The organism is Stenotrophomonas sp. B2, assembly GCF_014947095.1.
GTDB lineage: Bacteria > Pseudomonadota > Gammaproteobacteria > Xanthomonadales > Xanthomonadaceae > Stenotrophomonas > Stenotrophomonas maltophilia_P.
Window position 1 is genome coordinate 169,317 of record NZ_JADCQA010000007.1, and the last position, 57,671, is coordinate 226,987.

Genomic DNA, 57,671 nt, shown 5'->3' on the forward strand with positions numbered 1-57,671 from the left:
CCGCACGCTGTCTATCAGCAGGCGCAGCTGTTGGGAAGTGTCCGTCAGAGCGGACCTCGTAGAAGCGGGTGCGTCCACGTGGAAATGAGCATTACCCCTGTGAGGGCCGGAAAGCTAGGCACTGCAGTGTGAAGGATGTGTGCAGGGATTGCCCGTGCCATTGGTCGTATGCGGCTGAATACGACACGGGGTACCATCACGCACTTCTTTGCCTTCTGGAATCGCCCCGTATGCGTCCCGGTGCAACCTCGCGCGACCGCTGGATATGGATGACTGCCGCGGCATTGCTGGCCGCAACCATCGCGTTGGAACTTGTCGTGCCTCTGGGTTATGCGGTGTGGCTGGCCTACTTCCTGGCCGTTGGCGTGACGGTGTTCCAGCGGAGTGCACGCGCACCGTTCGTGGTCGCGGTGCTGGCCTGCGCGCTGCTGATGGTGGGCTATCACATTGCCCCGGCAAGCACGAATTCGGCGTTCTCGCTGGTGAATCGCACCATCGGCGGTGCGGCCTTCCTGATGATCGCGCTGATCGTGTCCCGCGCCATCCAGGCGCGCCGGCAGGCCATGCGCGCCCTGTGGCTGCAGGAGGCGGAGAACGCCGTGGCCATGAGCCTGCGGGGAGACCTGGGGCCGGAGCAGATCGCCGAGGCGGCGGCGACCAGCCTGGCCTCGCAGCTGCAGGCCGATGTCGGCGCCGTGTACCGGCTTGAGGGCGGCCGCCTGCAATTGACGGGCGGACTGGCGTTGCCGGCCGGCATGCCGGCGTCGCTGGCACTGCAGGAGGGGCTGGCCGGACAGGTCGCGCGCGACCTGCGCACCCGCCACCTGCAGGGCGATGAGGCCTCGGTACTTGAACTCCAGAGCAGCCTGGGGCGGGTTCCGGTGCGTGAGCGGATCCTTGCACCGATCACCAGTGACGGTGCCGTGGTCGGCATCGTCGAGCTGGGTCGATCCAGCGTCGGCGAACAGCGTGATCTGGACCGCGAACTGCTGGAGCGCTGTGGCGACACCATCGGCATGGCCCTGCGGGCGTCGCTGCTGCGCGCGCAGCTGGTCGTGCTGCTGGAGGAGTCGCAGCGCCAGGGAGAGGAGCTGCAGGCCCAGCAGGAAGAACTGCGCGTGGCCAACGAGGAGCTGGAGGAGCAGAGCCGCAGCCTGCTGCAGTCGCAGACCCATCTGGAACAGCAGCAGGCCGAGCTGGAGCAGAGCAACGTACAGCTCGAGGAGCGTACGCACGAGCTGGAGGCGCAGAAGCAGGCGCTGCTGGTTGCGCAGAGCCAGCTGGTGCGCAACAGCAACGAGCTGGCGGCGACGTCGCGCTACAAGTCCGAGTTCCTGGCCAACATGTCGCACGAGCTGCGTACGCCGCTGAACAGCTCGTTGATCCTGGCCAAGCTGCTGGCCGACAACAAGGACGGTACGCTCACCGAAGAGCAGGTGAAGTACGCACGGGCAATCCTGTCGTCGAACAACGATCTGCTGGCGCTGATCAATGACATTCTCGACCTGTCGCGCATCGAAGCCGGGCATGTCGAACTGAGCGATGAAGTGGTCGCCGTCGACAGCGCGCTGCAGCGGCTGCGCGAGACCTTCGATCCGATCGCGCGGCAGAAGGGGCTTGCCCTGGAGATCAGCGCCGATGCGCTGGCGCCGGGTCAGCTGGTGGTGGACAGCCAGCGCCTGCAGCAGATTCTGAAGAACCTTCTGGCCAATGCACTGAAGTTCACCGAGCACGGCAAGGTCAGCCTGCACGTGCGTCCCGGCGGCAGTGGCCGCATCCGCTTCGAGGTCTGTGATACGGGCATCGGCATCGCGCGCGAGCAGTTGCAGGTGATCTTCGAGGCTTTCCGCCAGGCTGATGGCAGCACCCGCCGGCGCTATGGCGGCACCGGGTTGGGCCTGTCGATCTCGCGCGACCTGGCTGCCCGCATGGGCGGCGAAATCCAGGTGGACAGCGAACCGGGGCGTGGCAGCTGTTTCGTGCTGGAGCTTCCACTGCAGGGCGCCCCCGTGTCCGCGCCGGAGCCGGGAGCGGAGCCCGCGCGCGTGGCGACTCCGGCAGCGCGTCCAGTGGTTGCACAGATGGCGCCGACTGCACCTGCGCCCCCGCCCGCAGCTGCCACACACGTTCCAGATGATCGTGGCCGGCGGCAGCGCATGGGACGCCTGATCCTGGCGGTGGAGGACGACGTGGCATTCGCCGAAGCGCTGGTGGTGCTGGCGCATGAACTGGACTTCGACTGCGTGGTTGCCGGCACGGCAGAGGAAGCGCTGGCGCTGGCTGCCGAACTAAGGCCGAACGGCATCCTGCTCGACATCGGCCTGCCCGACGTGTCAGGTCTGAGCGTGCTGGAGCGTCTGAAGCGCAACCCGGACACGCGGCACATCCCCGTGCACGTGGTCTCGGCGATGGACCGCAGCCAGGTGGCCCGTGAGCTGGGCGCGATCGGCTATGCGATCAAGCCGACCACGCGCGAGCGGCTGGCGGCGGCCATCGAGCAGCTCGAGCAGACCAGCCAACGCGATGTCAGGCGCCTGCTGATCGTCGAGGATGACAGCGAACTGAGGCGCAACCTGGAGCTGCTGCTGGGGCGTGATCAACTGCAGATCGTCGCCGTCGGCACACTGGCCGCAGCGCTGGAGCAGCTCAGCAGTGTCACGTTCGACTGCATGGTGATGGATCTTTCCCTGCCGGACGGCAGCGGTTACGACCTGCTTGAACACATGGCCGGCAATGATGACGTCGGCTTCCCGCCGGTGATCGTCTACACCGGACGTGCGCTCAGCCGCGAGGAAGAACAACGGCTGCGTCGTTATTCCAAGAGCATCATCATCAAGGGTGCGCGCTCTCCCGAGCGCCTGCTGGACGAGGTCACCCTGTTCCTGCACAGCGTGGAGGCGAGCCTGCCCACCGATCAGCAGCGCCTGCTGCGCGAGGCGCGCCGGCGCGACACCATCCTTGATGGGCGCACCGTACTGCTGGCCGAGGATGATGTGCGCAACATCTTCGCGCTGTCGAGCGTGCTCGAGCCGCTGGGCGTCAACCTCGAGATCGCGCGCAACGGCCAGGAGGCGGTCGATCGGCTGGCGCAGCGCGAGGTGGACCTGGTGCTGATGGACATCATGATGCCGGAGAAGGATGGTCTGACAGCGATGCGCGAGATCCGGGCGCAGCGCCACCTGCAGGATCTCCCGATCATCGCGTTGACCGCAAAGGCCATGCCCGATGACCGCGAGCGTTGCCTGCAGGCCGGCGCCAACGACTACATCGCCAAGCCGATCGATGTCGACAAGCTGGTTTCGTTGTGCCGGGTGTGGTGCTCGCGTCAATGAACGAGCAGGCCTTGTTCGACCTGGAGCTGAAGGTGCTGCTGGAGGCGATCTATCAGCGCTACCACTACGACTTCCGCAGCTACGCGGTGTCGTCGCTGCGACGGCGCATGCGCCAGGCCATGCAGCGCTACGAGTGCGAGAAGCTGTCGGACCTGCAGCATCGCCTGCTCCACGAGCCGGAGCTTTTCACGCAGGCGATGCAGTTCTTCACCGTGCAGGTCTCGGAAATGTTCCGGGACCCGGCATATTTCCGCACCCTGCGCGAGCAGGTGGTGCCGGTGCTGCGCACCTATCCTTCGGTGAAGCTGTGGGTGGCGGGCTGCAGCACGGGCGAGGAGGTGTGGTCGTTGGCAGTGCTGCTGCACGAAGAAGGGTTGCTGGAGCGCAGCATCGTCTATGCCACCGATATCAATCCCGGGGCCCTGGTGACCGCCGAGGCCGGCGCATACCCGATCGACCGCCTGGCGCAGTTCAGCCGCAATTATCTGGCGGCGGGGGGCAGGGCGTCGTTGTCGGACTACTATTCGACGGCATATGACGGGGCCGTGTTCGACCGTCACCTGCGACGCAACATCATGTTCGCCGACCACAGCCTGGCGACGGATACGGTGTTCTCCGAAGTGCACCTGGTGTCGTGCCGGAATGTACTGATCTATTTCAACCGGGACCTGCAGGACCGGGCCGTGGGCCTGTTCCGGGAGGCGCTCGTGCACCGTGGCTTCCTCGGCCTGGGCAGCAAGGAGTCGCTGCAGTTCGGTTGCCATCACGACGCGTTCGAGGTGTGTTCGCGCGAACATCGGCTGTACCGGAAGGTCGCCTGATGAATGACGCCGGTCTGCCGGAGGTGATGGTGGTCGGTGCATCCGCTGGCGGGGTCGCTGCCCTGCAGGCCATCGTGCAGGCGCTGCCGGCGGGCCTGTCGGTGCCGGTGCTGGTGGTTCTGCATGTGCCCCGTGACCGCAACAGCCGCATCGTCGAGGTGCTGGCGCCGCATTGCGCGGTGCCGGTGCGCGAGGCGGAGGACAAGCAGCCGATAGAGCGCGGTACGGTGACGTTTGCGCCGCCGGACTATCACCTGCTGGTGGAAGACCGGTCCTCGGTTGCCCTGTCGATCGATCCCCCTGTGCTGTATTCGCGTCCGGCCATCGACCCCCTGTTTGAATCGGCCGCGGCGGTGTTTGGTCCGCGCGTGCTGGCACTGCTGCTGACCGGCGCCAGCAGTGATGGCTCCGAGGGCGTGGCGGCAGTGCGCGAGGCGGGAGGTCGCGCGTGGCTGCAATGCCCCGAAGAGGCCGAAGCTTCGATGATGCCGGCCTCGGCCCTGCAGCATGCCGGCGCCGATGCGGTGCTGCCCCTTGAACTGATGTGTCGCCGCTTGAAGGAGTTGTTTTCATGAACCTGTTGCCACCGGACCCTGCGCAGTCCCAGGCCCCGGTCAACCTGTTGATCGTCGATGACGTTGCACAGAACCTGGTGGCCATGCAGGCACTGCTGCAGCGCGAGGGGGTCAACCTGCTGCTGGCCAGCTCCGGCGCCCAGGCGCTTGAACTGCTGCTTGAGCACGAGGTGGCGCTGGCGCTGCTGGATGTGCACATGCCCGAGATCGACGGCTTCACGCTGGCGGAACTGATGCGGGGCTCGCTGCGCAGCCGCGACGTGCCGATCATCTTCCTCACCGCGTCGCCGGATGATCCGGTGCGCGCGTTCAAGGGATACGAGACCGGCGCGGTGGACTTCCTGCACAAGCCGGTGGCGCCGCAGGTGATCCTCGGAAAGGTCAATGTGTTCATCGAGCTGTACCAGCAGCGGCAGCTGCTGAAGGTGCGCAACGAAGCCCTGGAGCGCGCGCTGAAGTTGAACGAGACCATGGCCGCGGTGCTTACCCACGACCTGCGGACGCCGCTGTCCGCCATCCTGCTCTGCGCGGACAAGCTCAGCCTGGAACTGCCTGCGGGCAATTCCGCTGCACAGCAGACATTGCAGCACCTGGAAGCAAGCACGCTGCGCATGGCACGGATGGTCGAGCAGCTGCTGGACTTCTCGCGCATCCGCAGCGGCGGCCTGCGATTGCAGACCACGACCTGCGACCTCGACGCCCTGGCCCGCGCGGTCATTGCGGAGGCGGGCAGTGCCCACGGACTCGAGCGGATCCGCTTCCAGGCGCAGGGCGATACCGTCCTGCAGGGCGACATGGACCGGTTGGGGCAGGTCGCATCGAATCTGATCGGCAACGCACTGACGCATGCTGGCGAAGCACATGTCCAACTGGACGGGCGTGATCCGCAGCGGGTGGTGTTGCGGGTCAGCAATGCCGGCCACATCGACGCGGCGCTGCTGCCGCGGCTGTTCGAGCCCTTCAAGGCCAGCTTCCACCAGAGCAAGGGCCTCGGCCTGGGGCTGTACATCGTCGATCAGTTCGTGCGCGCTCACGGCGGTCGATTGACCGCGCGCAACGACGCAGGGCAGGTCGTGCTGGAGGCAGCACTGCCGCGGCGGTGCGGTGGACCGGACATGGCCTGAACCTGAATTCTTCAGCAAGCGGGGCGCAGCCTTATGACGGGCTCATCCGCAACTGCTACCGTGGCTGCACATCTTGCCAGGGAAGCGCTATGCCATTGCGAGCCATCGCCTACGTCAGCCAGGCGCTGCCGGATCTTTCCGCAGATCGCCTGCAGGCGCTGGTGGACGACGCCGCCCGTTTCAACAAGCTGGCTGGCGTGACCGGGGTGCTGCTGCATGATGGCGGGCGCTTCCTGCAGTACATCGAAGGGCCGCCGGATGGCATTGATTCGGTGTATGAGCGCATCCTGCAGGCCGGCAGCCATGCCGACATCGTCGAGCTGGCGCGCAGCAGGCTTGGCCAGCGCCAGTTTCCCTATTGGGCGATGCGTGTCCTGCAGGTGGAGGCGTCCATGCTGCATGGACTCACGGTGGGCGACTGGGCCGGATTCAGCCGTGCGCTGCAGGGCGACCGCGCGGCGCCGACGGCGGTGGACCTGCTCGCCGATATCGTGCAGCCGGCGCTCCACGCCGGCTGAGTCGCGGCAGGGGCGCCGGGCTTCACCGCTGTCTCACCCTGCATGCGCTGAGATTGGACCTCCAGGGCATGGAAGGGGGCAACATGGTACGGATGAAACTCACAGGGGCCGCGCTGCTGGTGGCGGCCCTGGCAGGCGCTGTAATGCCTGCCTTGGCCTGCACACGTGCGGTCTATCTGGGTGAGAACGGCGATGTGATCACGGCGCGGTCGATGGACTGGAAGGTCGATGTGGCGACCAACCTGTACGTGTTGCCGCGCGGAATTGCACGGACCGGCGAGGCCGGGCCGAAGTCGTTGGCATGGACTGCACGGTACGGCAGCGTGGTGGCCACCGGCTACGACGTGTCGACCACCGATGGCATGAACGAGAAGGGGCTGGTCGCCAATCTGCTATGGCTGGTGGAATCGGAGTATCCGCAGCAGCGCGGCAGCAAGCCCGGCCTGGCCATTTCATTGTGGGCGCAGTACGTGCTGGATAATTTCGCGACGGTTGCAGAGGCCGTGGCGGCGCTGCAGCGTGAGCCGTACTCCATCGTTACCGACAAGGTGCCCGGCGAGGACCGGCAGGCGACCCTGCATCTCTCTCTGTCCGATGCCAGCGGCGACAGCGCGATCGTGGAATACATCGGTGGCCGTCAGGTCATCCATCATGATCGCCGCTACCAGGTGATGACGAATTCGCCCATCTTCGAGCATCAGCTTGCGCTCAACAGCTACTGGCAGCAGATCGGCGGCACGGTGATGCTGCCGGGCACCAACCGATCGGCCGACCGTTTTGCACGCGCGTCGTTCTACATCAATGCGATTCCCAAGGCGGAAGACCCCGTGGTGGCACTGGCCAGTGTGTTCAGTGTGATCCGCAATGTCTCGGTGCCGTACGGAATCACCACGCCGGGCGAGCCCAATATCTCGTCCACGCGTTGGCGCACCGTGGCCGACCACAAGCGACGCCTGTACTTCTTCGAGTCCGCGATGACGCCGAATACGTTCTGGGTGGACCTCAACAGGATCGACTTCGGTGGCAAGGTGCTCAAGCTGGACCTGGGCAAGGACCAGCGCAACACCTTCTCCGGCGATGCGCTGGAGCATTTCGTTCCCAGCGCACCGTTCACCTTCCTCGGTGTCGGGAGCTAGTTCGACGCCTGGGTCGCGGCCGGGTAGACCGCCTGGATCTGGCAGCTGCCGCGGGTGTACAGCGGCAGCGGCCCCAGGCCGCGCTCGTCGCCGGGCTCGAACTCGGCACTGAGGATGCGATCGCCGGGATTGCCGCAGATCAGGCCGTTCTGCAGCCCGGACTGGAAGCTGACCTGAGGCGCGCGGTCCAGCTGGCGGCAACTGCCGCCCAGTTCGACGCGGTAGTAGCGGTGGCCGCCATTGCGGCGTGGATTGGTCTCCACCAGCAGTCCCTGCTGATCGGAGGACCAGGCACGGACGTTGCGGGTTGCGAAACAGTAGGAGGGCGATCCGCCGAAGCTGCGGCGCTGCTCGCGCCGCTCGCTGATGGTCACCGCAGGCAGGGTCGCGGTGCTCAGGCGGTCACTGTCACGGGCGACAGTGGCGTAGTCGCGGTTCTGCACTGGACTGACCGCGCTGACCGCGCAGCTGTGCCCGTCCACGACAACGCGTTCGCTGGGGCGGCCGCAGGCCCAGCCTGCCGGCGCTTCCAGCTTCAGGGAGGTGGCCGCACGCACGTTCGGGCAGTCTTCGCTGAAGTCGATCCGATAGGCCTGGCCGGAAGCGGCACGGACGGCGATCGAGCGCGGCGAGGCCTGCTCCACCTCCTGCACGCCCACGGCGTCGAGGCAGTGCGGTGCCGGCGCCCGGCGTTCCTGCCCGCTGGCGGTGACGGAAAGGGACAGGCCGATGCTCGCGGCCAGAGCCAGGGAAACCTGTCGATATGCCATGACCTGCACTCCTTGCTGGATAGACGGCCCGACTATAGCAGTCAATTGCACCGCCGGTGTCAGGCGCGCAGACTTGCCGAATGGGCGCCATTTTCCACCTCCGGCACTATGGCCAGGCCACCGGCCTGGATCGCCACGACTACGCGCAATGGGTGCTGCCACTGCAGGGCGAGCTGCAGTTCGAGCTGGAAGGGGGGGGCGGCCGGCTGGACCTTCTGCAGGGCGCATTCGTGGCCGCCGGCGAGGCGCATGACCAGATGGCGGAGGGTCCGAACGGTTTCGTGATCGTTGATTGCGGTCCGGATGTTCTGGACGACGACACGCAGGAGCACCTGTGCAGGCAGCGGTGGCTGCATCTGCCGCTGGCCCTGCGCCAGGGGCTGGCCGAGGTGCGGCAGGGGCAGCCGCTGCCGTTGCTGCTGCCTGCCTTGCTGAGGGTGTTTGCACCGGCAGGCAGTGGCGCGCGCATGCAGGGGCTGTGCACGGCGGTACAGGCCGACCCGGGGCAGCCCTGGCCGGTCGCGCGCATGGCGGCATTCGTCGGCGTCAGCGAAAGCCGGCTGCATGCGTTGTTCCAGCGCGAATTCGGCTTGAGTCCGCAGGCCTGGGTCAGTGCCTGCCGCCTGCGCTGGGCCAAGCACCAGCTGCGGACCAGTGCGCTGCCGATCAGCGAGATTGCGCTGGCCGCGGGGTATTCCGAACAGAGCGCATTGACCCGAGCGCTGCGCCGGGAGAGCGGCGTAACCCCTGCGGCCTGGCGGCGGGGCAGCCTCTGATCCATGGCGCTGCGGGAACGCCGCCGAGTGCGTCCGGCTCTGCCGGGACAGCAATAGCCTGGGTCAAGAGAGGTCGTCCGGTGGGCGGCTACACTGCGCGGCCTCTTCTCCCCCGAAGAATCCGCAATGCGCAACAATCCGATGGTCCTGGGCATCGCCAATGGCGTAGCCGCGGGCGCGCTGTGGGGCGTGGTGTTCCTGGCGCCTGCCGTGCTGCACACGTTCAACGCCCTGCAGCTGTCTGCCGGCCGTTATCTGGTCTATGGCCTCATCGCCGTGATCCTGCTGCTGCCGCGCTGGAGGCGGCTGGCGCCGAGGCTGGGGCGCGCAGAATGGTACGGCCTGCTGTGGCTGAGCCTGGCGGGCAACCTGGTGTACTTCCTGCTGCTGGCCACGGCCGTGCAGTGGGCCGGTGGCGCTGCGGCCTCGCTGATCGTCGGCCTGATTCCGGTCGTGGTGACCCTGGTGGGCGTGCGCGAGCAGGGGGCGGTGCCCCTGAAGCAGCTGTTGCCGGCTCTGGCGCTGTGCGTGCTTGGCGTGACCCTGGTGGGGTGGGAGGCGCTGATGTCCGAACACCTGGCGACGCCCTGGCGGCAGCGCCTGATCGGCCTGCTGTGTGCCTTCGGTGCACTGTTCTCGTGGGCGTTGTACTCGATCGGCAACAGCCGCTGGCTGGCGCGGCGCCCGGATCTGTCCAGCCATGACTGGTCGTTGCTGACGGGTGTCACCACCGGCGGGTTGTCCCTGCTGCTGGTACCGATGGCCTTCGCCGGGTCCGCCGGCAGCCATACGGCCGCACAATGGGGCGCATTCTGGGCCATCAGCGCAGGTGTCGCGGTCGTGGCGTCGATCGTGGGCAACGCATTCTGGAACCGTGCCAGCCGTCTGCTGCCGCTGACCCTGACCGGGCAGATGATCGTGTTCGAAACCCTGTTCGCGCTGCTGTACGCATTTGCCTGGCAGCAGCGCTGGCCAACCGTGCTGGAGGCATTGGCGATCGTGTTCCTGGTGGCCGGGGTGATGCTGTGCGCGCACGCCCACCGTGCGCCGCGTGCGATCGCCGAACATGCCGGCTGAAGGCGTTCTCAAAGTGGATGATCGCCGCTTGGTCTCAATTGCAACCAAATGACGGCACGTTGACAGATGATCGGCGCAGGGAGTTTTTGCGCTGCAGCACTTGACAGCAGCGGGGCGAACAGTGTTTTCTGTCCGCTATGGTCCTTGATGCCGCCACCGCCAGCCTGATTGCACCCGCTATCGCGGGGCGTCCGACTGCACCGGTCGCCATCACCACCATTACCACCACCACCGTCACCACTGCCCTGGTGCGGCCCGTCGTCTTCGTGTAACTCCCGAAAACCACGGCCCCGCACCATCCAGGTGGCGGGGAAACTCGACACCTGCATGCGACGGGGCCTCCTGCCGAGGTCTGCATGTCTTCCCACGTTCTCCCCCCTCCTGTTGCCCCGGCCGAGCTGGCCGCGCCGTCCACGGTCGTGCACAAGTTCGGCGGCACTTCGGTGGCCGACGCCGAGCGCTACCGCCATGTCGGCAGCCTGCTGCGGGCCCGCCCCGAATCGCAGCAGGTCACCGTTGTCTCGGCCATGAAGGGCGTCACCGATGCGTTGATTGAACTGGCCCAGCTTGCGGCGCGGGGAGACGAGGGGTGGCGCGAGGCCTGGCATGCGTTGCGTGCCCGCCATCGTGGGGCCGCGGTGGCCCTGCTCGGCGAACAGGTGGGCGACACCGTGGAGTGGATCGATGCGCGTTTCGAGCAGCTGTCCGAAGTACTGGCCGCGCTGACCGTGATCGGCGAGTTGCCGCGTGAAGTGCTCGACCGCATGCAGGGCCTGGGCGAGGTGTTCTCCGCGCAGTTGCTGGGGACGTACCTGCGCGCATGCGGCGAGGACTGCGCCGTTCTTGATGCACGCGACGTGCTCGTGGTCGGCCACGGCGAGCTGGGCGTGGATGTGGACTGGGAGGCCAGCGCCGACCGTCTGGCGAAATGGCGCCTGCAGCATCCGCAGACGCGCGTGGTCGCCACCGGGTTCGTCGCCCGGGACCGCAACGACCGCATCACCACGCTTGGCCGCAACGGCAGTGACTACTCCGGCGCGATCTTCGCCGCGCTGTTCAATGCCGACGAGCTGCACATCTGGACCGATGTCGATGGTGTGCTGTCGGCCGACCCGCGACTGGTGCCGGAGGCGGTGCAGCTCGAGTCGCTGAGCTACGACGAAGCCTGCGAGCTGGCGTACTTCGGCGCGAAAGTGGTGCACCCGCAGACGATGTCGCCGGCGATCCGGCTCGGGCTGCCGATCTTCATCCGCAACACCTTCCAGCCGGCCCATCCGGGTACGCGCATCAGCGCCGAGCGCTCGCCGCGCGGACCGGTGAAGGGGCTCACGCTGAGTCCCGACCTGGCCCTGCTGAATCTCGAGGGGACCGGCCTGATCGGCGTGCCTGGCACCGCCGAGCGCGTATTCGCAGCGTTGCGCCAGGCGCAGGTGTCGGTGGTGATGATCTCGCAGGGTTCTTCGGAGCACTCGATCTGCTGCGTGGTGCGGGCTGCCGAAGCGGGCCGTGGCCGCGGAGCGTTGCTGCAGGCCTTTGCCCATGAACTGTCGGTTGGCCAGGTGCAGCGCGTGCAGGTCCACGAAGGGGTCAGCGTGCTGGCGGCGGTGGGCGATGGCATGGCGGGCCAGCCCGGTGTGGCTGCGCGCCTGTTCGAGGCGCTCGGCCGGGCGCAGGTCAATATCCTGGCGATCGCCCAGGGTTCCTCCGAGCGCAACATCTCGGTGGCCGTGGACAGCGCTGACGCGACGCGCGCGCTGCGCGCCGCCCACGCCGGATTCTGGTTGTCGCCGCAGACGTTCGCGGTGGGCGTGATCGGGCCGGGCAACGTCGGTGCCGCGCTGCTGGATCAGTTGCTGGCGGCGCGCCCGCAGCTGCTGGCCAAGGCCAATGTCGATCTGCGCCTGCGTGCACTGGCATCGCGTTCGCGGATGCGGCTGGAGGCCGATGGTCTGCATGCCGACTGGCGGCAGGCGCTGCAGGCGGGCGGTGAGGCCAGCGATCTCGACCGCTTCACCGAGCACCTGCTGGCCGCGCACCTGCCGCATGCGGTGGTGATCGACTGCAGTGGCAGCAGCGAGGTCGCCGAGCGCTATGCCGATTGGCTGGCCGCGGGCATCCATGTGGTCACCCCGAACAAACAGGCAGGCGCCGGCCCGCTGTCGCGCTACCAGCGGATCCGTGCGGCGGCGGCTGCCAGCGGCGCGCGCTTCCGCTATGAGGCGACGGTGGGCGCCGGCCTGCCGGTGATCACCACGCTGCGCGACCTGGTCGATACCGGCGACGAGGTGCTGGCCATCGAAGGCATTTTCTCGGGCACGCTGGCCTGGCTGTTCAACCGCTTCGACGGCAGCCAGCCGTTCTCCTCGCTGGTGGCGCAGGCGCGTTCGATGGGCTACACCGAGCCGGATCCCCGCGATGACCTGTCGGGCGTGGATGTCGCGCGCAAGCTGGTGATCCTGGCGCGCGAGGCCGGCCACGCACTCAGTCTTGAACAGGTGCAGGTGGAAAGCCTGGTGCCGGCGCTGCTTCGCGAAGGCAGCGTCGAGGACTTCATGGCCCGCCTGGGCGAGTCTGATGCATCACTGCAGCAACGCCTGCAGGACGCGCGCGAGCGCGGCGCAGTGCTGCGCTATGTGGCCAGGCTTGACGCGGACGGCGCGTCGGTGGGTCTGCACGAGCTGCCGGCGGCACACGCGTTCGCCAACCTGCGCCTGACCGACAACGTGGTGCAGTTCCGTACCCGCCGCTACTGTGAGAATCCGCTGGTGGTGCAGGGGCCCGGCGCGGGACCGGAGGTCACTGCTGCAGGCGTGTTTGCCGACCTGCTGCGGGTGGCGGCCGGTGAAGGGGCGCGCCTGTGATCGCACGTGCATTCGCGCCGGCATCGGTGGCCAATGTGGCAGTGGGGTTCGACATTCTGGGCCATGCCATCGCCGGTATCGGCGACACGGTCAGCGTGCGCCGCATCGATGAGCCTGCGGTGCGTATCGCGGCGATCCGTGGCAGTGCGGTCGAGCTTCCACTGGAGGCAGCGGGCAACACGGCTGGCGCGGCACTGCTGTCACTGCGCGAAGGCCTGGGCCTGGGCTACGGGTTCGAGCTGGAGATCGACAAGGGCATTCCGTTCGGCTCCGGCATGGGTGGCTCAGCAGCATCCTGCGTCGCGGCACTGGTTGCAGCCAACGCGCTGCTGGATGCGCCGCTGCCACGCGCCGCCCTGTATCCGCACGCGCTCGACGGCGAAGCGGTGGCCAGCGGCGGTCGCCATGGCGACAACGTCGGACCGTTGCTGGCGGGCGGGCTGGCGCTGTGCACCGCCGACAGGGTGGTGCCGGTACCGGTGCCTGCGTGCTGGCACAGCCTGCTGGTGCATCCGCATGCCGTGCTGGAAACGCGCAGGGCAAGGCAGGCGCTGCAGGGCAGTTACGCGCTGCGCGAGTTTGTCGCCCAGAGCGCGAATCTGGCCCTGGTCCTGAGCGGTTGCCATCGCGGCGATGCCACGCTGGTGCGTGCCGGCTTGCGCGATGTGCTGATCGAGCCGCGCCGCGCCGGCCTGATCGCTGGATTCGAGGCAGCGCGTGACGCCGCGCTGTCGGCGGGCGCAATGGGCGCGGGTATTTCCGGTGCCGGTCCCAGTGTGTTTGCCTGGTTCGAGGACGCGATGCAGGCGCAGGCTGCCGCAGGGCAGGTCCGCGCGGCATTTGCGGCTGCGGGCTTCGACAGTGACGCGTGGGTCTCGCCGTTGGACGCGGCGGGAGCACGACTGTGCTGACTTCTTTCCTCTCATTGGATACCGATCCCATGCAATTCGTTTCCACCCGCGGCCAGTCGCCGGCCGTAGGCCTGAGTGCTGCCATCGCCGCCGGCCTCGCCCCCGATGGGGGGCTGTATGTGCCCAGCGCCTTGCCTGCGCCGCATCATGTGCAGCAGGGCGAGACCCTCGCCGAAACCGCCGCCGATCTGCTGGCACCCTTCTTCGACGGCGACGCGCTGCAGGAGGCGCTGCCTTCGATCTGCCGTGAGGCGTTCGATTTTCCGGTGCCGTTGCGTCCGCTTGGCGGTGGAGACTACGTCCTCGAGCTGTTCCATGGTCCCACTGCGGCCTTCAAGGACATCGGCGCACGTTTCCTGGCAGGCGCGCTGTCGAGGCTGCAGGCGGGCAAGGGACGCGACCTGACGATCGTCGTTGCCACGTCCGGTGATACCGGTGCCGCCGTGGCGGCGGCCTTCCATCGCCAACCGGGCGTGCGCGTGGTGGTGCTGTATCCGGATGGCCGGGTATCGCCGCGCCAGGCGCACCAGCTCGGCTGCTTCGGCGACAACATCCAGGCGCTGCGCGTGGCGGGTTCGTTCGACGACTGCCAGGCCATGGTCAAGCAGGCGCTGGCCGATCGGGCGTTGCAGGCGGACGTGCCGCTGAGTTCGGCCAACAGCATCAGCCTGGGGCGTCTTCTGCCACAGATGAGCTACTACGCGCATGCGGCACTGGCCCATCATGGGCAGCATCGGCGCCGGCTCAATCTGGTGGTGCCGACCGGCAACCTGGGCAACGCGATGGCTGCGGTGCTCGCACGCACGCTGGGGGTTCCCATCGGCCAGATCGTGCTGGCCACCAATGCCAATGATGTGCTGCCGAAGTACTTCGAGGGCGGCGCGTATCAGCCGCAGGCCAGTGTCGCCACGGTCGCCAATGCGATGGATGTGGGCGCGCCGAGCAACTTCGAGCGCCTGCGGTGGCTGTACGACGGCGACGATGCCGAACTGCGCGCAGCCCTCCGTGCTTTCGCGGTGGATGATGTGACCATCCGCGCCACCATCGCCAGTGCGCACGCCAGTGGGGGCGAGCTGTTCTGCCCGCATACCGCGACGGCAGTGAAGGTGCTGCAGGACCTCCGCGCGGGCGGGGCGAAGGGCGACTGGGCGGTGGTGGCAACCGCGCACCCGGCCAAGTTCGAGGCGGTGGTGGAGCCATTGATCGGCGAAGCAGTGCCGGTGCCTCCGGCGCTGGCGGCGCTGCTGCAGCGTCCCGCGCATGCGGAACCGCTGGCTGCCGACTATGCGGCGCTGCGCGAGGTGCTGCTGCGCTGACGGACAGGTGCCGGGCATGGCGCGGTGTCGTCTGAAGCAAGGGGTAGGGTGGGGCGCCCGGTACCACCGGGCGCAGGTCGTGGCGCGACGCTCAACCCTGGACTTCGCCCGCCAGCTGGCGCAGCCCGTCCTCGTCGAGGATCTCCACGACGTTCAGGTGCGGCAGCGCGATCAGCGCCTGCTGACGCAGCTTGGTGAAGGTGCGGCTGACTGTCTCCATGGTCAGGCCGAGGTGGTCGGCGATGTCGCCGCGCCCCATCGGCAGCGAGACGCGCAGGCCGTCGCCGCCCAGTCGCGCCTCGCGCGCGGCCAGGCGCAGCAGGAAGTCAGCCAGCTTTTCCGCGGGCTGCAGCCGCGCCAGGGCGAGGGCCGCATCCTGCGCAGCGTCCAGCTCCTGGCAGGCGCGTTGCAGCAGCTTGCGCTCCAGGTGCGGATAACGCCCGCGCAGCGCCTTCATCTGCGGCAGCGCGACGCGGCAGACCCGGCTGTCAGCGATCGCCTCGATGTCGTAGCGGTGATGGTCGCTGCCGCTCAGGCCCAGGTAGTCGCCCGGCAGCACGAAGCCATTGATCTGGCGGCGGCCGTCGGCCAGCGTCCGCACCAGGCGCAGTGCGCCGGCGGTCAATGTATAGACATGCTGGCGCTCTTCGCCGGTGCGGGCGAGGGTGCTGCCCATCGTCACCGCCTGCGAGACGGTCACCTGTTCAAGTGCCTGCACTTCGTCAGGAGACAGTGCCGAACACACCGCCAGGTGGCGGACCGAGCAGTGCAGGCAGTCCAACGTGGAGCAGGACTGCCCGGCGATGTCGTTGTTGGCGGACGGGGCGCCGGAAGGCCGGGACATGGTGCGTGGGCGTATCGCGGGCGGGGAGGGCCTTATGATACTTCAAGCGGCTGTTCGACCCTGCGTCAGGCGGCCGCGCGCTCCAGGGCGCTAGAATGTCGCCCCCTCCCACGTCCCGTTCCAGCAGGAGTTGCTCCCGTGATCAAGCCCCGTACCCCGCCCGGCACCCTTGAGCTGTTGCCGCGCGAGCAGATTGCGTTCCAGCGCATGCTGGACGTCATCCGCCGCAACTACGAGCGCTTCGGGTTCCTGCCGGTGGAGACGCCGGTGTTCGAGCTGTCCGATGTGCTGCTGACCAAGTCCGGTGGCGAGACCGAGCGCCAGGTGTACTTCGTGCAGTCCACCGGTGCGCTGGCCAATGCCGCCGAGTCGGGTGACCGCTCGCTTCCGGAAATGGCCCTGCGCTTCGACCTGACCGTGCCGCTGGCGCGCTATGTGGCTGAGCATGAGCACGAACTGACGTTCCCGTTCCGGCGCTACCAGATGCAGCGGGTGTACCGTGGTGAGCGTGCCCAGCGCGGCCGTTTCCGCGAGTTCTACCAGTGCGACATCGACGTGATCGGCAAGGACAGCCTGAGCGTGCGGTACGACGCCGAAGTGCTGGCGGTGATCCACGCGGTGTTCTCGGAGCTGCGCATCGGAGACTTCAGCATCCAGTTGAACAACCGCAAGCTGATGCGTGGCTTCTTCGAAAGCCTGGGCGTGGCCGAGGGCGAGCGCCAGCTGGCGGTGCTGCGTGAAGTGGACAAGCTGGACAAGCGGGGCGCCGACTACGTGCGCGAGACGCTGGTGGGCGACGGGTTCGGCATTCCGGCCGGACAGGTCGAGAAGATCCTGGCATTCGTGGCCGTGCGTTCGCAGGGGCATGCCGATGCGCTGGCCCAGCTTTCGGCGCTGGAGGACGCTGCGGGGTCCTCGGAAACGCTGCGTGCCGGCGTTGCAGAGCTGCGCGAAGTGCTGCAGCTGGTGCAGGCGCTGGGTGTGCCGGAGAGTGCCTACTGCCTCAACTTCTCCATCGCCCGTGGCCTGGATTACTACACCGGCACCGTCTATGAGACCACGCTGACCGACCACCCGCAGATCGGTTCGATCTGCTCCGGCGGCCGCTATGAAGACCTGGCCAGCCACTACAGCAAGTCGAAGCTGCCCGGCGTCGGCATTTCGATCGGCCTGTCGCGCCTGTTCTGGCAGCTGCGTGAGGCGGGCCTGATCGACGGAATCGAGGCCAGCAGCGTGCAGGCGCTGGTGGCGCTGATGGACGAGCAGGGCATGGCGCAGTCACTGGATATCGCCCGCCGCCTGCGGGCCGGTGGCATCAACACCGAAGTGCAGATGGAGCCGAAGAAGATCGGCAAGCAGTTCCAGTACGCGGCCAAGGCGGGCATCCGCTTCGTGGCGCTCGCCGGCGAGGACGAACTGGCGCGGGGGGTGGTGGCGGTGAAGGATCTGCTCCGCGAGCAGCAGTTCGAGGTATCCCGCGAGGAGCTGGCCAGCACCCTGCAGGTGGAACTGGAACAGTCGAAGGTGATGGTGTGAACTGACATTGCCGTGCCGCCGCTCTCCTGATGGGGCGGCGCTGACCTGGAAGACGCCCGCCTCTGGCGGGCGTTTTTCGTTTCCGGAACCTGAATGCTCGGGTGGAGGCGGTGGGGTGGTTTGACGCACTGCGCAAGAATGCGCTAATGTACTAGCGCGCTATTACATTGATGCAAGAGATCCGCCCCGTGAAAGCCCGCCCCGACATCGCCGCCAAAGACCCCCAGGCCGATCTGGAAGCCCTGGCCCAGGCGTTCGCGGCCCTGCGTGAGCCGGAGCAGGTCATGGCTTTCCTGCGTGACCTGTGTACTCCGGCCGAGCTGGAGGCCATGGCCGACCGCTGGAAAGTGGTGCCGCTGCTGCAGCAGGGGGTGCCGTACCGCGAGATCCACGAGCGCACCGGGGTCAGCGTGACCACCACCGGACGGGTGGCGCGCTCGCTCGAGCATGGCCATCGAGGCTATGCCGCTGCCATCGACCGTCTGGCCTCGCGCTGATCCGCGCCCCGTACCGAACTTCGAGACCTTCCCATGAGTGCAACCCAGGCAGCCCCGGCACGAGACCGGCTGCGTATCGCCATCCAGAAGAGCGGGCGGCTCGCCGAGCCCGCCCGCAACCTGCTCAGTGCCTGCGGCTTGAGCTGGCGCGAAAGCCGCGACAAGCTGTTCTGCTACGGAGAATCGTTGCCGGTGGACCTGCTGCTGGTGCGCGACGACGACATTCCTGGCCTGATTGCCGACGGTGTCTGCGACCTGGGCATCGTCGGTCGCAACGAACTGGACGAGCAGGCCGCCGCGCGTCGCCAGATCGGCCTGCCGGATGCCTATCAGGCCCTGCGGGGGCTGGGTTTCGGCCAGTGCCGGCTGATGCTGGCGGTGCCGGAGGACTGGCAATGGCAGGGGCCGGCACAGCTGGCCGGCATGCGGATCGCCACCAGCTATCCCGCCATCCTCAAGGCATGGCTGGTTGAGCAGGGCGTGGACGCGCAGGTGGTGGAGCTGTCCGGTTCGGTTGAGATCGCCCCACGGCTGGGCACGGCCGACCTGATCTGCGATCTGGTGTCGAGTGGTGCCACCCTGCGTGCCAACCAGCTTGTGCCGGTGCACAACCTGCTGGACAGCGAGGCGGTGCTGGCCGGTGCGGTGCGCGTGCCCGATGACGCTCGAGCGGGCCTGCGCGTCATGCTGCTGCGCCGTCTCGATGGCGTGGTACAGAAGCAGGACCGCAAGCTGCTGATGTTCCGCGCCAGCGAAGACCGTGTTGATGCCCTGGCCCAGCTGCTGGCCGATGCCGGGCCGCTGGAGCGCCTGCCGGCTGACGGCGGCACGCTGCGGCTGCAGACCATGTGCCCCGGACCACTGAGCTGGCAGCGCATGGAAGAGCTTGAGCGTGCGGGCGCGCAGGGCCTGATGGTGTTGAGCGTGGAGCGGTCGCTGGCATGAATCGTCTGATCTGGTCGCAACTTGATGAGGCTGCGCGCAGCGCGGCACTGACCCGCCCGGTGCAGGCCGTGGCCCAGCAGACGCGCGATGCGGTCGCGACCCTGATCGCGCAGGTGCGCGCGCAGGGCGACGAGGCGCTGCGTGTGATCACCGCACGCTTTGACGGTGTGCAACTGCCGTCTTTCGAAGTGTCTGACGCCGAATTCGCGACTGCCGAAGCGGCGGTGCCAGGCGATCTGCGCCAGGCCATGGTGGAAGCGGCCGGGCGCATCGCGCGCTTCCACAGCGCAGGCATGGGCCAGGGCTATGCGGTGGAGACCGCGCCGGGCGTGGTCTGTGAACGCATGCTGCGGCCGATCGGCCGGGTCGGCCTGTATGTGCCGGCCGGCAGCGCACCGTTGCCGTCCACGGCGTTGATGCTGGGCGTGCCGGCGCAGCTGGCCGGGTGCCCGCAGGTAGTGCTGTGCACACCCCCGCGCGCCGATGGCAGCGCCGATCCGGCGGTGCTGGTGGCTGCCCGGCTGACCGGCGTGCAACGCGTTTTCAAGCTGGGCGGCGCGCAGGCGATCGCTGCGATGGCCTATGGCACCGCCAGCGTTCCGGCCTGCGACAAACTGTTCGGGCCCGGCAACAGCTTCGTCACGGAAGCCAAGCAGCAGGTCGCGCAGAACGGTGCAGCGGCGATCGACATGCCTGCAGGGCCGTCGGAAGTTCTGGTGATTGCCGATGCCGGTGCCAATCCGGCGTTTGTGGCTGCCGATCTGCTGTCGCAGGCCGAACACGGCCCCGATTCGCAGGTGCTGCTGCTGACCGATGATGCCGCGATGCTGGCCGCGGTCGAGTCCGAAGTGGAACGCCAGGTCGCGCTGCTGCCGCGGCAGGATATCGCCCGCCAGGCGCTTTCGGCGTCGCGCCTGATCCTGGTCGACACGCTGGCCGATGCCTTCGCGATCAGCAACCGCTACGCCCCTGAGCACCTGATCCTGGCCCTGCGCGAACCACGCGGCTGGCTTGATCGGGTGCAGGCTGCAGGCTCGGTGTTCCTGGGTGATTACACCCCCGAGGCATTGGGCGACTACTGCAGTGGTACCAACCATGTGCTGCCCACCGCAGGCGCCGCACGTGCGTACAGTGGTGTCAGCGTGGCCAGCTTCCAGAACTTCATCAGCGTGCAGAGTGCCAGCGCCGCCGGGTTGGCGGCGATCGGCGGCTGCGCGCGCACCCTTGCCAGCGCCGAAGGGCTGGACGCGCACGAGCGCGCCGTTGCCCTGCGCATGGAGGTGGCTGCATGAATGCCGGGATCGACGAGGTACTGGCGCTGGTGCGCACCGACCTGCAGGCCTTTGCAGGTTACAGCTCGGCGCGCAGTGCGGCAGTGCAGGGCGATGTCTGGCTGAACGCCAACGAATCGGCCTGGGCCAACCCCGCGGACGCCGAGGGCCACAGCCGGCGCTATCCAGAGCCCCAGCCACAGGCGTTGCGCGATGGACTGGCTTCGCTGTACGGCGTGCAGCCGCAACAGGTGCTGGTTGGGCGTGGCAGCGATGAAGCCATCGACCTGCTGGTGCGTGCGCTGTGCGTGCCGGGGCGCGATGGTGTGCTGGTCACGCCGCCGGTGTTCGGTATGTATGCAGTCTGTGCACGGCTGCAGGGCGCGCCTCTGATCGAAGTGCCCCTGGTCGATGCCGCCGACGGCCTGCACGCCGACCTGGATGCGGTGATCGAATCGGCCAGAGCACGCAATGCGAAGCTGGTGTTTCTGTGTGCGCCCTCCAATCCGGCCGGCAGCGATATCGCCCTGGCCGACATCGAGCGTGTGGCCGAAGCCTTGCGCGGTCGGGCGCTTGTCGTGGTCGATGAAGCCTATGTCGAGTACGCGCAGCGTCCTTCGGCGACCTCCCTGCTTGCCACGCACGCCAATGTGGCAGTGCTGCGTACGCTTTCAAAGGCCCATGCGCTGGCGGCGGCACGGATCGGAACGTTGATCGCCGCAGCGGAACTGATCGCGGTGCTGCGTCGCTGCCAGGCACCGTATCCGGTGCCAACGCCGTGCGCGGAACTGGCGGTGCAGGCGCTGCAGCCGGCGGCGCTGGCACGCACACGCGAGCGCGTGGCCACCGTGATCGCCGAACGCGAGCGCCTGCGCACTGCGCTGCAGGGCCTGCCTGGCGTACGCCAGGTCCATGCGTCCGCAGGCAACTACCTGCTGGTGCGCTTCGCCGATGCCCAGGGCGCGTTCGATGCGTTGCTGGCGGCCGGCGTGGTGGTGCGCGACCAGCGTGCAGCCCCGCAGCTGGAGGATGCGCTGCGGATCAGCATCGGCAGCCCCGAAGAGAATGACCGCGTGCTTGCGGCCCTGTCGGCCCGGAGGGCCGTTGCATGACCCCGATCCTGTTCATCGACCGCGACGGTACCCTCATCGAGGAACCTTCCGACTTCCAGATCGACGCCTACGAGAAGCTGCGCTTCGTGCCGCAGGTGATTCCGGCACTGCTGAAGCTGCGTGATGCCGGCTACCAGTTCGTCATCGTCACCAACCAGGATGGCCTCGGCAGCGAGGGCTATCCGCGCGCCAGCTTCGACGGACCGAACGATCTGATGCTGCAGATCTTCGAAAGCCAGGGCATCGTGTTTCGTGACGTGCTGATCGACTGCAGCTGGCCACAGGACAATGCCCCGACCCGCAAGCCCGGCATCGGCCTGATGACGGCCTACCTGCAGGACCGCAGCATCGATTGGGCACGCTCGGCGATGGTCGGCGACCGCATCACCGACCTGCAGTTCGCCGACAACCTCAACATCCGTGGCTTCCAGTTGCGCACGGCGCAGTTCGGCGGTGACTGGGACTGGCCGGGCATCGCCCACGCACTGGCCGATGCGCCGCGCACGGCCGTGGTCCAGCGCAACACGAAGGAAACGAAGATACGCGTCGAGCTGGATCTGGATCGCGCCGGTGACGCCAACATCCGCACCGGGTTGCCGTTCTTCGACCACATGCTGGAACAGATCGGCAAGCACGGTGGTTTTGCGCTGGACATCCGCGCCGAGGGCGACCTGCACATCGACGAGCATCACACCATCGAGGACACCGGGCTGGCGCTGGGCCAGGCGCTGCGCGAAGCCTTGGGTGACAAGCGCGGCATCGGCCGCTACGGGTTCACCCTGCCGATGGACGAGACCCTGGCCAGCGCAGCGCTGGACTTCAGTGGCCGGCCCTATTTCGTCTTCGAGGGCGAGTTCAAGCGTGAGCGCGTTGGCGACATGCCGACCGAACTGGTGCCGCATTTCTTCCGCTCGCTGTGCGATGCAAGTGGATTGAACCTCAATCTGCAGGTGCGCGGTGACAATGACCACCACAAGGTGGAGGCCTGTTTCAAGGCGCTGGCCCGCGCGCTGCGCCCGGCACTGGCGCGCCAGGGCACGGCGCTGCCCTCGACCAAGGGGGCCCTGTGAGCGAAGTCGCGCTGATCGATGCCGGCGGCGCCAATCTGGGTTCCGTACGCTATGCGCTGGAACGGCTGGGTGCCAGTGTCCGGCTGGTGCGCGACGCAGAGGGGCTGGCGGGCGCACGGCGGGTGATCCTGCCCGGCGTCGGTGCGGCAGGGCCGGGCATGCAGCGCCTGCACGCGCAGGGACTGGTGGAGCCGTTGCGACGGATCGAGGTGCCGTTGATGGGCATCTGCCTGGGCATGCAGCTGTTGTTCGAGCGCTCGGAAGAAGCCGGCGTGGAAGCGCTCGGCCTGATTCCCGGGGTGGTGCGCAAGCTGGTACCGGCGTGCGGCATCCGCGTGCCGCACATGGGCTGGAACCGCCTGCTGCCACTGCGGTCCTCGCTGCTGCTGCGCGATGTGCCTGATCGCGCAAGCGCTTACTTTGTGCACAGCTACGCAGCGCCATTGAACAGCCATACGGTGGCCGCCTGCGATCACGGCGGCCTGTTCACTGCCGTGGTGGAGCAGGGGCGCTACTTCGGTGCGCAGTTCCATCCCGAACGCTCCGGCGATACCGGATCGCTGATGTTGCGCAACTTCCTCGAGGGCACCGCTGCATGAGTTTCACCGTCTACCCCGCACTGGATATCCGCGAAGGCCGTGTGGTGCGGCTGCGGCAGGGCGATTACGCGCAGGAAACGCACTACGGCGACGATCCCCTGCCGCGCGCGCAGGCATTCGCCGCGCAGGGCGCGCGTTGGATGCACCTGGTCGATCTGGACGCAGCGCGTGCCGGTGGCTACACGCTGGCCCCGCTGCTGGCGGCGGTTCGCACGCAGACGACGTTGCAGGTGCAGACCGGCGGCGGTGTGCGTGGGCGTGATGATGTGGCGCGCATTCTCGATGCGGGCGCGAGCCGCGTGGTGGTAGGGTCGCTGGCAGTGCGCAGGCCCGATGAAGTGGTCGGCTGGCTGCAGGCGTTCGGTGCCGATCACATCACCATCGCGCTGGATGCACGCCAGGACCCTCAGGGCCAGTGGCAGCTGCCGGTGCATGGCTGGACCGAGAACGCGGGCGTGACCCTGGATGACCTTGCGCTGCGGTATGCACGGGCGGGCATGCGCCACCTGTTGTGTACCGATATCGCCCGCGACGGCATGCTGGCCGGGCCGAACATCGGCCTGTACCAGCACCTGGTGTCGCTGCTGCCGGGCGTGCAGGTGCAGGCCTCCGGTGGCATCCGCGATGTGGCCGACGTGGCCGATGCGCGTGCTGCCGGCTGTGGCGGCGCCATCCTTGGCAAGGCGCTGCTGGAACAGCGCATGGACCTGGCGGAGGCGCTGGCATGCTGAGTCGCCGCATCATTCCCTGCCTGGACGTGCGCGAAGGACGGGTGGTCAAGGGGGTGCGCTTCCGTGACCACGTGGACATGGGGGATATCGCCGAGCTGGCGCAGCGTTACCGCGACCAGGGGGCCGATGAGCTGGTGTTCTACGACATCGGCGCCAGCCCCGAGGCGCGTTCGGTCGATGTGGCCTGGGTCGAGCGCATCGCACGGCTGATCGATATCCCATTCTGCGTAGCCGGTGGCATCGACAGCGTGGAAACCGCACGGCGGGTGCTGTTTGCCGGTGCCGACAAGATCTCGATCAATTCGCCGGCACTGGGCCGTCCCGCACTGATCGACGAGCTGGCTGCCGAGTTCGGCGTGCAGTGCGTGGTGGTCGGCGTCGACTCGGTGCGCGAGGCCGATGGCGAATGGCGGGTGCGCCGCTTCAGCGGCGACCCGGACAAGACCCGAGCGGTACCCATACGGACGCTGGATTGGATCGTCGAGGCACAGCGCCGCGGCGCAGGCGAGATCGTGCTGAACTGCATGGACAGCGATGGGGTGCGCCGCGGCTACGATGTGGCCCAGCTGCAGCAGGCGCGTGCGTTGTGCCAGGTGCCGCTGATCGCGTCGGGCGGTGCGGGCACGATGGAGCATTTCGCCGAGGCCTTCGACCGCGCCGACGTGGATGGTGCGCTGGCCGCCAGCGTGTTCCACAGCGGCGCCATCGCCATTGCAGACCTGAAGCGCTACCTGCGCGAACAGCAGATCGAGGTACGGGATGTCTATTGAGGTGCGACCGTCGCTGGAGGCCCTGCAGGGGCTGGACTGGAGCAAGGGGGACGGCCTGCTGCCCGCGGTGGTGCAGGACGCCGATACCCTGCAGGTGCTGATGCTGGGTTACGTCAGCGCGGAGTCGCTGGCCGCGACGCTTGCCGTCGGGCACATGACCTTCTACAGCCGCAGCAGGCAGCGCCTGTGGACCAAGGGCGAGCAGTCCGGCAACGTGCTGGCGGTGCAGTCCATCAGCGTGGACTGCGATGCCGATACGCTGCTGGTGCTGGCCCGCCCGGCAGGACCGACCTGCCACACCGGTGCGGAGAGCTGCTTCGACCAGGCGCCGAAGGATTTCCTGGGCGGGCTGGGGCAACTGGTGGCCACGCGTGAAGCACAGCGTCCACCCGGCAGTTACACCACCCGCCTGTTCGAGGACGGCATCCGCCGTATCGCGCAGAAGGTGGGCGAGGAGGGCGTGGAAACCGCTCTGGCCGCAGTCGCACAGGATGACGCGGCGCTGCTGGGCGAGGCTTCGGACCTGCTGTACCACCTGCTGGTGCTGCTGCGCGCACGCGGCCTGTCGCTTGACGACGCGCGCCGGGTGCTGGAAACGCGCCATCGTTGATGGCTGCATGTGGCCTGCGGTCCGCACGCGCTTTCGGCGCCGGCGCCGGCCCGGCTGCATCCGCGCGGCAGACAGCCATGGCTCCGCTCTACAATAGGCAGTCCTCTTCTTTGCCGGATTGCCCATGAAATCGCCCGCTGCGTGGCTGTGCTGCCTGTTGCTGACCTCGCCGGCCTGGGCTGCGGATGCGGTTGTCAGCGGCAAGGTCTACCTGGAACGCGACGGCAGGCCCGGCCGTGGTGCGACCGACCCGGGCCTGGCCGGGGTGCAGGTGTCCAACGGCGAGCGCATCGTGAAGACCGCAGCCGATGGCAGCTACAGCCTGCCCGTGCGCGAGGGCCAGACGGTGTTCGTGATCAAGCCGGATGCGTACGCGTTCCCGAAGGCGAGCGACGGGCTGCCGTCGTTCTGGCGTCATTTCCAGCCCAACGGCTCGCCTGCACTGAAGTACGGTGGCATCGCCGCAACCGGCGATGCCACCCGCAACTGGGACTTCGCGCTGCAGACGGATCGTCATGACAATCGGCGTGGTTTCCAGATGCTGGTGTTCACTGATTCACAGACCGCAAGCCTCAAGGACATCGGCTACTACCAGCAGTCCATCGTGGCGCCGCTGGTCGGCCAGACCCGGGCGCGGCTTGGCACGACGCTCGGCGATATCGTCAATGATGACCTGACGCTGTATCCGGCCATCAACAAGGTCACCACGCAGCTGGGCGCGCCGTGGTTCCATGTGCCGGGCAACCACGATCTCGATTTCGATGCCGCCGTCGACGAGCATTCGCTGGACAGCTGGCGCAACGTCTACGGCCCGGACACGTACGCCGTGGAGGAGGGCGGTGCCAGCTTCGTGTTCCTCGACGATGTGGTGTACGACCCGAAGGCGAGGCCGAGCTATGTCGGTGGCCTGCGCGAGGATCAGTTCGCGTTCCTTGCCGCCTACCTCAGGGGTCTGCATCGCGACCGCCTGCTGGTGCTGGGCATGCACATTCCGCTGTTCGATGCAGCGCCGGGTCGCGAGAGCTTCCGGCACGCCGACCGGCAGCGCCTGTTCGACCTGCTGAAGGACTTCCGCAACGTGCTGGTCCTGAGCGGCCACAGCCACACCCAGCAGCATGTCTACCATGGCAAGGCCGAGGGCTGGCACGGCGAAAAGCCCCTGCACGAGTACAACGTCGGTGCCAACTGCGGTGCGTTCTGGTCCGGTGTGAAGGATGCTGCCGGCGTGCCGGACAGCACCATGAGCGACGGCACGCCAAAGGGCTACGCGTTGCTGGATGTGGCTGGCAACGGCAGCTATCGCCTGCAGTATCGCGTGGCCGGCGCGCCAGCCAGCGAACAGATCGGCCTGCATGCGCCGAAGGTGCTGCGCCAGGGCGCGTATCCGGCGTGGGGCGTGTATGCCAACGTGTACATGGGTGAGGACGCGAGCGTGGTCGAGTACCGCGTGGACGGTGGGGCATGGCAGCCGATGAAGCAGGTCCGCCAGCCCGACCCGCGGCTGCTGGTGGAGAATGCGGCGGACGACCTGTCCAGCGTGCTGCGCGGTTACGATCGCTCGCCGGAGGCCACCGCTTCGCCGCATCTGTGGCGCGGCGCGCTGCCCACCCACCTGGCCGTGGGCGACCACAGGATCGACGTGCGTTCGACCCAGCCGGATGGTGCGGTATTCACCGCCACCACCCGTTATAGTCTGCAGACCGCAGAGCCCTGATCCGCAGGTGCCGCTGCGCGCTGCGTCCCGGCTGCCGCCACCCGGACGCTGCGGACAAGGCCATGGCAGGGTCGGCTGCCGGCGCTGCGCCGCGCTAGGCAAAGCGACCCTGATGCCTGAGAATCGGTGCGATTCAATCGATTCAAGCAGGCCAGAGTGACCATCGCAGCAGTGCCCCCGGTTTCCACCGACTCCTCCCGCGGCGGTCTTCCGCGAAGCCTGGTCGTCGCCGATGTCGGCGGTACCTTTGCCCGCCTGGCGCTGGCTGAAACGCTGCCGGGGCAGGCGCCACGGCTGGGCAGTCATCGCACCTACGCGTGTGCCGATCATTCCAGCCTGGCGGCGATTCTGGCCGACTTCACCCGGAGCCTCGCACTGCCGGTGCGGTCGGCGGTGGTCGCCATCGCCGGCCTGCTCGATGGCGATGTGCTGATCAATGCCAATCTGCCGTGGACGGTGTCGTTGTCCGCCACCCGCGCACAGTCCGGTCTGGACGATCTGCAGCTCATCAATGATTTCGAGGCGGTGGCACTGGCCATTCCCTACCTGCAGGCCGACACCCTGGTTCCATTGAACGGCGATGCCGACCCGGCGATGGCGTTCCCGGCGCTGGTGCTGGGGGCCGGTACCGGCCTGGGCGCGGCGCTGCGCTTCGCCGATGGCGGGCGTCCGGTGCTGCCCAGCGAGATCGGCCACGCTGCCCTGGGGGCCGGCAACGCGCTGGAGCTGGAGGTGCTGGGCAGGCTGCTGCAGCGGTGGCCACATGTGGACAACGAGCGTGTGCTGTCCGGCAGCGGTCTGATGAATCTGTATCCGTGCCTGTGCGAGATGCGTGGCGTCACGCCTGTGTGGTCCAGCACCGAAGCGCTGATCGGCGCCGCACGCAGCGGCGAAGACGCACTTGCAGTGGAGACGCTGCAGGTGTTCTGCGCCTGGTTGGGCAGTCTGGCCGGCGATGCCGCCATCGCCGTGGGGGCCCGCTCGGTGTACCTGGCGGGCGGCATTTCCACCCACGTGCAGGATTTCCTCGCCGATGGCCGCTTCCGCGAGCGCTTCCTCAACAAGGGCGTGCTGGCCGACGTGCTGCGGCAGGTGCCGGTATGGCGGGTCGAACACGGCCAACTGGGCGTGCTGGGCGCCGCCGTCTGGCATGCGGCGCGGTACCCCGTACACGATTGATCGGTGCTGCCGGCATCGGGCCGGCGACACGTTGCAGACTGGGAGGCAACATGGTGGATCGCAGGCAGTTCCTGCAGGCCGGAGCGCTGGCGGCAGGCATGGCCGCCCTGCCGGGCGTACAGGCACGTGTGCAGGGCGGAGCGAAGGTGGTCTCGACCTGGGACTTCGGTGTGCCGGCCAACCAGGCGGCATGGAAGGTCCTGGCGCAGGGCGGCAGTGCCCTGGACGCAGTGGAGGCCGGCGCACGCTGGGCCGAGAGCGAGCTGTGCAATCCCACCGTGGGCCATTGCGGCAATCCGGATCGGGACGGCGTGCTGAGCCTGGACGCGAGCATCATGGACGGCGATGGCCGCTGCGGTGCGGTGGCCGCGCTGGTCGACATCCCGCACCCGGTGTCGGTGGCCCGCAAAGTGATGGAAAACAGCCCGCACGTGTTGCTGGTGGGTGAAGGGGCGCAGCAGTTCGCCGTGCAGCAGGGCTTCGAGCGCAGGCGTCTGCTGACGCCGCAGGCCGAAGCGGCCTGGCGCGAGTGGTTGAAGACCGAGAAGTACCAGCCCCAGATCAACGCCGAGCGACGTGGCCTTCCCGGCAACAGCGACAACCACGACACCATCGGCATGCTGGCGCTGGATGCCCGGGGCCATCTCGCCGGTGCCTGCACCACCAGCGGCATGGCCTGGAAACTGCACGGCCGGGTCGGCGACAGTCCGATCATCGGCGCCGGCCTGTACGTCGACAACGAGGTCGGTGCCGCCACCGCATCGGGCGTGGGCGAAGAGATGATCCGCAATGCGGCCTCGTTCCTGGTGGTCGAGCTGATGCGCCAGGGTCGAACGCCCGCCCAGGCCTGCCGTGAGGCGATCGACCGCGTGGTACGCAAGCGTCCCGAGGCAAGCAGGACCCTGCAGGTGTGCTTCCTGGCCATGAACAAGCAGGGCGAGGTGGGCGCCTATGCGCTGCATCGCGGCTTCGTCTATGCCGTCTGCGATGCGCAGCGCCAGGACGACCTGCGCGATTCACCGTCGATCTACACGAGCACACAGGCGTGAGCACGCGGCTCACCCTGGAGATCGCCAGCAACTCGCTGGCTTCGGCGTTGGCCGCGCAGGCCGGTGGTGCCGACCGCATCGAACTGTTCGACAACCTCACCGAGGGCGGCACCACTCCGTCGTTCGCCAGCATCGCCATGGCCCGAGAACGCCTGTCGATTCCGCTGTTCGTGCTGGTGCGGCCGCGGCCGGGCGATTTCCACTACGACGCCCTGGAGGCCGAGCTGATGCTGCGCGATATCGCACAGTGCCGTGCGCTGGGCTGCGATGGCGTGGTGATCGGTGCGTTGGACCGGCAGGGTGATATCGATCTGCCCCTGTGCCGCGCGCTCATCCAGGCGGCGGGTCCGCTGCAGGTGACGTTCCACCGTGCCTTCGACGCCGCGCGTGACCTTCCGGCGGCGTTGGAGCAGGTGATCGCTCTGGGGTGCCGCCGTGTATTGACGTCCGGCGGACAGGCCAGCGCGGTTGCCGGTGTCGATGTGCTGGAAGGCCTGGTCGCCCGGGCGGCGGGGCGCATCAGCGTGATGGCGGGTGCTGGCCTGAACCCGGCCAACATCGCTGCGGTGGCGCGGCACAGCGGCTGCGTTGAGCTGCACGCGTCGGCCAAGAGCCGCCGGCACTCGGCCATGCAGTTCCACAACCCGGCACTGCGCGGGCTGGACCCGTACTGGGATCAGACCGATGCCGCAATCGTGGCGGGGCTGCGGCGGGCGCTGGACGGCGATCTGTCCTGATACCGGGCGAAGTCGGTTCCGCGCGGGTCTGCCGCTCGCGTGTCATCAGTTCATCTCCGGCCTGCGGCGGCCAACCTGCGCAAGCCACTGATTCATCTACTTTTCAAGCGGGGACGGCAGCGGATCCGCAGCGGCGTGTTGCGTCGCGGAATGCTCTCTCCGGTTCAGCCGTGCTTTAGTTTGGATCGATCCACAGGGGGGCGCCGGAACCGGCTTGAACCGACCCGGCACCTGGATCTTCCGTAGTGCCGCGCCACCACCCATCCGTGCGACCACACCCTCCGAGAGCGACCACATGGCTCAGTTCGTCCGCAATCGTCGTCACCTGCTGTCCCAGGCCCTGGTCCTGGCCCTGCTTCCGCTGGCTGCCAATGCACAGGAAGTCTCAGGCTCGTCCACCAAGGATCTCGACGCGGTCACCGTCACTGGCTCGCGCATCAAGCGCGCCAGCGTCGAAGGCCCAGCTCCCGTCAACGTGATCACCGCGCAGCAGATCCAGAAGGAAGGCTTTGTCAGCGTGTACGATGCGCTGAAGACATTGACCGAAGCCACCGGCACCGTGGAGGCGGCTTCGCAGTGGGGCTCGCACACGCCCAACGCCAGCGGCCTGAATCTGCGCGGGATGGGCCCCAACCGCTCACTGCTGCTGGTCAATGGCCGTCGCGTGGCCGACTACCCGTTGCCCTATGGCGGGGAGACCAATTTCTCCAACTACGGCAACATTCCCGCCGCTGCGGTGGAGCGCATCGAGGTCCTGACCGGCGGTGCCTCTGCGATCTACGGCTCGGATGCCATTGCAGGCGTGGTCAACGTCATCCTGAAGACCCACTACGACGGCGACGAAGTGCGCGTGCGCGGCGGCACCTCCACTGAAGGTGGTCGCGATACCTGGGATCTGTCGTGGGCGGGTGGCAGGACCGGAGACAACTGGAGCGTGACCTACGCGCTGCAGTACACCAAGCGCGATCCGCTGTTCGGCCGTGACCGGCCGCAGATGGATGATGCCGATGATGCGCCGCGCCCCTCCTGGAACATGGAACAGCGCAAGGTCGGTTTCCGTCCTACCGCCGGCCTGGCCCTGATCGACCCGGGTACCGGCCAGCGACTGGCGCCGCCGACCGGCACCTGTGAGAAGTTCGACGGCGAGTACTACACCGCCGATCGACTGGTCTACAACTACAACACCGATACGATCACCAATACCGGGCAGTTGTGTGGCATGACGGCCGACTATGCCAACTGGCTGCTGACCGGTGGTGCCGAGAATGTGTCCGGCAATCTGTATGCCACGTTCGATTTCGACAGCGACCTGCAGGGCTGGACCAACCTGGCGGTGTACCGGTCGGAGGCGGTCTGGGGGACCAATCCGCCCAGCGTGACGCTCATCGATGATGACAACGGCTACTACTGGGATGCCAACCGCAACCGCGCGATCCTGGGCGTGCGCCAGTTCACGCCCAACGAAGTGGGCGGCCTGGACACCCTGCGCAACACCAACCGGGAGCTCTCCTGGGACTGGAGTGCAGGCCTGCGCGGGCGCCTGGCGGACCGCTTCGACTGGAGTGCCACCATCGGCCGTTCCTACTACCGCGTGGAAGAGCGGCAGAATGTAGTGGACGAGCAGAAGTCCTATGACTTCTTCCTCGGCCCGCGCCTGGGTACGACGGCGGATGGTGAAGCGATCTACGCACTGGACGAAGCACGCTGGTGGAACCCGCTCACGCCGGACCAGTACTGGCAGATGGGTACGGTGGCGAAGAACCGTGCGTCTTCCTGGGTCAACCAGGCGTCGGCGGACATCACCGGTGAGTTGTTCCAGGGCTGGGCGGGGCCTGTTTCGTTCGCGGCGGTGGCCGAGGTGGCGCAACAGGGATATCACCTTGCTCCCGACCCTCGCGCCGGCATCGATTTCGACCTGCAGAACGTTGATCGCGGTGGCGGCGAGCGCACGCGCTACTCGGCGGGCGTGGAGTTCAAGATTCCACTGCTGGACAGCGTGATCGCCACCGCGGCGGCACGCTATGACCGTTACGGCAGTTACAAGGCCGACGCCAATGCAGAGGCGCTGGACATCGGCAGCCAGAAGGAGACCACCTGGAATGTCGGTCTGGAATGGCGGCCGGTGGAGTCGCTGCTGGTACGCGGTTCCTACGCCACCAGCTTCCACGCGCCTGACATGCACTACCTGCTGGGGCAGCCCAGCAGTTCCGAGGTGCAGACCTATGACCGCCTGCGTTGCATCGAAAGCGGTGCCTATCTGGTCAACAACTGTGGCGTGGGCAATACCGATGTCTGGTACACGTTCGACGTGAATCGTCGCGGTACCCCGCTGCTGCGCTCGGAAACGGGGGATTCATGGACGGTCGGATTCGTCTGGGATGTGATGTCCAATCTTTCGATCAGTGCCGACTACTGGGCGATCAAGCTGGAGGACATGATCGTCGATGTCGGCGCCGACGAGGTGCTGGCCAGCGAAGCGGGCTGCCGCACGGGACTGAACATCGACGGCACGCCGTGGGCCAATCCGGCCGGTGCGGACTACTGCGCCGGCATCCTGGCGCGCGTGAACCGCGACAGCAATGGCCGCCTGGTGTCGATCGAGCGGGGGCCGTTCAACCTGGCCAGCCGGGAGGTCCGCGGTATCGACCTGACCGCGCGTTACCGGTGGGACAGCGCAGCATGGGGAAGCTTCCAGTTCGGCGTGAACTACACCAACCAGCTGTCGACCAAGGAGCAGCGCTATGCCGCGGATCCGAATCCGCAGCGCCGTGACCGCGACCTGCGCAGCAAGCTGCGAGCGAGCCTGGCCTGGCAGCGTGGTCACTGGAACGCGAATGTGTACGCCGACCGCATCGGCTCGGTGCCGGGCGTGCGTTACCACTGGGGCACCGACCGCCTGGACAATCCCGGCGGCTGCCTGCCGTTCTCCGATGGCTACGTACCCAGCGACAGTCCTTCGCTGGACTGCCTGGAACCTGCCACGCGTCCCGATGGTTCGCCGAATCCGAATCCGAATGCAGGCCAGCGCACGGCGCGCTACTACGGCCGGGTTGGACCGTTCATCACCTGGAACGTCAACGTGGGCTATCAGGTGACTGAACGTGCCAAGGTCAATGTGTACGTCAACAACGTCTTCAACTCGGCCAGCTGGAACCACAAGGATCCCTACAAGCTGGACTACGATTTCGCGCCGACCCGGCTGCTCGGTGCAGTTGGCCGCGAGTTCGCGCTGGAATACGTGTTCACGTTCTGAGCCCGCGCCATGGATCCACCCTCGACCGGTGGATCCATGGCCCGCGGATGAAGTGAACGCTGGGCCGGCGGACAGGACAGGCTGGATTTGACCTTCCCACGATGGCAAGGTTTAGCCTGTTCCTGTCCAGAAGGAATCCGGGAATCCCGTCATGAGTCTGTCGCACGCCACCACCGCCGCTTCCGTGCCTGATCAGATCAGCCTGCCCATCGAAGGCATGACCTGCGCGAGCTGCGTAGGCCGGGTCGAGGCCGCGCTGGCCAAGGTGGAGGGGGTCGGCAGCGTCTCGGTGAACCTGGCCACGGAACGTGCCGATATCCGTCCGTCGGGGCCGGTGGACCGCGCCGCCTTGATCCAGGCGGTGCACAAGGTCGGCTATGAGGTTGCGGCCACGACCGTGGAGCTGGCCGTGGAGGGCATGACCTGCGCGTCCTGCGTGGGCCGGGTCGAACGCGCACTGCTGGCCGTGCCGGGCGTGAGCGCGGCGAGCGTCAACCTGGCCATCGAGCGTGCCACCGTTCGCGGCGCAGCAGACGGGGAGGCGCTGCTGGCGGCGATCGACAGGGCGGGCTACGGCGCTCGTCTTCTCGATGGCAGCGCGCAGGCCGATGACGGCGGGGAGAAGAAGGACGCCGAGCGTGCTGAACTCAAACACGCGCTGATACTGGCCAGCGTGCTGGCCCTGCCGGTGTTCGTACTGGAAATGGGATCGCATCTGATCCCGGGCATGCACCACTGGGTGATGTCGACCATCGGGTTGCAGGCCAGCTGGTATGTGCAGTTCGTGCTGACCACGCTGGTTCTGGTGATTCCCGGCCGGCGCTTCTACCAGAAGGGCATTCCGGCACTGCTGCGTTTGGCACCGGACATGAACTCGCTGGTCGCGGTGGGCACCGCGGCGGCGTTCGGCTACTCGGTGATCGCGACCTTCGCACCGCGGCTGCTGCCGCCCGGCACGGTGAACGTCTATTACGAAGCTGCGGCGGTGATCGTCGCGCTGATCCTGCTGGGCCGCTTTCTCGAGGCGCGTGCCAAGGGCCGTACGTCGGAAGCCATCAAGCGGCTGGTCAAGCTCCAGGCCAAGGTCGCCCACGTAGTACGCGATGGTCGGGTGGTCGACGTCCCGGTGGGCGGGGTGGTCAGTGACGACCTCGTGGAAATACGTCCTGGCGAACGCGTCCCGGTGGATGGCGAGGTGGTCGAGGGGCGCAGCTTCGTCGATGAGTCGATGATCAGCGGTGAGCCGGTTCCGGTTGAAAAGGCATCGGGCGCGGCCGTGGTCGGTGGTACGGTCAACCAGCAGGGAGCACTGACCGTGCGTGCCACGGCGGTAGGTGCGCAGACCGTGCTTGCGCAGATCATCCGCCTGGTTGAACAGGCACAGGGGTCGAAACTGCCGATCCAGGCCGTGGTCGACAGGGTCACGCTGTGGTTCGTGCCTGCGGTGATGCTGGCCGCGTTGGCCACCTTCGTGGCGTGGCTGCTGCTCGGGCCGTCCCCGGCGCTTACCTTCGCCCTGGTCAATGCCGTGGCCGTGCTGATCATTGCGTGCCCCTGTGCGATGGGGCTGGCAACGCCGACCTCGATCATGGTCGGCACCGGGCGGGGCGCGGAGATGGGCGTGCTGTTCCGCAAGGGCGAGGCACTGCAGCTGCTGAAGGATGCGCGGGTGGTGGCGGTGGACAAGACCGGAACCCTGACCGAGGGCCGCCCGCGATTGACCGATCTGGAACTGAGCCACGGTTTTGCGCGAGCGGCGGTGCTGGGCGCGGTCGCGGCCGTTGAATCGCGCTCGGAGCATCCGATCGCACGCGCGATCGTGATGGCCGCCGAGGAGGAGGGCATCTCCGTGCCGGCCCTGCAGGCGTTCGAATCGGTCACCGGCATGGGGGTGCGTGCGATCGTGCAGGGAAGCCGCATTGAAGTCGGGGCCGACCGGTTCATGCGAACGCAGGGCGTTGATATCGATGGCGTTGCCGCGCTGGTGCAGCGTCTGGGAGGTGAAGGAAAGTCGCCGCTGTACGCCGCCTTCGATGGCCGGCTGGCAGCGGTGATCGCAGTGTCCGACCCGATCAGGACGAGCACGCCGGCCGCCATCACCGCACTGCATGCGCTGGGACTGAAGGTGGCGATGATCACCGGCGACAATGCGCGCACCGCACAGGCGATCGCACGCCAGCTGGGCATCGACGAGGTCGTGGCCGAAGTGCTGCCCGAAGGCAAGGTGGAGGCGGTGCGACGCCTCAAGGCTGCGCATGGTCACGTCGCCTTCGTCGGCGACGGCATCAACGATGCGCCGGCGCTGGCGGAGGCGGATGTGGGCCTGGCCATCGGCACCGGTACCGATGTGGCGGTGGAATCGGCCGATGTAGTGCTGATGTCCGGCAGTCTGCTGGGCGTGCCCAATGCCATCGCGCTGTCCAGGGCCACCCTTGGCAACATCCGGCAGAATCTGTTCTGGGCCTTCGCCTACAACACCGCGCTGATTCCGGTGGCCGCCGGCGTGCTGTATCCGGCTTTCGGCATCCTGCTGTCGCCGGTATTCGCCGCCGGTGCGATGGCACTGTCCAGCGTGTTCGTGCTGGGCAATGCACTGCGCCTGCGTCGCTTCCGGGCGCCGATGGCCGACGCCGCCAGCCACTGAAAAGGAGACTGTCTTGAACATCGGTGAGGCCGCGAAGGCATCGAGCGTTTCGGCGAAGATGATCCGCTACTACGAGCAGATCGGGCTGATTCCTGCTGCCGACCGTACGGCATCCGGCTACCGGGCCTATTCGCACGCCGACGTGCATCGACTGCGGTTCATACGCCGCGCGCGGGACCTGGGATTCTCGGTCGCCGAGATCACGGATCTGCTGGGTCTGTGGAACGATACCTCGCGCCACAGCGCCGACGTCAAGCGCCTGGCCGAGCAGCACATCGATGATCTCGAGCAGCGCATCGACCACGTGCGGCAGATGGCCGATACGCTGAAGTCGCTGATCAGCTGCTGTGCGGGCGACGAGCGGCCGGAGTGCCCGATCCTGCAGCGGCTGGAGGAGGGCGAGGAAGGCGCGGAGCCAGTCGCGGCGCGGCGGCGGCAGGCGCGCCGGAGCTGAGCCGCGGGGCGCAGGGGCCTTCGCACCTGCGCGGCGGGAGTGCTGTGGCTCCTTCAGAAGGACGTGAGCATCGCCCGGAGCCGGGCGATCAGGCGGTGCGCGGCGGGAAGCCTGCGTCCTTCACAGCGGCGAAGATCTCCGCTTCGCTGGCCGTGGTCTGCACCTGCACGCGGCCTGTCGGCGGATCGGCGACCACGCGGGCCTGCGGATCAACGCTCTGGATCGCGCGGGTCACGCTGCGCGCGCATCCGCCGCAGGTCATGCCGTCAACATGGAAGTCCATCTGTAGCTCCTTCGGTTCCGGGGAATGCAGCCAGTGTGCACCTTCCAACGATGGCAGGGTCAAGTGATGCCTCCGCCGTGCCCATGAAAAACGGCAGCCACCTGTACCAGCGTGGCTGCCGTGGAGGAACGTCCCCGCGCCAGGCGGGGCGACTGCCTTAGAACTTCCAGGTCGCGCCGAAGTACAGCTGGCGGCCCGCGTAGGTATTGGAGATCAGGCGGGCCTTGGTGTCATTGCCCAGATGCACGCGCTGCTCGGACTTGGTGGCGTTGATCACCGACGCGGTCAGGGTCCACTCCGGGGTGAGGTTGTAGGCCACGTTGAGATCAAGCTGGTCGTACGGCTCGGTGTAGACCGTCATGCCGTTGTTCAGTCCGCCGACCACCTGGCCGCGACGGTTGTACGAGGCGCGGGCAAGGAACTTGTCGTTCTCGTAGAACACCGTCACGTTGGCCTGGTTCTTGGCGCTGCCGACCAGCGGCGACGAGCCGATGTTCTGCCCATCCAGCACGATCGAGGCCAGGTTGGTGTCGTTGTAGGTGTAGTTCGCCTGCACGCCGACGCCGAAATCGAAGGTGTACTGGCCGTACAGCTCCACGCCCTGCGACACACCGTCCTGGCCATTGGCACGGGTCTCGTAGTCCTGCACGGTCACGGTTTCGCCACCGACCTGCATCTGCATATCGCGCACGACAGGCACGGTGAAGTTGTCCACGTTCTTGCGGAACAGGCCCACGCCGGCCACCGCGCCAGGCTGGAAGTACCACTCCAGGCCGAGGTCGAACTGGGTGGCCTCGAAGGGTTCAAGCTGCTTGTTGCTGCCGTCGCCGGTCCAGCCCGGGGTCGGTGCACCGCCGGCCACGCGGCGGTCATTGACGTACTCCTCGCTGTAGTAGCGCAGGCTGCCCGGAGCGCCGATCTCGGTGTAGCCGGGGCGTGCGATGACCTTGGAGGCGGCGCCGCGCAGCAGCAGGGTATCGGTGATGTCCCAGGCGATGTTGAAGCTCGGCAGGACGTCGGTGTAGGTGCGGTCCACGCCCAGCAGCTCGAAACTCTTGCTCTGTGCCAGGTTGTAGGGCAGGCGCACGAAACCGCTCTCGCAGCTGTAGTTCGGGTAGGCCGCCGCGGCCGGATCGGAGCACGCCATCGGTGCGCCTGCGGCGTTGTCGAGGAAGTAGTCGTCGAAACGCTCGATCGAATCGGTGGACTGCGCCAGCTGCTTGGTGCGCACCACGCGCACGCCCACGTTGCCGCGCACCCGCTCGGTGCGGAAGTTGGCCTGGAAGTAGCCCGAGTAGATCTTCTCGTTGACGTTGTAGATGAAGTCGTCCTCGACACGGTTGTGCGAACCGCCGTAGGTCTTGTTCAGGTAATCGATGTAGGCCGGATAGTTGATGCCCGGGAACACGTTGGTATTGAAGCCGCCGGGGATGTTGCTGATCGGGTTGGACAGGAAGAAGCCGGGCTGGGCGATATTGGCCGTAGGGTCGCAGCCGCTCTGGTAGCGGTTGTTGTCGTAGTCCGACGGGTCTCGGCCCTGGCACACCCAGTAGGTATTGCCGGTGTTGCGGTGCACCGTGCCGTCACGATACTTGGCACCGAACTGGATCGAGTCCAGCCAGCCGGATTCGAAGAGCTTGGTGACATCGGCCTGGAAATAGTTCTGCTTGATCTCGGTCTGCTTCCAGGACGAGTCGGTCGAACCGGTGTCGATCTCGGCGATGCCGGCCATGAGCTGCTGCTGCAGGTCGGGAGCGAAGGTGCCCGACGGCGTGCCGGTCAGGTCCCAGGAGGTGCTGCTGGACGATTCCCACACGCCATTGGTCTGCCGACGCGGTTTGGCCGACATGCGGAAGTTCATCGAGGGACCGCCTTCGGACCAGGTGCGGCCGCCGGTGAACGACGCCTTCCACAGTGGGCTGATATCCCAGTCGATGCTGAGGTCGGCGGTCTGCGAGAGCGCCTTTTCGCGGCTGTAGCCGCCGGTGAGCTGCGGGGTCGGAATGGTGCAGTCATCGGGGCCCCAGCCCCCCGGCTCGAGCCCGGCCGCTTCGGCCTCGGCTTCATTGCAGTAATAGGTCTTGCCGGCCAGCTTCTCGAACTGCGCGCCGGTGACGACGGTGCCGCTGGGATCGAAGTCCAGCCCGTTGAGCATGCGGCCGCCGGCCCAGTTGCCGTCACCATTGAAGCGGGCCATGCTCCACTCCGGCACCTTCAGCATGTGCTGGGCGTAGTTGCCCTCCAGCTCGAAGCGGAAGTAGTTGGCCGTCATGGTCACGTTGTCGACCGGCTTGAACTGGAAGGTCAGCTGCCCGCCCTTGCGCTCGCGCGTTTCCTCCTTCACCGCGAAATTGACCGAGGTCGGCATGAAGAAGTCGGTGTAGTTGCGACCGTTCTGGTTGTTGAAGCCGGAGTTGCCCCACCAGTACTCGATGCCGTCCTGCAGCATGGGGTTGCCATGCACGTCGCGCGCATCGGTATCGGTGCCGTACCACTGATAGTTCTCGGTGGTGACTTCCATGGTGCGGCTGGTGCGCTTCTGCTGGGTCACGCCGACCAGCACGCCGAAACGCTCGTCCTTGCTGTGCCACGAGTACAGTGCGGAGGCCTGCGGATCGATGTCGTGACTGGTATCCGACGAGGTGCCTTCGAGGGTGACGAAGCCCGAGTTGGACTCCATGTCCAGAGGGCGCCGGGTGTGCAGGATGACCGTGCCGCCGATGCCGCCTTCATCGATGCGCGCTTCCGGCGATTTGAACAGCTCGGCGCTGGACAGCATGTTGGACGGCAGAAGGGTGTAGTTGAAAGAGCGGGTCGCCTCGTCGTTGGTCTCGGAGGTGGCGACGTAGTTGCCGTTCAACTGGGTCAGCGTAAGGTCTGCAGCGAGGCCGCGCACGCTGACCGTCTTGCCTTCGCCGCCGTCGCGGGTGATGACCACGCCCGGTACGCGCTGCAGCGCGTCGGCCACGTTCTTGTCGGGGAACTTGCCGACGTCTTCGGCCGTGATTACTTCGACCACGGCGTTGGCGTCGCGCTTCTGCTCAAGGCTCTTTTCGATGGCGTAGCGGTAGCCGGTGACCTGGACGCTGTCCAGCGTGGTGGCGTCGGGCGTGCCGGTGGTGGCCTGCTGCGCGGCGGCGCCCGCCGGCAGGACGGCGGCGGCCAATGCCAGCGCGATGGCCAGCGACAGCGCGTCCTGGCCATGCATGCGTTTTGAGTGACTCATTCCCATCTCTCCCTCTCTCCTGGATTGATCCGGTGACGTGTGACGTGGTGCGGATGACTTGAATCGATCTAATCTGTGGTGATGCCGGTGCGGTCGCTACGCAGTTGCAACTGCATCCTGTGTCTGTGCCGGCCCGTCCTGTCGCTGCTTCCCCAAACTCCCGGCCACCGCAACGTCGTCTTGGATCGATCTAAGCGATGGGCGGGCGTTTTTTAGCATGGGTTGCCCGTCGGCGCATGCTGCTGCGCAATATGGTATTGCCGTGGCGGGGGCATGACGTTTTTCTGAATCGGCTGGAAACGTTTTCTCGCGCGATTCCCCGGCAGGCCGGCCAAGAGGCCGCGCGGCGGGACGTATGCTGCGGCGCAGAATGCATTGGCGGGAATCGCCATGCTCTACTTGAATCGATCTAAATTCACGATTGCGCGGGTCTCGCGCCATTCCACGGGGAGCAGGCTGCCGGCAGGCAGCGCTCAGCGGAAGGCGTTGCAGGCTCCAGCCGTCTGCCACCGCACCATCGACCACAGGAACCCGACATGCGCCCAGTGCCGTCCGCTCCCGCTGTCCCCTCGACGCCGCGCCCGTTGACGCGATTGGCCTGGCTGCTCGCACTGGCGATGTCGCCGGTGCTGCTGCAGGCCGCCCCGGCCGCACTCGAGCGCGAGGTGAACACCTTCATCGGCAGCAAGGACGATGGCAACACGTTCCCGGGCGCCTCGGCACCCTTCGGCCTGATCCAGGTCAGCCCCATCGGCAGCCACTATTCGGGGTGGCGCTACGACGACGAGAAGATCCGTGGCTTCGGCCACTCCTTCCTGTCCGGTGCCGGGTGCTGGGAGCAGGGCGGCCAGGTCTCGGTCCTGCCCGTGACCGGCAGCATCGGTCCCGGTGGCGATTTCGACACCGCCGACGCCAAGAGCTTCAACCACAAGACCTATGCCGCGTCGTACACGCATGACGGCGAAATCGGCCAGGCCGGCTACTACAAGGTGCGCCTGACCAGCTACGGTGGCATCGATGCCGAGGCGACCGCGCGCACCCGTGCCGCCGCCGAGCGCTACACCTTCAGCCAGCGAAGCGGCGATGGCCACGTGCTGGTGAATGTCGGCCAGGCGAATGAACGCCATTCGGTGATCGGCAGCGTGATCGACGTGGTCGGCGACCGCGTGGTCGAGGGCAAGCTGGTCACCAAGAGTTTCTGCGGTGGCCACCAGTACACGACGTGGTTCCGCATCGAGTTCGATCGCCCGTTCAAGGCGCATGGTACCTGGGGCGAGGCCGGTGGCCTGCCGGGGGCGCGCCACAGCATGGAAGGCGAGCAGAAGCCGAACGGTGCCTGGTTGAGCTTCGACCTGGCCAAGGGGCAGTCGGTCACGGCGGTGAGCGCGATTTCGCATGTCGATGCCGAAGGCGCGCGCACCAACCTGCGCACCGAGGGCATGCAGGGCGGAGCGCTGATGGGGTTCGACCGCATGCGCGCGCTGTCGCAGCAGGCGTGGCGCGAGGAGCTGGGCCGGGTGCGCGTGCAGGGCGGCAGTGCTGATGACCGCACGGTGTTCTACAGCGCCGCCTACCACGCGCTGCTGCAGCCGCTGACCGGCAGCGATGCCGACGGCCGCTACCGCGGCTACGACGATGGCATCCATCGCGCGGATGGCTGGACCTACTACGAGTACTTCTCGCTGTGGGATACCTACCGCGCGCAGAACCAATGGCTGGCGTTGACCCGCCCCGATGTGGCGCGTGACATCGGCCGCACGCTGCTCGCGATCGACGAGCAGGGGGGCTGGCTGCCACGCTGGGGTTACGCCAACTTTGAGACGAACATCATGACCGGCGATCCGGTGACCCCGTTCATGGTCGACCTGTGGCGTTTCGGTGCGTTCAAGGGCCGTGAATCGCAGGCGTGGGATGCGCTGCGCCGCAATGCGTTCGGCACCCCGCCGTTGAATTCCCGTCATGCGGGCCGGTCGGGCAATCCGACCTATCTGGACAAGGGCTACGTGGTCTACGACCGTGCGTTCCCGTCCAAGGGCATGGACGTCGATCCGCATCACGGCGGCTCGGCCACTCTGGAATATGCACTGGCCGACTGCGCGCTTTCGCAGATGGCCGATGGCCTGGGTCACGCCCGGGATGCGGCGACGCTGCGAGAGCGCGGCCGCAACTGGCGCAAGGTGTGGGACCCGCAGGTCCGCGACGCCGAGACCGGCTTCAGCGGCTTCCCGCGGCCTCGCACCGAGGACGGGCAGTGGTACACCCCGGCCGACGGGCACTACAGCCCACGTTCCCACCACGGCTTCCATGAAGGCACCGCGTGGCAGTACCAGTGGCTGGCGCAGCAGGACATGCCGGGGCTGGTCGAGGCGATGGACGGTCGTGAGCAGGCCGGGCGCCGGCTCGATGCCTTCTTCGCGATGGATGCACTGCAGGCCGACCCGCTCAATGCCGCGCGGCGCGAATGGGTGGTCGGACCCTACAGCTACTACAACCAGTTCCGCTACAACCCGAACAACGAACCCGATCTGCACGCGCCGTGGCTCTACACCCTGATCGGCCAGCCGTGGAAGACCGCCGCGGTGGTGCGGGCCGCGCAGCAGCTGTTCACCAATGCGCCCAATGGCGTGACCGGCAACGACGATCTTGGAACGATGTCGGCGTGGTACCTGTTCAGTGCGATCGGCATGTACCCGGCAGTACCGGGCAGTGGCCAGTTCCTGCTGCATACGCCGCGCTTTGCCCGGGTCGAGGTCGACATGGGCAATGGCCGCACCCTGCGCATCAATGCCCCGGGGGCGGACGGCCGCCGCCTGCAGTACGTGCAGGGCGTGCAGGTCGATGGCCAGGCGCATGCCCCGGTCTGGCTGGACTGGGAGCGCCTGCAGCAGGGCCCGCGCCTGCACTTCGCCCTCGACGCGCAGGCGCCGACCCAGGGGTGGGGCACGGCGGTGAAGGATCTGCCGGTGTCCTGGTGCGCGGCACCTGGCAGCCAGCTGCGTTGATCGGGGCTGTGCCGTTCGCGGCGACCCAGCGAACGGCACGGCACGAGACGGCCGCGATCCATTAGGCTTGAGCCCTCAGCGGAGCCCGGGAATACGATGAACGACAACGGCAGCAGCACTTCCAGCAAACGCGCCGGCAAGGCAGTGACGGTGACCGACATCGCGCGCGCCATCGGCGTATCGCGGGCGACCGTGTCGCTGGTGCTGCGCGGCAGCCCGCTGGTCAACGTCGATACCCGGGCCAAGGTCGAGGCCGAGCTGCGGCGCCAGCGCTATGTCTACAACCGCGCAGCAGCCAACCTGCGGCGGCGCACGTCCTCCAGCATCGCACTGGTGATCAACGACCTGTCCAATCCATTCTTCGCCGAATTCGCCTCCGGCGTCGACGAGGCGCTGGGTGGGCGTGGCTACGTGACCCTGCTGGGCAGCACCGGCGAATCGCCGGAACGCCAGCAGGCGGTGCTGTCCACGCTGATGGAACACACCCCGGCGGGGCTGATCCTGTCGCCGGCCGAAGGCAGCGATGCCACGCAGCTGCGCCAGGCACTGGGAGCCAATGCCAACGTCCTGCTGTTCAACCGTGAGCTGGACGGGGCCGATTGGGACTTTCTGACGCTGGACAACCAGCATGGGGCCTATCTGGCCACCCGCCACCTGATCGAGCGCGGCCATCGCCATATCGCCTTCTTCGGCGGCCACGCGGCGTCCAGTTCCTGCCACCAGCGCCGTGCCGGCTTCCAGCAGGCGCTGGCTGAGGCTGGACTGTCGCTGCCACCCGGCTGGATGATCGAATCGGCGCCGAACCGGCTGGAGGCGGCTGCACGCACCGACGAACTGTTCGCCGATGGCCATCGGCCGAGCGCAGCGGTCTGCTACAACGACACCGTCGCGCTGGGGCTGATGCTGGGCTTGAACTCGCGCGGCATCCGGCCGGGCGGCGATTTCGCTGTCACCGGCTTCGACGATATTTCCGAGGCTTCGGTGGCGGTGCCACCGTTGACGACGCTGACCGCCGACCCGCGCGAGCGTGGCCGGCAGGCGGCGGCACTGCTGCTGCAGCGCCTGGACGAACCGGATGCGCCGCCACGGCGCACGGTGGCTCCGGTGCAGCTGCGGATCCGCGAAAGCAGTGCCGCCCGGCCGACCTGATTTCACTGCCGTTACTCCTTCCACGCAACAACGATTCCGCGCAACGAGGCGCGTTCCGCATGCCGATCTCAGCAACGCCCCGTCCGTCGGGTTCCCCGGGCAACGCACCGGCCGTCACCAACGGCAAGGCCCTGGCCGTGGTGACCACCATCTTCTTCATGTGGGGCTTCCTGACCTGCCTCAACGACATCCTGATTCCACACCTGAAGGCGGTGTTCGAGCTGAACTACGCGCGGGCGATGCTGGTGCAGTTCACCTTCTTCGGTACGTACTTCCTGATGTCGCTGCCCGCTGGCCGCCTGGTCGCGGCTCTCGGCTACAAGAAGGGCATCGTGGCCGGCCTGCTGATTGCAGGTGTGGGCGCGCTGGGCTTCTGGCCGGCGGCCGAACTGCGGATCTACGGCGCCTTCCTGGGTGCATTGTTCGTGCTCGCCACCGGCATCACCGTGCTGCAGGTGGCGGCCAATCCCTATGTGGCGCTGCTGGGCCCGGAGCAGACCAGCTCCAGCCGGCTGACCCTGGCGCAGGCGTTGAACTCGCTGGGTACGGCGATCGCGCCGATCTTCGGCGGCATGCTGATTCTTTCCAATACGGTCAAGAGCGCCGATGAAATGGCGGCGATGCCGGCCGCCGAACAGCTGGCCTATCGTGCTGCCGAGGCGCAGGCCGTGCAGGGCCCGTATGTGGGCCTCGCGGTGGCGCTGGTGCTGCTGGCGTTGTTCGTGTTCCTGTTCCGCCTGCCGGCGCTGAGCGATGCGACCGAACAGGCCGACCAGGGGCATCACCACAGCTATCTGGATGCGCTGCGCCAGCGTCATCTGCTGCTGGGCGTGCTTGGCATCTTCTTCTATGTCGGTGCGGAAGTGTCGATCGGCAGCTTCCTGGTGAACTACCTGTCGATGCCCGACATCGGCGGATTCAGCGAGCAGGAGGCCACACACTACGTTTCCGCCTACTGGACGATGGCGATGGTCGGCCGCTTTGCCGGCTCGGCGCTGCTGGCCCGCTTCTCGCCGAGCCGCCTGCTGGCGATCTTCGCACTGGTCAACGTCGGACTACTGGCGCTGACCATGGCCAGCGCCGGGAGTGTCGCGCTGTACTCGGTGGTGGCGATCGGCCTGTTCAACTCGATCATGTTCCCCACCATCTTCGCGCTCAGCATCGAGCGCCTGGGGCCGCTGACCAACAAGGGCTCGAGCCTGCTGATCATGGCCATCGTCGGCGGCGCCGTGGTGCCGTACCTGCAGGGCGTGCTGGCCGACCACATCGGGGTGCAGGCCAGCTTCATCCTGCCGCTGCTGTGCTACGTCTACATCATTTTCTACGGACTGGTCGGCGCACGTACGCCGGCCTCCGCAACGCAGGGAGGCTGAGTCCGGAATGGGTGCGATTGTCTGCTTCGGCGAAATTTTGATCGATCTACTGGCGCAGCCGCCGGCCAATGCGGACACGCCGCGCGCGTTCCTGCAATACGCCGGCGGGGCACCGGCCAACGTCGCGGTGGCTGCCGCGCGGCTGGGCGCGAAGACCCAGTTCGTCGGCATGCTGGGCCGCGACATGTTCGGCGACTTCCTGGCCGAAAGCCTGGCCGAGCACGGTGTCGGTACCGACTACATCGTTCGCACCGATGCCGCCAAGACCGCGCTGGCGTTCGTCGCTCTCGATGCAGAGGGAGAGCGCAGCTTCAGCTTCTACCGTCCGCCGGCGGCCGATCTGCTGTTCCGCGACAGTGATTTCCAGGCCGCCTGCTTCGACAGTGCGCAGTGCTTCCACGTCTGCTCCAACAGCCTGACCGAGGCGGCCATCGCGGACGCAACCTTCGCGGGCATGGAGCGCGCGCGCGCTGCCGGGGCTGTGGTCAGTCTCGACCTCAACCTGCGGCCGGCGCTGTGGCCGGCCGATGTCGATCCGTCGCCGCGCCTGTGGCAGGCGCTCGAACGCGCGGACCTGGTCAAGCTGTCGCGCGAAGAACTGGACTACCTGGCGGCGCCCCTGGGCGACGGCGGCGAGGACGCGGTGCTGCAGCGGCTGCTGGCGGCGCAGGCTCACTGGGTGATCGTGACCGATGGTGCGGCCACGCTGCACTGGTACACCCGCCAAGCGCAGGGCACGGTGACCAGCTTCCAGGTCGCCGCTGTCGATACCACCGCAGCCGGTGATGCCTTCGTGGGAGGCGTGCTGGTGGGACTGCTGGAGCGGGGTGGCGCAGGCGCGGGATTCAGTGCGTTCTGCCAGGACCCGCAGGCCATCGACGCCACGCTGCGCTTCGGTGCCGCGGTCGGCGCGCTGGCCGTTACCCGCAAGGGCGCGTTCGCCGCGATGCCCTCGCTCGACGAAGTGCAGCAGCTGCTGCAGGCACAGGACATTACCGCATGAGCACCTCGCCCGACTTCCGTTCGCCCGCGTTCCTGCGCGCGCATATCGCCGACACCCTGGCGTTCTATCATCCGCGCTGCATCGATCCGGCCGGTGGCTTCTTCCATTATTTCCGTGACGACGGCAGCGTCTACGATGCCAGCCATCGCCATCTGGTAAGCAGCACCCGTTTCGTCTTCAACTACGCGATGGCCTATCGCGAGTTCGGCAAGGCCGAGTACCGCGAGGCCGTCGAGCATGGCGTGCGCTATCTGCGTGAGGTGCACCGCAATCCGGCCACCGGTGGCTATGCCTGGACCCTGCGCGATGGCCAGGTCGAGGACGACATGAATCACTGCTATGGCGTGGCGTTCGTCCTGCTGGCCTACAGCTGCGCGTTGAAGGCCGGCATCGAGCAGGCCCGCGCGTGGATGGATGAGACCTGGCAGCTGCTGGAGGCGCGCTTCTGGGAGCCGCAGCACGGTCTGTACCGGGACGAGGCGGACGGCCAGTGGAACTTCACCAGTTACCGTGGACAGAACGCCAACATGCACATGTGCGAGGCCATGCTGGCTGCGTTCGAGGCCAGTGGCGAACAGCGCTATGTGGGACGTGCCCTGCAGCTGGCCGACAACATGACCCGTCGCCAGGCAGCCAAGGCCGGTGGCCTGGTATGGGAGCACTACGATTCCAACTGGGAGATCGACTGGAACTACAACCTGGACGACCCCAAGCATCTGTTCCGTCCCTGGGGTTTCCAGCCGGGCCACCAGACGGAGTGGGCCAAACTGCTGCTGATCCTGGATCGGCACGTGCAGGCCGACTGGCTGGTGCCGACGGCGCGTCATCTGTTCGACGTGGCCGTGGAGCGCAGCTGGGACGAGGCCCGTGGTGGCCTGTACTACGGTTTCGCGCCGGAGTCACGACGGCAGCCGGGCATGGACGGCGCGCCGATCGGCGGCGACAGCTTCGTCTGCGACGACGACAAGTACTTCTGGGTACAGGCCGAAACCCTGGCAACCGCTGCGCTGATGGCTGCGCGCACCGGTGATGACCGCTACTGGCAGTGGTACGACCGCATCTGGGCCTATTCCTGGGAGCACTTCGTCGATCACCGCTACGGCGCCTGGTTCCGCATTCTCGATGCAGACAACCGCAAATACAGCGATGAAAAGAGCCCTGCAGGCAAGGTGGATTACCACACCATGGGTGCCTGCTACGAAGTGCTGAACGTCGTGCGTTGAGCATGACCGGCAGCGCCGGGCCATGCCCGGCGAAGCATGATCGGTAGCGCCGGGCCATGCCCGGCGGAAGCATGATCGGTAGCGCCGGGCCATGCCCGGCGGACACAACAGGAGTCCCGCCCGTGCATCGCCCTTTCCGTGCCGTTTGCCCATTCGCCTCTCTGGCCCTGTTGTGGATTGCCACTCTCGTATTCCCGGCAGCGGCCGCTCCGTTACAGGCAAGCTGGGAGTTCCGCATGCTGCCGGGCGACGCGCAGGGCGCGGCGCATCCCGGCCTGCAGCAATGGCGCAGCGCGCAGGTGCCGGGCAGCATCCACACCGACCTGTTGGCGCATGAACTGATCCGTGATCCTTACGTCGGCGCCGCCGAGGCCGAGCTGCAGTGGATCGGCCTGGCGGCATGGGAATACCGTGCACGCTTTGATGTGGACGCCGCGACCCTGGCCAGGCCGAACGCGGAACTGCGCTTTGACGGTCTGGATACGTACGCGGAAGTCACCCTCAACGGCAGGCCGCTGCTGCGCGCCGACAACGCTCACCGCAGCTGGCGCGTGCGCGTGGACGGCCGCCTGAAGGCGACGGGCAACACGCTGCAGATCGTGTTCCGTTCGCCGATCCGCACGCTGCTGCCCGCTGTCCAGGCGATGCCGAACAGGATTGCTGGCAATTATCCTTCGCCCTATGGTGACGAGCCGAAGGATGCGATGGTCGGTAATTTCGCGCGCAAGCCGGCCTACCATTTCGGCTGGGACTGGGGTCCGCGCTATGTCACCGCCGGGGTCTGGCGTGGCATCGACCTGGAGTCCTGGGGGGAGCGCCGCCTCGGCGATGTGGCCGTACGCACCGAGATGCTGGACGCGCAGCAGGCGAAGCTTGCGGTAGTGCTGCAGGTGGAACAGGACGCTGCCGCGGGTACCGCGGCCGTCGATGTGGAGGTGTTCGATCCGGAGATGCGCAGTGTCGCGCGGGCGCAGCGGCACGTTGCAGTGGCCCCGGGAGCGAATACGGTGGAGCTGCCGGTGGCGCTTGCCCAGCCGCGCCGCTGGTGGCCGGTCGGCTACGGGGCACAGGATCGCTACGTGGTGGCGGTCCGCCTGGACAGCGGCGATAGCGGGTCGCTCGCGCGCGAGCAGCGCATCGGCCTGCGCACGGTCGAACTGCGCCGCGACAAGGACGCTGATGGCGGCCAGGGCTTCGCATTCGTGATCAACGGCGTGCCGGTCTTCGCCAAGGGTGCGAACGTGATTCCCTTCGACGCGTTCCCGGCCCATGTGGATCCCGCGCGCGTGCGCCAGGTGCTGACCGCCGCGCGCGACGCCAACATGAACATGCTGCGCAACTGGGGCGGCGGCTACTACGAAAACGATGTGTTCTTCGATATTGCCGATGAACTGGGCCTGCTGGTCTGGCAGGACTTCATGTTCGGCGGCGGCATGCAGCCCGGCTACGACCCGGCATTCCGCGCCAGCGTGGTTGCCGAAGCGCGCGACAACGTGCGCCGCCTGCGCCATCACCCCAGCATCGTGTTGTGGTGTGGCAACAACGAAGAGGAAACCGCGTGGAAGGACTGGGGCCATGGCCGCGACCTGAAGGCCGCGGATCCGGCCTTTGCAGCAAAGGTCTGGCAGGGCTATGTGGACCTGTTCGGCAATGACCTTCGCGCGGTGGTCCGTGAAGAAGGGCTGGGGGTGCCGTACTGGTCCAGTTCGCCCAGCAACGACCTCGACGAGAAGGCCAACGACTCCACCCGTGGCGACAAGCACTACTGGCAGGTGTGGGGCAATCCGGCGTTGCCGGTGCAGGCCTATCTGCGCGAGACGCCGCGCTTCATGTCCGAGTACGGCCTGCAGGCGTGGCCGGCCGTGGCTACGGTGGACCAGATCGCAACCCGCGCCGAGCAGCGGATCGACAGCCCGGTGATTCGCGCGCACCAGAAATTCATGGCGGGCGAGGGCAACAGCCGTCTGCTGCACTATATCGAGCGGGGTTACGGTACGCCGAAGGATTTCGGGGACTTCGTGTATCTCAGCCAGGTGATGCAGGCCGATGGCATCGCTCTGGCAGCGCTGCACCATCGCGCCTCACGCCCCTACACGATGGGCTCGCTCTACTGGCAGCTCAATGACGTATGGCCGGGTGCGTCCTGGTCGAGTGTGGACTACTTCGGGCGCTGGAAGGCGCTGCACTACCAGGCGCGGCGCTTCTTCGCTCCCGTTGCCGTGGCGGCGCTGCGTGACGAGGGGACGACACGCGTGCGTCTGCTCAACGATGGCGACGCCGGCGAGGCGCGCTGGCGGCTGCGGGTGATGGATGTCGACGGCAAAGTGCTACGTCGTCGCGAGCAGGCGGTGACCCTGGCGGCCGCGGGCGTGACGGCGGTCGGCGATTTCAGTGATGCCGAACTGCTGGCGGGTGCCGATCCGAAGCGCACGATTGCCGTGTTCGAGGTGCTGCAGGGAGGGAAGACGACTGCGCGTCAGGTCGTGGGATTCGTCGAGGCCAAGGATCAGGTGCTGCCCCGCCAGGCGCTCAGGGCCACGCTGGACGTCGAGGGGGACCACTACCGGCTGCGGCTGCAGAGCAGGGCATTCGTGCGCGCGGCATGGGTGGACTTCGGTGCCCTGGAGGTGCAACTGGAGGACAACCTGCTCGATCTGCTGCCGGGCGAGAGCCGCGACATCAACGTGCGCGGCCCGGTGGATCTGGCCACGCTGCGCGAGGCGCTGGAGGTGCGCAGCCTCAACGATCGTTGAGGCTGCGCCGTCGGCGGTACCTGGCCTGGGCCGGTGCCCCCCCGGGTTGGCAGCGACCAGAAAGGGATCGTGTTACAGCTGGATCTGCTGGAAGTTCTCGACCCGCTCGTGACCGTGGGCGGCGTCGCCGACGCGCGGCATCGGGTAGTCGTCCAGACGGTCCAGCAGGCGGGTCTGCAGACCCGCCTCGCGCGCGGCATCAAGCTCTTCCACCACGTCGGACAGGAACAGGATCTCGCCTGCCGGCACGCCGATGGACTGGACGATGCGGCGGTAACTGTCGGCCTCACGCTTGCCGCCGATCTCGGTGTCGAACCAGCCTGACACCAGCGGGCTGAGATCGCCCGCGTCGCTGAAACCGAAAAACAGCTTCTGCGCCGGCACTGAACCGGAGGAGTAGACGTACAGCGGCAGGCCCGAGGCATGCCATCCCTTCAGCACCGGCGCCACTTCCGGATAGAAGTGCGCGGTGTAGTCGCCACGGCGATAGCCGGCGTCCCAGATCAGGCCCTGCAGCGCCTTCAGCGCCGTGTGCTTGCGGTCCTGGTCGATCCAGCCCTGCAGGGTCTCGGCGACCAGGCTGTCCTGGCAGGCGCCGCCGATTTCGCTGGCCACCGTGTCCAGCCAGCGGCGCACGTCCGGTCGCTGGCCATGCTCGGCCACGAAGCCGGGCAGCGCCTGGCGCGCATAGGGGAACAGCACGTTCTTGACGAACGAGATGCTGCTGGTGGTGCCTTCGATGTCGGTCAGGATGACGCGGGGCTGCATGGATCAGGATGCCTGGGTCGGAACGTAACGGGGGAATTTCTGCGCGATGTCGGTGCCGGTGAAGTGGCCGACCCAGCCATCCGGCTCGGTGAAGAAGCGGATGGCCACGAAACTCGGCTCCTCGCCCATGTCGAACCAGTGTGTGGTGCCATCGGGCACGGCGATCAGGTCATCCTTCACGCATTCGATCTCGTAGACCTTGTCACCCACGTGCAGGGTGAACAGCCCCGAGCCGGCAACGAAGAAGCGCACTTCGTCTTCCTTGTGGAAGTGCTCGTCGAGGAACTTCCTGCGCAGCTCGGCGCGGTTGGGATTGTCCGGCGCGATCGACGCCACATCCACGCTCTTGAAGCCGCGTTCGGCGACCAGGCGATCGATGTCGGCGCGGTAAGCGGCGAACACCTCGTCCTGGCTGGCGCCCGGCGCGACCGGTGCGGTGGCCTGCCAGCGCTCGAAGGTCACGCCGATCTTCTGCAGCTCGGCAGCGATGATGGCGCCGTCCTGGCTGTCCAGCAGCGGGGATTCGGGGCGGGTGTCGTCGTAGATGCGCAGTCGGCTCATGGCGGCAGCTTGAACGTCTCGGGGGGAGGACAGGGTAGCAGGGTGGCGGGCGGGCGCAGATTGCGGTTTGGAATCTGCTCAGCCACGCAGCCTGCGCAGTTCCAGTTCGCAGTGCAGCAGGAACTCGAATGCCTCAAGGTGGCGGCGCGCTTCGGCCATGTCGCGGCCCCAGGCGTACAGGCCGTGGCCATCGATCAGGTAGCCCCACAGCGTCTGGCGGTCCAGCAGATCCTCGACCTGGGCCGACAGCACGTTCATGTCCTGGGTGTTGGCGAACACCGGAACGTCGATGGCCATCTCGTGCGTGCTGTTGCCGGCAAAGGCTTTCAGCAGCTCATAGCCTTCCAGGCGGATGTGCCCCTGCGGTGCATACAGGCGCGAGGCGACGGTCTGCACCGGCGAATGCGTGTGCAGGACGCAGCCGACTTCCGGGAAACGCCTGTACAGCTGCGTGTGCAGCAGCGTCTCGGCGGACGGGCGCAGGGGACGGCCGACGGCCTGGCCATCGAAGTCCACGACCATGATGTCGTCCTCGATCAGCCGCCCCTTGTCCTTGCCGGAGACGGTGATTGCCGCATGGCGGTCGTCGAGGCGATGGGAGAAGTTGCTGCTGGTGGCCGGGGTCCAGCCGGCCTGGGCCAGTTCGCGGACGTTGTCGATCAGCAGCTGGGCGAGCTCGCTCAGGCGCGCGGTGTCGTAGGGGAGGGGGGCGGCGTTCATGCGGGCGATTTTACTGGATTCGGCCAACGGCGGAGCCCCTCGTGGCTGTCTCGCCGGGCGGGATTTCTTGCTTTGGCCGGGCGGGTGGGCTGTGCAGAGGACGCCGTAAACCCATCCTTGGGGGCTTGGCCGCGGCATCCCTGCCGCGGACACCCCTGCACAGCCCACCCGCCCGGCCACGGACAGGTTCCGTGCGCGTCAGCCACGGAGTGAAGAAGGAAAAGCGAAAAGCGGGTCGCTTCGCTGCGCTTGCTCGGAGCGGAGCATGGCTCCGCTCTACAGAGGATTCATCGACCTACGAAAATTCATCTCCTGGACGAATTCATCCACGCAAGACGTGGACCAACCAGACGCGCCAGGAGACTGTCGGAGGTGGGGCGGGTTGGGTTCGCGGGGGTGTCCGCGGCATGGATGCCGCGGCCAAGCCTCCAGGGATGGATTCACGGCGTCCCCCGCGAACCCAACCCGTCCCGCCAAACCCTCGGCCCCGCTGTTGCTGTTGCCGTTGCCGTTGCTCCGGCTTCAACGGCGGGTGCAGGGCCGCAGGCCCTGCAATGCAGAACCCCTTACTTCACCCGCAGGCGGCTGTGCCGGAAGCCGTAGCAGAAATAGATCACGAACCCGAAGAACGTCCACACGCCCATCAGCATCCAGTTGTGCATGGTCATCGCCGACAGCAGCGCCAGGCAGCTGAGCACGCCCAGGCTGCAGATCAGCCACGCCATCGGCATGCGGAACGGGCGCGGCAGGTCCGGCTGGGTGCGGCGCAGGATCAGCACGCCCGCACACACCGCCGCGAAGGCGATCAGCGTGCCCATCGAGGTCAGTTCGCCGAGCACATCCAGCGGGAACAGCGCAGCCAGCAGGGCGATGCCGATTCCGGTGATGACCGTATTGATATGCGGAGTGCGGTACTTCGGATGGATCCGGGTGAACACGGGCGGCAGCAGGCCATCGCGACCCATGATCATGAAGATGCGCGGCTGCGCGATCACCATCACCAGTACGACCGAAGAAAGGCCGACCAGTGCCCCGATTTCCACCACCACCCGCAGCCAGCCCAGCTGGGGATGCGCCGCGACGGCGGTGACCACCGGCTCATCGGTGCCGAGCAGGGTGTACGGCACCAGGCCGGTCATGACGGCCGCCATGGCGATGTACAGCACCGTGCAGACCACCAGCGAGAGCATCATGCCGATCGGCATGTCGCGCTGCGGACGGTGTGATTCCTGTGCCGCCACCGAGACCGCCTCGAAACCGATATAGGCGAAGAACACCATGGCAGCGCCGCGCAGCACGCCCTCCATGCCGTACTTGCCGGGCCCCTGGTTCTCCGGAATGAACGGGGTCCAGTTGGCAGGATCGACGTACTTCCAGCCAACCACGATCACCAGCACGATCAGGCCGGTCTTGAGCACCACCATGGCCATGTTCATGGCCGAGGACTTGCTGATGCCCACGTAGCACAGCCAGGTCAGCAGCAGCACCAGGATGGCCGCCGGCAGGTTGGCGATCGCGCCGGTCGGGCGCAGCTGCCCGTCCAGCGGTGCGCTCACCAGTGCGGCCGGCAGGTGGATGTCGAAGTGACTGAGCAGGCTCAGGAAGTAGCCGGTCCAGCTGACCGCCACTGCCGAGGCGGACACGCCGTACTCCAGCACCAGCATCCAGCCGATGAACCAGGCCGAGAGCTCGCCGAAGGTGGCATAGGTATAGGTATAGGCGCTGCCCGAGACCGGCACCATCGAGGCGAACTCGGCGTAGGCCATGGCGCAGAACGCGCAGCAGATGGCGGCCAGCACGAAGGAGAGCATGATGGCCGGGCCGGCATGGTTGGCTGCGGCCTGCCCGGTGATGACGAAGATGCCGCCGCCGATCACTGCGCCGATGCCCAGGGCGGTCAACCCCCAGGGTCCGAGGTGGCGGCGCAGGCTGAGGCCATTGGCGTCTTCATGGGCGGCATGCGGGTGCTTGGTGGCCCAGAGTTGCTTGAACATGTGTGGGGATCTTGTCGATGCGCGCCGGGGGGGCGCGCGGGCGGAAACACTGGCAGGAGCAGACGGGCCGGCGCAGGGCCGGCCCGCAGGTTCAGGCGGACTTGGCCAGCTTGCTGTTGCGCATGCCGTAGCCGAAGTAGATCAGCAGGCCCAGCACGGTCCAGCCGACGAACAGATGCCAGTGCACCACGAAGGCCTGCCAGAACAGGAACAGGCAGGCCGCCGCGCCCAGCGGGCAGATGATCCACACCACCGGCACGCGGAACGGACGATGCAGCTCCGGACGGGTATAGCGCAGAACCAGCACGCCGATGCATACGGTCGCGAACGCCAGCAGGGTACCCATCGAGACCAGTTCGCCCAGCACGTTCAGCGGCATCAGGCCGGCCAGTGCCGCAGCGATCACACCGACCACGATCGTGGCCCAGTACGGGGTGCGGAAGCGGGCATGGACCTTGCCGAAGAACTTCGGCAGCAGGCCGTCGCGGGAGATCGTGTAGGCGATGCGGGTCTGGCCCATCATCATCACCAGCACCACCGAGGACAGGCCGGCGATGGCGCCGATCTCGACTGCGGTCTTCAGCCAGGACAGGCTGGCATAGGGCTCCAGCGCGGTGGCCACGGGCTTGTCGGTGCCCAGCAGGTGATACGGCATCATGCCGGTCAGCACGGCGCAGACGATGATGTAGACGAGGGTGCACACGGCCAGCGACCCGAGCAGGCCGATCGGCATGTTGCGCTGCGGGTCCTTGGTTTCGCCGGCTGCGGTGGAAACCGCGTCGAAGCCGATATAGGCGAAGAACACGATGGTGGCGGCACGGAACACGCCGCTCCAGCCGAACTCGCCGGATACGCCGGTGTTCTCCGGAATGAAGGGCTGCCAGTTGGCCGGATCGATGTGGGCGGCGCCGAAGCCGATGAACAGGCAGATCACGGTGACCTTGATGGCCACGATGATGGCGTTGACGAAGGCCGACTGGGTCACGCCGACATACAGCAGGCCCGAGACCGCAGCGACGATCAGGACCGCCGGCAGGTTGAACAGCTTGCCGGAAGAGATGAACTCGCTCCCGGTCCATGCGATCGGTGCCGCACTGAGTGCGTCAGGGAACGGCATGTGCAGCGTGGTGGTGATGAAACTGATCAGGTAGGCCGACCAGCCCACCGCGACCGAGGCCGAGGCGAACAGGTACTCCAGTACCAGGCACCAGCCGATGAACCAGGCCATGCCCTCGCCGAGCGTGGCGTAGGAGTAGGAGTAGGCGCTGCCCGATACCGGCATCATCGCGGCGAACTCGGCGTAGCACAGGCCGGCGAGTGCGCAGGCGATGCCGGCGAAGACGAACGAGAGCATCACTGCCGGGCCGGCGTGGTTGGCCGCGGCCTGACCGGTCAGTACGAAGATGCCTGCACCGATCACCGCCCCTACGCCAAGCAGGATCAGGTGTTTCGCCGTGAGGGTCCGTTTCAGCGTGGCTTCGCCGTCCAGGCTACCTTCGATGGGTTCGCCGGCATCGACGTGCCCGGCCGGTTGCACCGGCTTGACCCTCAACAGAGCTTTCAGCATGCAGTACTTCCCTAATGATCGGTTTGGGGGCCGTCGATACGTTGCCGGCAGCCCTGAATGGTGAAGGCCGCGCGAACGGCCCGCTGTACCTTAGCCAAAGCTGAAGCCAACGCACAAGCGCAATCGCAACAATGAGCGGCGATAATGAACAGTATTTTTCCGAACCACCCCCATTCATGAGCCACACCGCCGAAACCCTTGCCGCGCTTGATGATCGCCTGCGCAGTCTGCTGCGGGACCATGCGCGCCTCGAGCCCGCCCACGACGCCCTGGCTGCCGAATTCGGCACATTGCTGGACGATCCGGAAGATCCGTTCCGGCGCGAGCGGTTGGCCGGCCACTTCACCGCCAGCTGCTGGCTGGTCAGCGCCGATGGCCAGCGCCTGCTGCTGACCCACCACCGCAAGCTGCAGCGCTGGCTGCAGCTGGGCGGCCACGCCGACGGCGACCGCGACCTGGCCCGGGTGGCGCTGAAGGAGGCAGAGGAGGAGTCGGGGCTGTCCGGGCTGGTGCTGGACGATCCGGCGATCTTCGACCTGGACAAGCATTGGATCCCCGAACGCGGGGACGTGCCGGGGCATTGGCACTACGACGTGCGCTTCGTGATCCGGGCGCTGGGGGGCGAGGACTTCGTGCTCAGCGAGGAATCGCTGGACCTGGCCTGGCGGCCGGTGACCGAAGTCGCGGCCGATCCGGAATCGGACGAATCGATGCAGCGCATGGCGCGCCGGTGGTTGGCGCGCTGACGGGGACGTTCACCTCATGCGCGGGCCGCCGGGCCGTGCCCGGCGAACCTTCAATCAATACAGGATGCGGGTGCGCAACGTGCCCGGAATGGCCGCCAGTTCTTCGCGCACCGCAGTGGCCTGCTCCTCGCTGGCGGTGATGTCGATCACCACGTAACCCACCTTCGGGTCCGTGCGCAGGAACTGGCCGTCGATGTTGACGTTGTGGCGCGAGAAGATCTCGTTGACCTTGGACAGCACGCCCGGCACGTTCTGGTGGATGTGCAGCAGGCGCAGGCTGTCTTCGTGTTCGGGCAGGGTCACTTCCGGGAAGTTGACCGCCGACAGGGTGCTGCCGTTGTCGCTGTAGCGCACCAGCTTGGCGGCGACTTCCACGCCGATGTTGTCCTGCGCTTCCAGCGTGCTGCCGCCGACATGCGGGGTCAGGATCACGTTGTCGTGGCGGGTCAGCGGTGATTCGAAGATGTCGCCGTTGCCCTTCGGCTCCACCGGGAACACATCCAGTGCAGCCCCACCGACATGGCCGCTGGCCAGCGCTGCGTCCAGCGCATCGATGTCGACCACGGTGCCGCGCGCCGCATTGATCAGGTGCGCGCCCTTGCGCATCTTCGCCAGCTCGGTGCTGCCGATCATCCACTGCGTGGCCGGGGTCTCCGGCACGTGCAGGGTAACGATGTCGGCACGTGCCAGCAGGTCGTCCAGGCTGGCCGCGGCACGCGCATTGCCCAGCGCCAGCTTGGTTTCCACGTCGTGGAAGATCACCTGCATGCCCAGCGATTCGGCCAGCACGCCGACCTGGGTGCCGATGTGGCCGTAGCCGATGATGCCCAGCGTCTTGCCCCGTACCTCATGGCTGCCGCTGGCGGACTTCGACCAGCCGCCGCGGTGGCATTCAGCGTTCTTCTGCGGGATGCCACGGGTCAGCATGATCGCCTCGGCGATCACCAGTTCGGCCACGCTGCGGGTGTTGGAATAGGGCGCGTTGAACACCGGGATGCCGGCCAGCTCGGCCGCGTCCAGATCGACCTGGTTGGTGCCGATGCAGAAGCAGCCCACCGCGATCAGGCGCTT

46 protein-coding genes (2 of these 46 cut by a window edge) are annotated in these 57,671 nt (G+C 67.1%); 35 read left to right on the plus strand and 11 right to left on the minus strand.

Annotation, left to right across the window (positions count from 1 at the left end; all coding sequences use genetic code 11):
• Positions 1-78, minus strand: the 5' portion of a protein-coding gene (locus IMX13_RS10445) for a PAS domain-containing sensor histidine kinase (RefSeq protein WP_193396309.1). It extends 1,077 nt beyond the left edge of the window; 78 of the gene's 1,155 nt are visible here — the first part of the coding sequence; it begins with the start codon at positions 76-78; its stop codon lies beyond the left edge, outside the window.
• Between the two features lie 152 nt (positions 79-230).
• Between IMX13_RS10445 and IMX13_RS10450 the strand changes: the two genes are divergently transcribed.
• The 6 genes from IMX13_RS10450 to IMX13_RS10475 all read left to right on the plus strand — a co-directional run bounded on the left by IMX13_RS10450 (position 231) and on the right by IMX13_RS10475 (position 7,506).
• Positions 231-3,332, plus strand: coding sequence for a response regulator (locus IMX13_RS10450; protein WP_128988639.1), 3,102 nt, complete (start codon positions 231-233; stop codon positions 3,330-3,332).
• On the plus strand, positions 3,329-4,153 hold the full coding sequence (locus IMX13_RS10455; protein WP_193396310.1) for a CheR family methyltransferase: 825 nt from the start codon (positions 3,329-3,331) through the stop codon (positions 4,151-4,153). The genes IMX13_RS10450 and IMX13_RS10455 overlap by 4 nt, the downstream gene beginning before the upstream one ends.
• On the plus strand, positions 4,153-4,728 hold the full coding sequence (locus IMX13_RS10460) for a chemotaxis protein CheB (RefSeq protein ID WP_053516743.1): 576 nt from the start codon (positions 4,153-4,155) through the stop codon (positions 4,726-4,728). Before IMX13_RS10455 ends, IMX13_RS10460 begins: the two co-directional genes overlap by 1 nt.
• A complete protein-coding gene (locus tag IMX13_RS10465) occupies positions 4,725-5,852 on the plus strand; it encodes a hybrid sensor histidine kinase/response regulator (RefSeq protein ID WP_180875945.1) in 1,128 nt (375 codons plus the stop codon). Before IMX13_RS10460 ends, IMX13_RS10465 begins: the two co-directional genes overlap by 4 nt.
• Before the next feature lie 89 nt (positions 5,853-5,941).
• Complete coding sequence (locus IMX13_RS10470; RefSeq protein WP_065182710.1) at positions 5,942-6,370, plus strand: BLUF domain-containing protein; 429 nt, start codon at positions 5,942-5,944, stop codon at positions 6,368-6,370.
• 83 nt (positions 6,371-6,453) lie between these two features.
• Positions 6,454-7,506 carry a linear amide C-N hydrolase gene (locus tag IMX13_RS10475; protein WP_193396354.1) on the plus strand — a complete coding sequence of 351 codons (1,053 nt, stop codon included), beginning with the start codon at positions 6,454-6,456 and terminating at the stop codon, positions 7,504-7,506.
• Here IMX13_RS10475 and IMX13_RS10480 read toward each other — a convergent pair.
• Positions 7,503-8,276, minus strand: a complete 774-nt coding sequence (locus IMX13_RS10480) for a DUF6491 family protein (protein ID WP_065175574.1) — start codon at positions 8,274-8,276, stop codon at positions 7,503-7,505. The two genes, IMX13_RS10475 and IMX13_RS10480, sit on opposite strands and share 4 nt — an antisense overlap.
• Positions 8,277-8,356: 80 nt before the next feature.
• On the opposite strand from IMX13_RS10480, the gene IMX13_RS10485 reads away from it, so the two are divergent.
• The 5 genes from IMX13_RS10485 to thrC all read left to right on the plus strand — a co-directional run bounded on the left by IMX13_RS10485 (position 8,357) and on the right by thrC (position 15,217).
• On the plus strand, positions 8,357-9,052 hold the full coding sequence (locus tag IMX13_RS10485; RefSeq protein ID WP_193396311.1) for an AraC family transcriptional regulator: 696 nt from the start codon (positions 8,357-8,359) through the stop codon (positions 9,050-9,052).
• A gap of 126 nt (positions 9,053-9,178) precedes the next feature.
• Positions 9,179-10,129 carry a DMT family transporter gene (locus IMX13_RS10490; protein WP_065175576.1) on the plus strand — a complete coding sequence of 317 codons (951 nt, stop codon included), beginning with the start codon at positions 9,179-9,181 and terminating at the stop codon, positions 10,127-10,129.
• A 356-nt stretch (positions 10,130-10,485) separates the two neighbouring features.
• Entirely contained in the window at positions 10,486-12,990 is a 2,505-nt protein-coding gene (thrA, locus tag IMX13_RS10495) for a bifunctional aspartate kinase/homoserine dehydrogenase I (protein ID WP_193396312.1), read from the plus strand.
• The gene (locus IMX13_RS10500) at positions 12,987-13,901 is read left to right on the plus strand and encodes a homoserine kinase (protein WP_193396313.1); all 915 of its coding nucleotides are present in this window, start codon (positions 12,987-12,989) and stop codon (positions 13,899-13,901) included. Before thrA ends, IMX13_RS10500 begins: the two co-directional genes overlap by 4 nt.
• A 29-nt stretch (positions 13,902-13,930) precedes the next feature.
• Complete coding sequence (thrC, locus tag IMX13_RS10505) at positions 13,931-15,217, plus strand: threonine synthase (protein WP_065175579.1); 1,287 nt, start codon at positions 13,931-13,933, stop codon at positions 15,215-15,217.
• 91 nt (positions 15,218-15,308) lie between these two features.
• Here the strand turns inward: thrC and IMX13_RS10510 are convergent, their stop codons facing one another.
• Positions 15,309-16,061, minus strand: a complete 753-nt coding sequence (locus IMX13_RS10510; RefSeq protein ID WP_193396314.1) for a helix-turn-helix domain-containing protein — start codon at positions 16,059-16,061, stop codon at positions 15,309-15,311.
• A gap of 138 nt (positions 16,062-16,199) precedes the next feature.
• Between IMX13_RS10510 and hisS the strand changes: the two genes are divergently transcribed.
• The 17 genes from hisS to cueR all read left to right on the plus strand — a co-directional run bounded on the left by hisS (position 16,200) and on the right by cueR (position 36,232).
• Positions 16,200-17,597, plus strand: coding sequence for a histidine--tRNA ligase (hisS, locus tag IMX13_RS10515; RefSeq protein ID WP_053516730.1), 1,398 nt, complete (start codon positions 16,200-16,202; stop codon positions 17,595-17,597).
• Positions 17,598-17,767: 170 nt separating this feature from the next.
• Positions 17,768-18,094: a YerC/YecD family TrpR-related protein gene (locus tag IMX13_RS10520; RefSeq protein WP_065182704.1), complete on the plus strand. Its 327-nt coding sequence runs from the start codon at positions 17,768-17,770 to the stop codon at positions 18,092-18,094.
• A 33-nt stretch (positions 18,095-18,127) separates the two neighbouring features.
• Complete coding sequence (gene hisG / locus IMX13_RS10525; RefSeq protein ID WP_193396315.1) at positions 18,128-19,039, plus strand: ATP phosphoribosyltransferase; 912 nt, start codon at positions 18,128-18,130, stop codon at positions 19,037-19,039.
• Positions 19,036-20,331 (plus strand): histidinol dehydrogenase, encoded by a 1,296-nt coding sequence (gene hisD / locus IMX13_RS10530; protein WP_193396316.1) that lies wholly within the window; start codon positions 19,036-19,038, stop codon positions 20,329-20,331. The genes hisG and hisD overlap by 4 nt, the downstream gene beginning before the upstream one ends.
• Positions 20,328-21,422 carry a histidinol-phosphate transaminase gene (gene hisC / locus IMX13_RS10535; protein WP_193396317.1) on the plus strand — a complete coding sequence of 365 codons (1,095 nt, stop codon included), beginning with the start codon at positions 20,328-20,330 and terminating at the stop codon, positions 21,420-21,422. The genes hisD and hisC overlap by 4 nt, the downstream gene beginning before the upstream one ends.
• Positions 21,419-22,492, plus strand: a complete 1,074-nt coding sequence (gene hisB / locus IMX13_RS10540; protein WP_193396318.1) for a bifunctional histidinol-phosphatase/imidazoleglycerol-phosphate dehydratase HisB — start codon at positions 21,419-21,421, stop codon at positions 22,490-22,492. The genes hisC and hisB overlap by 4 nt, the downstream gene beginning before the upstream one ends.
• The gene (hisH, locus tag IMX13_RS10545; RefSeq protein ID WP_053516724.1) at positions 22,489-23,091 is read left to right on the plus strand and encodes an imidazole glycerol phosphate synthase subunit HisH; all 603 of its coding nucleotides are present in this window, start codon (positions 22,489-22,491) and stop codon (positions 23,089-23,091) included. Before hisB ends, hisH begins: the two co-directional genes overlap by 4 nt.
• A complete protein-coding gene (gene hisA / locus IMX13_RS10550; RefSeq protein ID WP_053516723.1) occupies positions 23,088-23,822 on the plus strand; it encodes a 1-(5-phosphoribosyl)-5-[(5-phosphoribosylamino)methylideneamino]imidazole-4-carboxamide isomerase in 735 nt (244 codons plus the stop codon). Before hisH ends, hisA begins: the two co-directional genes overlap by 4 nt.
• The gene (gene hisF, locus IMX13_RS10555) at positions 23,816-24,592 is read left to right on the plus strand and encodes an imidazole glycerol phosphate synthase subunit HisF (RefSeq protein WP_053516721.1); all 777 of its coding nucleotides are present in this window, start codon (positions 23,816-23,818) and stop codon (positions 24,590-24,592) included. The genes hisA and hisF overlap by 7 nt, the downstream gene beginning before the upstream one ends.
• Complete coding sequence (gene hisIE / locus IMX13_RS10560; protein ID WP_053516720.1) at positions 24,582-25,202, plus strand: bifunctional phosphoribosyl-AMP cyclohydrolase/phosphoribosyl-ATP diphosphatase HisIE; 621 nt, start codon at positions 24,582-24,584, stop codon at positions 25,200-25,202. The genes hisF and hisIE overlap by 11 nt, the downstream gene beginning before the upstream one ends.
• A 124-nt stretch (positions 25,203-25,326) precedes the next feature.
• Positions 25,327-26,916 carry a calcineurin-like phosphoesterase family protein gene (locus IMX13_RS10565; RefSeq protein ID WP_193396319.1) on the plus strand — a complete coding sequence of 530 codons (1,590 nt, stop codon included), beginning with the start codon at positions 25,327-25,329 and terminating at the stop codon, positions 26,914-26,916.
• Between the two features lie 156 nt (positions 26,917-27,072).
• Positions 27,073-28,095, plus strand: coding sequence for a glucokinase (locus IMX13_RS10570; RefSeq protein ID WP_193396320.1), 1,023 nt, complete (start codon positions 27,073-27,075; stop codon positions 28,093-28,095).
• Positions 28,096-28,145: 50 nt separating this feature from the next.
• Positions 28,146-29,144 carry a N(4)-(beta-N-acetylglucosaminyl)-L-asparaginase gene (locus IMX13_RS10575; protein WP_053516718.1) on the plus strand — a complete coding sequence of 333 codons (999 nt, stop codon included), beginning with the start codon at positions 28,146-28,148 and terminating at the stop codon, positions 29,142-29,144.
• On the plus strand, positions 29,141-29,881 hold the full coding sequence (locus IMX13_RS10580) for a copper homeostasis protein CutC (RefSeq protein ID WP_193396321.1): 741 nt from the start codon (positions 29,141-29,143) through the stop codon (positions 29,879-29,881). The genes IMX13_RS10575 and IMX13_RS10580 overlap by 4 nt, the downstream gene beginning before the upstream one ends.
• 295 nt (positions 29,882-30,176) lie before the next feature.
• Positions 30,177-33,134, plus strand: a complete 2,958-nt coding sequence (locus IMX13_RS10585) for a TonB-dependent receptor (RefSeq protein WP_193396322.1) — start codon at positions 30,177-30,179, stop codon at positions 33,132-33,134.
• A gap of 151 nt (positions 33,135-33,285) precedes the next feature.
• Positions 33,286-35,778 carry a heavy metal translocating P-type ATPase gene (locus IMX13_RS10590; RefSeq protein WP_193396323.1) on the plus strand — a complete coding sequence of 831 codons (2,493 nt, stop codon included), beginning with the start codon at positions 33,286-33,288 and terminating at the stop codon, positions 35,776-35,778.
• Between the two features lie 13 nt (positions 35,779-35,791).
• Complete coding sequence (gene cueR / locus IMX13_RS10595; RefSeq protein ID WP_193396324.1) at positions 35,792-36,232, plus strand: Cu(I)-responsive transcriptional regulator; 441 nt, start codon at positions 35,792-35,794, stop codon at positions 36,230-36,232.
• 88 nt (positions 36,233-36,320) lie between these two features.
• Here the strand turns inward: cueR and IMX13_RS10600 are convergent, their stop codons facing one another.
• Both IMX13_RS10600 and IMX13_RS10605 read right to left on the minus strand, forming a co-directional pair.
• The gene (locus tag IMX13_RS10600; RefSeq protein WP_053516712.1) at positions 36,321-36,515 is read right to left on the minus strand and encodes a heavy-metal-associated domain-containing protein; all 195 of its coding nucleotides are present in this window, start codon (positions 36,513-36,515) and stop codon (positions 36,321-36,323) included.
• 157 nt (positions 36,516-36,672) lie between these two features.
• Positions 36,673-39,747 carry a TonB-dependent receptor gene (locus IMX13_RS10605; RefSeq protein WP_193396325.1) on the minus strand — a complete coding sequence of 1,025 codons (3,075 nt, stop codon included), beginning with the start codon at positions 39,745-39,747 and terminating at the stop codon, positions 36,673-36,675.
• Positions 39,748-40,358: 611 nt separating this feature from the next.
• Between IMX13_RS10605 and IMX13_RS10610 the strand changes: the two genes are divergently transcribed.
• The 6 genes from IMX13_RS10610 to IMX13_RS10635 all read left to right on the plus strand — a co-directional run bounded on the left by IMX13_RS10610 (position 40,359) and on the right by IMX13_RS10635 (position 50,244).
• Positions 40,359-42,743, plus strand: coding sequence for a GH92 family glycosyl hydrolase (locus IMX13_RS10610; RefSeq protein WP_227255403.1), 2,385 nt, complete (start codon positions 40,359-40,361; stop codon positions 42,741-42,743).
• Between the two features lie 96 nt (positions 42,744-42,839).
• Positions 42,840-43,892 (plus strand): LacI family DNA-binding transcriptional regulator, encoded by a 1,053-nt coding sequence (locus IMX13_RS10615; RefSeq protein WP_053516709.1) that lies wholly within the window; start codon positions 42,840-42,842, stop codon positions 43,890-43,892.
• 59 nt (positions 43,893-43,951) lie between these two features.
• Positions 43,952-45,265, plus strand: a complete 1,314-nt coding sequence (gene fucP, locus IMX13_RS10620; RefSeq protein ID WP_053516708.1) for an L-fucose:H+ symporter permease — start codon at positions 43,952-43,954, stop codon at positions 45,263-45,265.
• Positions 45,266-45,272: 7 nt separating this feature from the next.
• The gene (locus IMX13_RS10625) at positions 45,273-46,268 is read left to right on the plus strand and encodes a carbohydrate kinase (protein WP_193396327.1); all 996 of its coding nucleotides are present in this window, start codon (positions 45,273-45,275) and stop codon (positions 46,266-46,268) included.
• Positions 46,265-47,491 (plus strand): AGE family epimerase/isomerase, encoded by a 1,227-nt coding sequence (locus IMX13_RS10630; RefSeq protein ID WP_193396328.1) that lies wholly within the window; start codon positions 46,265-46,267, stop codon positions 47,489-47,491. The genes IMX13_RS10625 and IMX13_RS10630 overlap by 4 nt, the downstream gene beginning before the upstream one ends.
• A 236-nt stretch (positions 47,492-47,727) precedes the next feature.
• Positions 47,728-50,244, plus strand: coding sequence for a glycoside hydrolase family 2 protein (locus IMX13_RS10635; protein WP_227255390.1), 2,517 nt, complete (start codon positions 47,728-47,730; stop codon positions 50,242-50,244).
• Positions 50,245-50,316: 72 nt separating this feature from the next.
• Here the strand turns inward: IMX13_RS10635 and mtnC are convergent, their stop codons facing one another.
• The 5 genes from mtnC to IMX13_RS10660 all read right to left on the minus strand — a co-directional run bounded on the left by mtnC (position 50,317) and on the right by IMX13_RS10660 (position 55,854).
• Positions 50,317-51,012: an acireductone synthase gene (mtnC, locus tag IMX13_RS10640; RefSeq protein WP_065182688.1), complete on the minus strand. Its 696-nt coding sequence runs from the start codon at positions 51,010-51,012 to the stop codon at positions 50,317-50,319.
• A 3-nt stretch (positions 51,013-51,015) separates the two neighbouring features.
• Positions 51,016-51,573, minus strand: coding sequence for an acireductone dioxygenase (locus IMX13_RS10645; RefSeq protein WP_053516703.1), 558 nt, complete (start codon positions 51,571-51,573; stop codon positions 51,016-51,018).
• Between the two features lie 78 nt (positions 51,574-51,651).
• On the minus strand, positions 51,652-52,293 hold the full coding sequence (locus IMX13_RS10650; RefSeq protein WP_053516701.1) for a methylthioribulose 1-phosphate dehydratase: 642 nt from the start codon (positions 52,291-52,293) through the stop codon (positions 51,652-51,654).
• 566 nt (positions 52,294-52,859) lie between these two features.
• A complete protein-coding gene (locus IMX13_RS10655; protein ID WP_053519498.1) occupies positions 52,860-54,287 on the minus strand; it encodes an amino acid permease in 1,428 nt (475 codons plus the stop codon).
• A 91-nt stretch (positions 54,288-54,378) separates the two neighbouring features.
• Positions 54,379-55,854, minus strand: coding sequence for an amino acid permease (locus tag IMX13_RS10660; RefSeq protein ID WP_053519499.1), 1,476 nt, complete (start codon positions 55,852-55,854; stop codon positions 54,379-54,381).
• A 131-nt stretch (positions 55,855-55,985) separates the two neighbouring features.
• Between IMX13_RS10660 and IMX13_RS10665 the strand changes: the two genes are divergently transcribed.
• The gene (locus IMX13_RS10665) at positions 55,986-56,600 is read left to right on the plus strand and encodes an NUDIX hydrolase (protein WP_081279755.1); all 615 of its coding nucleotides are present in this window, start codon (positions 55,986-55,988) and stop codon (positions 56,598-56,600) included.
• 54 nt (positions 56,601-56,654) lie between these two features.
• Here the strand turns inward: IMX13_RS10665 and serA are convergent, their stop codons facing one another.
• Positions 56,655-57,671, minus strand: the 3' portion of a protein-coding gene (gene serA, locus IMX13_RS10670) for a phosphoglycerate dehydrogenase (RefSeq protein ID WP_111186471.1). The gene runs 225 nt beyond the window's last position; 1,017 of the gene's 1,242 nt are visible here — the last part of the coding sequence; its start codon lies off the right edge, out of view — the gene reads right to left on this strand; it ends in the stop codon at positions 56,655-56,657.

What these genes read in the sequence shown, in the direction of transcription:
- IMX13_RS10610 (WP_227255403.1), top strand. Translation starts at nt 40,359, where the DNA reads ATGTCGCCGGTGCTGCTGCAGGCCGCCCCGGCCGCACTCGAGCGCGAG.
- IMX13_RS10625 (WP_193396327.1), top strand. Translation starts at nt 45,273, where the DNA reads ATGGGTGCGATTGTCTGCTTCGGCGAAATTTTGATCGATCTACTGGCG.
- IMX13_RS10575 (WP_053516718.1), top strand. Translation starts at nt 28,146, where the DNA reads ATGGTGGATCGCAGGCAGTTCCTGCAGGCCGGAGCGCTGGCGGCAGGC.
- thrA (WP_193396312.1), top strand. Translation starts at nt 10,486, where the DNA reads ATGTCTTCCCACGTTCTCCCCCCTCCTGTTGCCCCGGCCGAGCTGGCC.
- IMX13_RS10475 (WP_193396354.1), top strand. Translation starts at nt 6,454, where the DNA reads ATGGTACGGATGAAACTCACAGGGGCCGCGCTGCTGGTGGCGGCCCTG.
- IMX13_RS10585 (WP_193396322.1), top strand. Translation starts at nt 30,177, where the DNA reads ATGGCTCAGTTCGTCCGCAATCGTCGTCACCTGCTGTCCCAGGCCCTG.
- hisA (WP_053516723.1), top strand. Translation starts at nt 23,088, where the DNA reads ATGAGTTTCACCGTCTACCCCGCACTGGATATCCGCGAAGGCCGTGTG.
- IMX13_RS10460 (WP_053516743.1), top strand. Translation starts at nt 4,153, where the DNA reads ATGAATGACGCCGGTCTGCCGGAGGTGATGGTGGTCGGTGCATCCGCT.
- hisG (WP_193396315.1), top strand. Translation starts at nt 18,128, where the DNA reads ATGAGTGCAACCCAGGCAGCCCCGGCACGAGACCGGCTGCGTATCGCC.
- IMX13_RS10630 (WP_193396328.1), top strand. Translation starts at nt 46,265, where the DNA reads ATGAGCACCTCGCCCGACTTCCGTTCGCCCGCGTTCCTGCGCGCGCAT.
- IMX13_RS10480 (WP_065175574.1), bottom strand. Translation starts at nt 8,276, where the DNA reads ATGGCATATCGACAGGTTTCCCTGGCTCTGGCCGCGAGCATCGGCCTG.
- fucP (WP_053516708.1), top strand. Translation starts at nt 43,952, where the DNA reads ATGCCGATCTCAGCAACGCCCCGTCCGTCGGGTTCCCCGGGCAACGCA.
- IMX13_RS10590 (WP_193396323.1), top strand. Translation starts at nt 33,286, where the DNA reads ATGAGTCTGTCGCACGCCACCACCGCCGCTTCCGTGCCTGATCAGATC.
- mtnC (WP_065182688.1), bottom strand. Translation starts at nt 51,012, where the DNA reads ATGCAGCCCCGCGTCATCCTGACCGACATCGAAGGCACCACCAGCAGC.
- IMX13_RS10605 (WP_193396325.1), bottom strand. Translation starts at nt 39,747, where the DNA reads ATGGGAATGAGTCACTCAAAACGCATGCATGGCCAGGACGCGCTGTCG.
- IMX13_RS10490 (WP_065175576.1), top strand. Translation starts at nt 9,179, where the DNA reads ATGCGCAACAATCCGATGGTCCTGGGCATCGCCAATGGCGTAGCCGCG.
- hisB (WP_193396318.1), top strand. Translation starts at nt 21,419, where the DNA reads ATGACCCCGATCCTGTTCATCGACCGCGACGGTACCCTCATCGAGGAA.
- IMX13_RS10650 (WP_053516701.1), bottom strand. Translation starts at nt 52,293, where the DNA reads ATGAACGCCGCCCCCCTCCCCTACGACACCGCGCGCCTGAGCGAGCTC.
- hisC (WP_193396317.1), top strand. Translation starts at nt 20,328, where the DNA reads ATGAATGCCGGGATCGACGAGGTACTGGCGCTGGTGCGCACCGACCTG.
- IMX13_RS10485 (WP_193396311.1), top strand. Translation starts at nt 8,357, where the DNA reads ATGGGCGCCATTTTCCACCTCCGGCACTATGGCCAGGCCACCGGCCTG.
- IMX13_RS10465 (WP_180875945.1), top strand. Translation starts at nt 4,725, where the DNA reads ATGAACCTGTTGCCACCGGACCCTGCGCAGTCCCAGGCCCCGGTCAAC.
- IMX13_RS10520 (WP_065182704.1), top strand. Translation starts at nt 17,768, where the DNA reads ATGCAAGAGATCCGCCCCGTGAAAGCCCGCCCCGACATCGCCGCCAAA.
- IMX13_RS10600 (WP_053516712.1), bottom strand. Translation starts at nt 36,515, where the DNA reads ATGGACTTCCATGTTGACGGCATGACCTGCGGCGGATGCGCGCGCAGC.
- thrC (WP_065175579.1), top strand. Translation starts at nt 13,931, where the DNA reads ATGCAATTCGTTTCCACCCGCGGCCAGTCGCCGGCCGTAGGCCTGAGT.
- IMX13_RS10660 (WP_053519499.1), bottom strand. Translation starts at nt 55,854, where the DNA reads ATGCTGAAAGCTCTGTTGAGGGTCAAGCCGGTGCAACCGGCCGGGCAC.
- IMX13_RS10450 (WP_128988639.1), top strand. Translation starts at nt 231, where the DNA reads ATGCGTCCCGGTGCAACCTCGCGCGACCGCTGGATATGGATGACTGCC.
- IMX13_RS10455 (WP_193396310.1), top strand. Translation starts at nt 3,329, where the DNA reads ATGAACGAGCAGGCCTTGTTCGACCTGGAGCTGAAGGTGCTGCTGGAG.
- IMX13_RS10645 (WP_053516703.1), bottom strand. Translation starts at nt 51,573, where the DNA reads ATGAGCCGACTGCGCATCTACGACGACACCCGCCCCGAATCCCCGCTG.
- IMX13_RS10655 (WP_053519498.1), bottom strand. Translation starts at nt 54,287, where the DNA reads ATGTTCAAGCAACTCTGGGCCACCAAGCACCCGCATGCCGCCCATGAA.
- IMX13_RS10635 (WP_227255390.1), top strand. Translation starts at nt 47,728, where the DNA reads ATGCTGCCGGGCGACGCGCAGGGCGCGGCGCATCCCGGCCTGCAGCAA.
- IMX13_RS10665 (WP_081279755.1), top strand. Translation starts at nt 55,986, where the DNA reads ATGAGCGGCGATAATGAACAGTATTTTTCCGAACCACCCCCATTCATG.
- IMX13_RS10565 (WP_193396319.1), top strand. Translation starts at nt 25,327, where the DNA reads ATGAAATCGCCCGCTGCGTGGCTGTGCTGCCTGTTGCTGACCTCGCCG.
- hisD (WP_193396316.1), top strand. Translation starts at nt 19,036, where the DNA reads ATGAATCGTCTGATCTGGTCGCAACTTGATGAGGCTGCGCGCAGCGCG.
- IMX13_RS10615 (WP_053516709.1), top strand. Translation starts at nt 42,840, where the DNA reads ATGAACGACAACGGCAGCAGCACTTCCAGCAAACGCGCCGGCAAGGCA.
- hisF (WP_053516721.1), top strand. Translation starts at nt 23,816, where the DNA reads ATGCTGAGTCGCCGCATCATTCCCTGCCTGGACGTGCGCGAAGGACGG.
- IMX13_RS10470 (WP_065182710.1), top strand. Translation starts at nt 5,942, where the DNA reads ATGCCATTGCGAGCCATCGCCTACGTCAGCCAGGCGCTGCCGGATCTT.
- hisIE (WP_053516720.1), top strand. Translation starts at nt 24,582, where the DNA reads ATGTCTATTGAGGTGCGACCGTCGCTGGAGGCCCTGCAGGGGCTGGAC.
- IMX13_RS10510 (WP_193396314.1), bottom strand. Translation starts at nt 16,061, where the DNA reads ATGTCCCGGCCTTCCGGCGCCCCGTCCGCCAACAACGACATCGCCGGG.